Below are 56,907 nucleotides of genomic sequence, written 5' to 3' on the forward strand. Positions count from 1 at the left end.
CGGACGAATTGACATCGTATAGAGAGATACAAGTTACTTTGAGAGCAATCTTGAAGTAACAATCAACACTGTTTGGTCGCCCGAGTGTGGGTATGACCTCGGTGTGGTTCCAAGACCTTGGTAACAAGGAGTTGGAAGGCGACATTTCTGGGTGCTTCCTCGCCCGTTATGACGTATCCCGCGCTGAAAAGAACAGAGTTGTCCAAGTCAAGTACACTAACCCGCGTGTCCGCACGGGCACGCACCGATCCTTTTGACCGACATCAAAGGGATCAGGGAAAGTATGCTTTTGACCAGAAAATGTTGATGAGTTGTTCCAGCTTCTCATCTCTTGAAGGCGCAAGTCTTTCTTTTTCTGGATCAAATCAAGCGCGAGAAGGGCGTTTGGTGAATGCCTTGGCAGTAAGAGGCGATGAAAGACGTGATACTCTGCGATAAGCCATGAGGAGCTGAGAATAAGCTTTGATCCATGGATCTCTGAATGGGGCAACCCACCTGACAGTTTCATATTGTTGCGCAAGCACTCAATATGTCGCTGAAACAGGTACTTTTAGACTGAATACATAGGTTTAAAAGAGCAAACCCGGGGAACTGAAACATCTAAGTACCCGGAGGAAAGGAAATCAATTGATACTCCCCTAGTAGCGGCGAGCGAACGGGGACCAGCCGAGCCATGAGTGTGACTAGAACGACCTGGAAAGGTCGGCCATAGTGGGTGACAGCCCCGTATAGGAAGCATGATTGGACGTATTAAGTAGGGCGGAACACGTGAAATTCTGTCTGAAGATCGGAGGACCACCTTCGAAGGCTAAGTACTCCTTACTGACCGATAGTGAACCAGTACCGTGAGGGAAAGGTGAAAAGCACCCCGACGAGGGGAGTGAAACAGTACCTGAAACCGAACGCCTACAATCAGTTGGAGGCCCCTTGCGGGCTGACAGCGTACCTTTTGTATAATGGGTCATCGACTTGGTCTATCTAGCAAGCTTAAGCCGTTAGGTGTAGGCGCAGCGAAAGCGAGTCTTAATAGGGCGTCGAGTTAGGTGGATCAGACCCGAAACCGAGTGATCTAGGCATGACCAGGCTGAAGGTAAGGTAACACTTACTGGAGGGCCGAACCCACACCTGTTGAAAAAGGTCGGGATGAGTTGTGCCTAGGGGTGAAAGGCCAATCAAACTCGGAGATAGCTGGTTCTCTGCGAAATCTATTTAGGTAGAGCGTCATCCGAATACCCCGGGGGGTAGAGCACTGGATGGGTAATGGGGCCCCACAGGCTTACTGATCCTAACCAAACTCCGAATACCCGGGAGTACTAGATGGCAGACACACGGCGAATGCTAACGTCCGTCGTGGAGAGGGAAACAACCCTGACCTACAGCTAAGGCCCCCAATTCATGGCTAAGTGGGAAAGCAAGTGGGACGACCAAAACAACCAGGAGGTTGGCTTAGAAGCAGCCATCCTTTAAAGATAGCGTAACAGCTCACTGGTCTAAATAAGTTGTCCTGCGGCGAAGATGTAACGGGGCTCAAGCCATGAGCCGAAGCTTAGGATGCCGTAAGGCATGGTAGCAGAGCGTAGTGTGACATAGTTCCTATCCTCTTTAGTGGTCTTCGGACCACCTTGGAGGATATTTGGAGCTTTCAGTGAAGCCGGCGCGTGAGCGATCCGGTGGAGAGATCACTAGTGAGAATGATGACATGAGTAGCGACAAAGAGTGTGAGAGACACTCTCGCCGAAAGTCCAAGGGTTCCTGCTTAAAGCTAATCTGAGCAGGGTAAGCCGACCCCTAAGGCGAGGCCGAAAGGCGTAGTCGATGGGAACCAGGTTAATATTCCTGGGCCAGGAGGATGTGACGGATCATGAAGGTTGTTCACCCTTATCGGATTGGGTGGGCCGCTAATTGGTTCCTGGAAATAGCCCTCCATTAGATCGTACCCTAAACCGACACAGGTGGACTGGTAGAGCATACCAAGGCGCTTGAGAGAACGATGTTGAAGGAACTCGGCAAAATACCTCCGTAAGTTCGCGAGAAGGAGGCCCGGTTCCTAGGCAACTAGGGGCTGGGGGCACAAACCAGGGGGTGGCGACTGTTTATTAAAAACACAGGGCTCTGCGAAGTCGCAAGACGACGTATAGGGTCTGACGCCTGCCCGGTGCCTGAAGGTTAAAAGGAGAGGTGAGAGCCTTGAATTGAAGCCCAGGTAAACGGCGGCCGTAACTATAACGGTCCTAAGGTAGCGAAATTCCTTGTCGGGTAAGTTCCGACCTGCACGAATGGCGTAACGACTTCCCCGCTGTCTCCAACATCGACTCAGCGAAATTGAATTACCTGTCAAGATGCAGGTTTCCCGCGGTTAGACGGAAAGACCCCGTGCACCTTTACTACAGCTTCACACTGGCATCAGGCCATGCATGTGCAGGATAGGTGGTGGGCTTTGAAGCAGAGACGCTAGTCTTTGTGGAGCCTCCCTTGAGATACCACCCTTGCATTGCTTGATGTCTAACCGCGGTCCGTTATCCGGATCCGGGACCCTGTGTGGCGGGTAGTTTGACTGGGGCGGTCGCCTCCTAAAGCGTAACGGAGGCGCGCGAAGGTTGGCTCAGAGCGGTCGGAAATCGCTCGTTGAGTGCAATGGCAGAAGCCAGCCTGACTGCGAGACTGACAAGTCGAGCAGAGTCGAAAGACGGCCATAGTGATCCGGTGGTCCCGAGTGGAAGGGCCATCGCTCAACGGATAAAAGGTACGCCGGGGATAACAGGCTGATACTGCCCAAGAGTCCATATCGACGGCAGTGTTTGGCACCTCGATGTCGGCTCATCTCATCCTGGGGCTGGAGCAGGTCCCAAGGGTACGGCTGTTCGCCGTTTAAAGAGGTACGTGAGCTGGGTTTAGAACGTCGTGAGACAGTTCGGTCCCTATCTTCCGTGGGTGTAGGATACTTGAGAGGAGTTGCCCCTAGTACGAGAGGACCGGGGTGAACGATCCACTGGTGGACCTGTTGTCGTGCCAACGGCAGTGCAGGGTAGCTATGATCGGACAGGATAACCGCTGAAGGCATCTAAGCGGGAAGCCCCCCTCAAAACAAGGTATCCCTGAGGGCCGTGGTAGACCACCACGTCGATAGGCCAGAGATGTAAGCGTAGTAATACGTTCAGTTGACTGGTACTAATTGCCCGATAGGCTTGATTTGATCCAGTAGAAGCAAGACTTCTTCTGATCACACAAAGCATACGCTAACACAGCGTACGCGACTTGGACTTTTGTTGATCGCTTCGAGCGGTTTTTTCGGTTTGGTGGTCATAGCGCAAGCAAAACACCCGGTCCCATCCCGAACCCGGCCGTTAAGTGCTGTAGCGCCGATGGTACTGCATCTTAAGGTGTGGGAGAGTAGGTCACTGCCAAACCTAAAAAGCCGCTTGAAGAGTATCTCTCTTACGATTTCTTTCCCAAAAAACCGAATTGAGCGTCGATTCTGCACGTGAACATGTCGTGCGGCCCCGACTGTTTTGTAACTGACAGCCTTTGTTAAACACTTGGGTTGTATTGTCCGAGAGCCGGAAGGCACTGAACTGTCATATCGGGTCGTCAGACATGGGCACCACTTGCCACGATGAAATCATCAGCCATGAATTTTTGGCCAATGTTCTCCAGGCGTCGCGGTCCTTTGCGTACCGATGCAAGAACGACGAAGCTGTCACAATGACGTATCTGGCGGGAAGTGTGGTCGGGATTACCGGCCATACACCCGATGAACTGCTTTATAGCCGTGACCTGAATTATGCATCTTTGTGTCATCCTGAAGATCTGCAGCCAATGATTGATGATGTGGACGCTGCAATCGCGAATAACGAGTCGTGGGACATTGATTATCGCCTGATCCGCCGAGATTCATCGACCATTCTGGTTCGCGAACGTGGTGCAGCCGTCCGCAACGCTTCGGGCGGGGTCGAATATTTGCAAGGTCTTGTTGTCGATGCCACAAACGAGAGCGTCTTGCGCCGGCAACTACAGGCAAACATAGACGCTACCACAACAGCAAACCGCGAGATTTTGGCATTGGCTGACAACATCGCGGCGTCAGTGCGTGAATTGGCCATCCTGTCGATCAATGCCCGTATTGAGGCGGCCCGTGCAGGAGAGGCGGGACGCGGTTTTTCTGTTGTAGCGACCGAAATTGGGAATCTTGCGGACAAGAACGCAGGCTGGGCAGATGAGATCGCGTCGCGGATGACACGTTAGGGTCGAAACACACCCGACCTACTCTGGGTCTTCCGTGGAATTTCAGGTGAGGGTCTAGGATGTGCACAAATTTATGACGGTTTTCTGAAGGCAAATGCGTGACACGGCCTTGCGGTCCTCCGCGACTCGGCGTACATCACCTGAACCAAATGGCGCGGGATGGAGCAGCCCGGTAGCTCGTCAGGCTCATAACCTGAAGGTCGTAGGTTCAAATCCTACTCCCGCAACCAAAAAACGCCGCTTTTCGGAGCGGCGTTTCCCGTTTTAGCCCTTTGTCGGTTTGTCATGCATCACGTATTGGTCCGCATCGCGCCCGGCGGCCTTCTGCACAATTTCAGCGAGTTCGTTCAGCATTTTTCCCATTGGGTTCGAAGCACGCCACGCCAGACCAATGGATCGTTGAGGTGCCGGAGCATCAAAGCGGTTGACGCAGACGGGGGCAGAACGTGTTTCGACGTCAATCGCCATTTCCGGGATGAGTGTCACCCCAATGCCGGCGCCCACCATTTGAACCAGTGTGCCAAGCGAACTTCCGTCCAAGCCGCCGCCGGGACGGTTTGGGTTGATGTTGCAGAATGATATCGCCTGATCGCGAAAGCAGTGCCCTTCTTCCAGAAGTAGAAGGCGCATGGATGCCAGTGTATCCAGCCCGACCGGTGCCGCGTCCCGATCGGTATCGGGTCGAATCAACACCATTTCCTCCGTAAACAGCCGCGTTTCCACAAGTGCCGGTTCGTCGAGAGGCAGCGCAACTATGCCTGCATCCAGTTGCCCATCTAGAAGCTCGTCTATCAGACGAGGGGTGACTGTTTCACGAACATGCAGGTCGACTTGTGGGTGGGCCGATGTCAAAGCACTTATGAAATTTGGAAGCAGATAGGGCGCGATTGTGGGAATGACTCCAAGGCGCAGAAGCCCCAACCCACTTCCGCGCGCGGTCTGTGCCCAGTCTCCCAGCTCATCTACGGCTTGCAGGATTGGTGTGGCGCGTTCTGAGAACTCCTCGCCCCGCGGCGTTAATCGGAGAGCGCGGGGCTGCCGTTCAAACAGTTCGACCCCCAGATTTTCCTCCAAGTCGCGAATCTGGACAGAGAGGGCAGGTTGCGAGATGGCGCAACGGTCAGCCGCGCGACCAAAGTGCAGATCTTCGGCCAGCGCCTTGAAGTAACGGAGTTGCCGCAAAGTTATATTCATAGGATTTAATTATAGAGACCATTGGAAAATGCAACTTCTACAAATGGCAGGTTGTCTCTAGGTTCGCTTTTGTAAGTGTGCCGCTTTGCCTGAACCCAGGCGAATCGCGCATATCGGGCTGGATCGGCAGGGGGCGGAAATCATTCTGAAGACAAGTCTAGAATGATTCTTAACTTTCACTAGATCAGACCTTAGCAACGACACGCAACGCAGCAATGAACGGAGACTGACATGGATGGTAACGACATCGGTAAATGCCCGGTGATGCACGGCGCAAGCCTGCACAGCACCTTTGGTGGGCGCACCAACAAAGACTGGTGGCCGAATGCCCTCAAGGTCGAGGTGCTTCACCAACATGGTGCCCGGACCAATCCGATGGATCCCGACTTCGACTATCGGGAAGCCGTCAAAGGGCTGGACTACGATGCGGTCAAGGCGGACCTGCATGCGTTGATGACCGACAGCCAACCTTGGTGGCCCGCAGACTGGGGACATTACGGTGGTTTGATGATCCGCATGGCGTGGCATGCCGCCGGTACGTACCGGATGCAGGACGGGCGCGGTGGCGGTTCCGCCGGTGATCAGCGGTTTGCCCCTTTGAATTCCTGGCCGGACAACGCGAGCCTCGACAAAGCCCGCCGCCTGCTGTGGCCCATTAAGAAGAAGTATGGGAACGCTTTGTCATGGGCCGACCTGATGCTGCTTGCAGGAAATATTGCCTATGAATCCATGGGCTTGAAGACCTTTGGCTTTGGTTTTGGCCGCGCCGATACATGGGCGCCTGGCATCGACATCAACTGGGGTGAGGAAGCCGAGTGGCTGGCCCCAAGTGAAAACCGGTACGAAGATCTGGACGACCCGTCGACTATGGCGAACCCCCTCGCCGCTGTGCACATGGGTCTGATTTATGTGAACCCGGAAGGTGTGAACGGCAATCCCGATCCCGCCCGCACAGCGCTGCATGTTCGCGAAACTTTTGCCCGTATGGCCATGAACGATGAAGAAACGGCCGCGCTTACAGCCGGTGGACACACTGTCGGCAAGGCGCACGGCAATGGCGATGCAGGCGCACTGGGTGCAGAACCCGAAGGTGCCGGTATCGAGGCACAGGGCATGGGTTGGATGAACCCCAACCAGACCGACAAGGCCAGCTCACTTGTCACGTCGGGCATTGAAGGCGCGTGGACAACTGAACCGACCAAGTTCGACATGGGCTATTTCAAGCTGCTCTTCGGATACGACTGGGAACTGACCAAGTCGCCTGCAGGTGCAAACCAGTGGCAACCCATCGACATCAAGGAAGAGGACATGCCTGTCGATGCGTCCGATCCTTCGAAACGGGTCATGCCGATGATGACCGATGCGGATATGGCGATGAAAGTCGATCCGATCTATCGCGAAATCTCGGAACGGTTTATGGCGGATGAGGCTTACTTCCGCGACACCTTTGCCCGTGCGTGGTTCAAGCTGACCCATCGCGATATGGGTCCGCGTGCGAACTACATCGGTCCCGACGTTCCAGCCGAGGATTTGATCTGGCAAGATCCAATCCCCGCAGGCAACACCGGCTATGATGTAGACGCTGTGAAGGCCAAGATTGCGGCAAGCGGTGTCAGCCATGCTGACCTGATCGCAACGGCTTGGGACAGTGCACGCACGTTCCGTGGGTCGGACAAGCGGGGCGGGGCCAATGGTGCGCGCATCCGTCTGGCACCACAACGCACGTGGGAAGGCAACGAGCCGGAGCGTCTTGACACCGTCCTGACTGCGTTGGAGCCGATTGCAGCGGAAACCGGTGCGTCGGTCGCGGATGTCATCGTTTTGGCCGGGAGTGTTGCTGTCGAAGCAGCAGCAAAGGCGGCTGGTTTTGATGTGACCGTGCCATTCACGCCGGGCCGCGGAGACGCCACCGACGAGATGACAGATGCCGACAGCTTCGATGTGCTGGAGCCTCATGCAGACGGTTTCCGGAACTTTGCCAAGGCTAACCTTGCCATCAGTGCCGAGGAACTGACGCTGGACCGTGCGCAATTGATGGGCCTTAACGCACAGGAAATGACCGTTCTGCTGGGTGGTCTGCGTGTGCTCGGCACGAACCATGGTGGCACATCTCACGGTGTCTTCACCGACCGGGTTGGTCAGTTGACACAGGACTTCTTCGTGAACTTGACCGACATGGCTTATAGCTGGCATGCCATTGATGACGGCAGCTACGAGCTGCGTGACCGCGCAACCGGAGCCATCAAGTACACGGCCACAAGTGCTGATCTGGTCTTTGGTTCAAACTCGATCCTGCGGTCCTATGCTGAGGTCTACGCTCAGGACGACAATGCCGGCAAGTTTGTAGGCGACTTTGTTGCCGCCTGGACCAAGGTGATGGACAACGACCGGTTCGACTTGCTTTGAACCGCATCAAAACCAAAGAGACGCGGGCCCATCGTGGCCCGCGTTTTTCGTTTCAGACATCCAGAAAAACCGTTTCACCCGCTCCTTGCAAGTGGATGTCGAACTGAAAGACGGTTGGCGACACTTCCTTGGCAATCAGTGTTTCCCGCCGCGCCCCCTCAATCAGCGACAGCAAAGGGTCACTGTCCAATAGCGGATCATCAGGAAAATACATCCGGGTGTGCAGACCCACATTGATGCCACGCGCCACGATCCAAAAGATGATATGCGCTGCCCCAACGCTTGAAGCGCCGGGTCGCACTGTATCAAAGCGCCAGGCCCCCGTGCTTTGATCCGCAGGGCATCGACCCCACCCGGTAAATCCGCTGTTCATTGTTCCAAAGCGACCCAAAGCGTCGGCCTGCCAGATCTCAATCAAGGCATCGGTGAGCGGCGCGCCCTGTCCGTCAAAGACGGTGCCCGTAACCGTGATCCGCTCCCCCTCAACCGTATCGGTCAACATCTTCGCACCCGGGTCGCCGTCGTAAACGCCCTTGATACCAGCAAAATTGGGTGTGCAGCCGATATGCACATAGGGTCCGGCCGTCTGCGATGGGCTTTCTTTCAACCGTTTGGCTGCCATCAGTTTCCCTCCGGCCGGTTTTCGAATGGGGTCGAGCCGCGCCCGCGCAGGATGATGTCAAAGTGGTAGGCCAGTGCGTCCATGGGTGCTGTTGCCTCCATATCGAGGCGGGCGGTGAGCTGATCAATCGCCATCGGGTCCGAGATCGCACGGACGATGGGGCAAAGCTGGATCAGCGGGTCGCCTTCGAAATACATCTGCGTGATCAATCGCTGCGCAAAGCTGTGCCCGAAAACGGAAAAATGGATATGGGCGGGTCGCCAAGAATTGGGGCCGTTCGGCCAGGGGTAAGGACCCGGCTGCACGGTCATGAATCTGTAGGTTCCGTCATCAGCGGAAATCATGCGCCCGCATCCACCAAAGTTCGGGTCAAGCGGAGCCAGATACCCCTCCTTGGCATGGCGGTAGCGACCGCCTGCATTGGCTTGCCAGATCTCGATCAACGCGCCCGGCACGGGGCGCGCGTTTTCGTCAAGCACGCGCCCATGCACAATCATACGAGGGCCAATTGCCAGTTCCCCCGGTGCGGCGAAGTTGCGGATCAGATCGTTGTCGAGTGGGCCGAGCATGTCATGCCCAAACACGGGTCCGCTGTCTTCGTTTTGCGAAGGTGGAGCCTTGATCAGAGGCTTTTGCGGTGACCGGTATATGCTGGACTTGTAGTCGGGAAAGTGGGCTGCCGGATGCCAGCTGCGGTCACGCGGATAGAGCGGTTCAACCACTTTTTGCCTCCATCTCGGCGAAAGTGTCCTTGGCGATTTTCAGCGCGCGGTTGGCGCGTGGCACGCCCGCATAGATTGCGACGTGCTGGAATGCTTCGGTTACGTCCTGTTTGCTGGCCCCCGTGCGTGCCGTCGCGCGGATGTGCATGGGGATTTCATCGAAGTTGCCGGTGGCGGCAAGAAGCGCAAGGGTCAGCATGGACCGTTCTCGCAAGCTGATCGCGTCACTGGCCCAGACGGTGCCCCAAGCCCCTTCGGTGATCAGTTCCTGAAACGGTGCATCAAAGGGTGTTTTAACGGCCTCGGCCCGGTCCACGTGGGCATCGCCCAGCACGGTCCTGCGCACGCCCATGCCTCTGGCCCATTTGTCGTCCATCAAACCCTCCCTTTTCTGTGGTGATAGCATGGGGCAAACAGCGTTGTCGCCTTGACTTTCCACCCCTTGCCCGGTGTATCTGCGCCGATCAAAAACCGCAGCCCCGAAGGGATCTCGTCATGCATGCTTACCGCTCTCACTCCTGCGCCGCTCTGACCTCGGCCAATGTGGGTGATAATGTGCGTTTGTCGGGCTGGGTCCACCGGGTGCGCGACCATGGTGGCGTATTGTTTATCGACCTGCGCGACCACTACGGTATCACGCAAGTGCTGTGTGACCCTGACAGCCCGGTATTTTCCGAGGTTGAGAAGGTGCGCAGCGAATGGTGCATTCGCATCGATGGCAACGTGAAGGCGCGGGACGAGAGCCTCATCAACCCCAAGCTGCCCACGGGCGAGATCGAAGTCTACATTCGTGACCTGGAGGTGCTAGGCCAATCGGCAGAGCTGCCTTTGATGGTGTTCGGCGATCAGGAATATCCGGAAGAAACGCGCCTGACCTATCGCTACCTCGACCTGCGTCGTGACAAGATGCAGGAGAATATGAAGCTGCGGTCTGACGTTGTGTCCTCGATCCGCAAGCGCATGTGGGACAAGGAATTCCGCGAATACCAGACACCCATCATTACGGCATCCTCGCCCGAAGGTGCGCGTGACTTTTTGGTGCCCTCGCGCCTGCATCCCGGCAAATTCTACGCCCTGCCGCAGGCCCCGCAGCAGTTCAAGCAGCTGCTCATGGTGTCGGGCTTTGACAAGTATTTCCAGATCGCGCCCTGTTTCCGTGACGAAGACCCACGCGCGGACCGTTCGCCCACCGACTTCTACCAGTTGGACATGGAGATGTCCTTTGTCGAGCAGCAGGACGTGTTCGACACCATTGCCCCTGTTCTGGCCGGCGTGTTCGAAGAATTCGGTGGGGGCAAGAAGGTGGATGCGCCTGAGACATGGGAGCAGATCAGCTACCGTGACGCGGCGCTGTGGTATGGGTCCGACAAACCCGACCTGCGCAACCCCATTAAAATGCAAGTGGTCTCCGACCACTTCCGCGATTCCGGCTTTGCGATTTTCGCAAAGCTGTTGGAGCAGGAAGGCACCGAGATCCGCGCCATCCCCGCGCCAACAGGTGGTAGCCGAAAGTTCTGTGACCGGATGAATGCTTATGCGCAGAAAGAAGGGCTGCCGGGGATGGGCTACATCTTCTGGCGTGACCAGGGCGAAGGTATGGAGGCCGCTGGACCGCTCGCCAAGAACATTGGCCCTGAACGCACCGAAGCCATCCGCCAGCAATTGGGCCTTGGCGTTGGCGACGCGGCGTTCTTCCTTGGCGGCAAACCCAAGGCATTCGAAGCTATCGCGGGCCGTGCCCGCAACGTGATCGGCGAAGAACTCAAACTGATCGACGAAGACAGGTTTGCTTTTGCCTGGATCGTGGATTTCCCGATCTACGAGGCGGACGAGGAAACCGGCAAGATCGACTTTGAACACAACCCGTTCTCCATGCCGCAGGGCGGGATGGACGCGCTGCGGGGCGATCCGCTCAAGGTACTGGGCTATCAGTACGACCTTGCGTGCAATGGGTATGAGCTGGTGTCCGGTGCCATCCGGAACCACCGGCCCGAGATCATGTTCAAGGCGTTCGAGATCGCAGGCTATGACGAAGCGGAAGTGCGCAAGCGCTTCGGCGGGATGGTTAATGCTTTCCAATACGGCGCGCCACCCCACGGCGGCTGTGCAGCGGGTATCGACCGCATTGTCATGCTTCTGGCGGGTGAGCAGAACATCCGCGAGGTGATCCTGTTCCCCATGAACCAGCGCGCCGAAGACTTGATGATGCAAGCCCCGTCAGATCCCACGAGCGACCAGCTGATGGAGCTGGGTCTGCGCGTTATTCCGCAGGACTGAGCACGCAATTGCCAACATGCTAGAGGGTGCCCCGTGAAAAGTGGGGCATCCAATGCTATCTTGGGCCTGCTATACGGCAAACCAAGGTTCCAAAACTGTGCGTAATTTCGATCCAGAACTTGCGGAAATCCGGTTCGGATACGGCCTTTCCCCGCTTTACGATGCGCCGAAAAACGTCGCGCGGATGCTGGATGGGCTGACGGGACCAGATGATATGCAGCGTGCATTTCCCATTGAGCCGTTTGTGAAATTTCGTGCGCGCATGGTCGAAGTGCAGCGGCAGAATGCAATCCGTCGCAAAAACCGGGGTACCGAATTGGCTGCCGCGGCCCGGAAGCAGCGCAACGTAATCAACCAGGAAGCACGCGTGGCCATGTTCGACTGGTTGGGACAGACCATGCTGCGTCGCGTGCATACCCAAACGGCACTGCGCGAACGGATCGTTGCCTTTTGGGCGGATCATTTCACCGCTCGCGGCAAGCGGGGTGTGATCCGGCGCGGCACGTCGCCTTACATTGAAGACGCCATTCGACCGTTCATCACCGGGCGGTTCGACGATCTGCTTCAGGCCGCGGTCATGCATCCGTTGATGTTGGATTATCTCGATCAGACCCGGTCAATGGGTCCAGCCAGTTTTCGTGCGCTGAAACGCGGCCCCAAAAAAGCGGCTGGATTGAACGAAAACCTTGCGCGTGAGGTACTTGAGTTGCACACGCTGGGTGTCGATGGGCCCTACACTCAGGAGGACGTCACGCAATTGGCCGAGCTGTTTACCGGTCTGAGTTTTGACGCTCGCAATGGGTTCAAATTTCGAAAGGACTTTGCCGAACCCGGTTCAGAAACAGTACTGGGCGTGGACTACGGCGAGGAAGCCACCGTGAAATCCGTGCGGGCGGCTTTGCGCGATTTGGCTGCCCATCCCTCCACCGCGCGACACCTTGCATCAAAACTGGCAGTGCATTTTGTGTCCGATACGCCGGATCCCGCGTTGGTGGATGCGCTTGAGGCGGCGTATGTCGATCATGATGGGCAATTGATGGCGATGTACGATGTGCTTCTCAATCACCCATCCTCGTGGGAGCGGTCCGTATCCAACTTCAAGCTGCCGATTGATTTTGTTTCTTCGGCCTTGCGCGCGCTTGCCATACCCAAGGATGCGTTTGCGGATCGTGATGAAAAATGGATACGTAGATTTTTTGGAGCGCCCTTGGCGCACATGGGTCAGACTTGGGAACGTCCCATCGGTCCGGACGGATGGGATGAGGACGACGTCGCGTGGATTACCCCGCAGGGGGTGGCGGCCCGGGTATCTTGGTCCATGGCGGTGCCAGTGCGGATGATCGAACCTTTGCCCGATCCCAGAGCGTTTGCCGAACTGGCACTGGGGAGTTTTGCAAATGAAGCCGTACGTTTTGCCGCTTCCGCGGCCGAAAGCAGACCGGAAGCCATTGGAGTTGTTCTGATGTCCCCGGCGTTTCAGCGCAGATAGGAGCGTTTGATGGCCAAACCAGTTTCCCGCCGTGACTTTCTTGCCCGTATTGGTCTGATTGGCTGTTCCTTGGCCGCCAGCCCTCTTCTGACACCGGTCAGCTTTGCCGCGGCTCCCTGGGACACCCGATTGGTTGTCATCATCCTGCGCGGCGGCATGGACGGTTTGGATGTAGTTCAGCCCTATGGGGACCCGGCATTCAAGCGCTTGCGCGGGTCATTGGCCTTGGGTCCCGAAGGTGGGGCTTACGATCTTGATGGCTATTTCGCACTGCACCCCGGTCTCGCACCGCTTATCCCGCTGTGGGAGGCAGGGCAGCTGTCCTTTGCGCACGCTGTATCAACGCCCTATCGGGACAAGCGCAGCCATTTCGACGGGCAGGACTTGCTTGAGGCAGGAACGACCAGTCTGGCCGGTGTGCGGGACGGGTGGTTGAACCGGATGCTTCAAGCGGTGCCCGGTGTGACATCACAAACGGCCTATGCCGTTGGGCGCAGCGACATGCGCCTGCTACAGGGCGAGGCCGAGGTGGCGAACTGGTCACCAGATGCGCGTCTGAAACTGAGCCCTCAAGCGGTCCGTTTGTTGGAGCTGGTGACTGAAACCGATCCGGCTTTGCATGCGGCGCTGTCGGAAGCTCAACTGCTGTCGCAGGTGCAGGATGACGCGCCCAAACGTGGCAAAAGCGGTCATGTTCAGATCGCTGAATTTGCAGCAGCGCGTTTGTCCCAAGGCGCGCGGATTGCTGCGTTTTCCCTGAATGGATGGGATACGCACAGTGCGCAGAGCCGTTCAATTGACGCCGCTTTGAAACGTCTGTCGGAAACCCTCCTGACATTGCGTGGAAAGATGCGTGGCGATACGTGGCGCAAGACAGCAGTCGTCGCGATGACCGAATTCGGTCGAACAGCGCGCCAGAATGGCACCGGTGGTACGGATCACGGCACAGGTGGTCTGATGATTTTGGCCGGTGGTGCGATCAAAGGCGGGCACGTTTTTGGCGACTGGCCGGGGCTTGGTGACGGCAACTTGTATCAGGATCGCGATCTTATGCCGACAGGTGATGTGCGTGCCCATGCCGCCTGGGTGATGCGGGGTCTCACGGGGTTGGACAGGCACGTGATGGAGAGCGCTGTTTTCCCCGGCTTGGACATGGGCACCGATCCAGGCTTGATCCTCTGATCCATACCCAATGCCACTTGGCCTTGGGCGAATACTTGCCTAACGTCCCGCCATGACTGCGCTTTACAAAGTGAACCGGGCACCTGTCCCGAACTGGGGTCCTCCCCGGGCTCCAGACGCATCAACCGTTCTGACGGGTAAACATGCGCGGCTTGAGCCATTGCATGCGGAACAACACGCTGCCTTATTGTACCGCACATATGTCGGCCATGATCACGTATGGGATTATCTGCCATACGGCCCGTTTTCATCTTCCGCGCAATACCATCGTTGGGTGCGGGATGCGGAGCAGGATTCCGACTTGCAGTTCTACGCGATCTTCAACTCGGGTTCCGGCCAATACGAGGGTGTCGCCAGTTTCCTGCGCATTGCGCCGGACGCAGGCAGTATCGAGGTGGGGCACATCAATTTCAGCCCGGCTTTGCAAAAAACGCGGGCTGCGACCGAAGCGCTTTATCTAATGATGATGTGGGCTTTCGAGGCAGGCTACCGCCGATTCGAATGGAAATGTGACGCAATGAACCTTGGGTCACGTTCTGCTGCGCAACGGCTTGGGTTGAGCTACGAAGGTGTCTTTCGCCAAGCGACCGTTGTAAAAGGACGCAACCGCGACACAGCTTGGTTTGCTGCCATTGATGCGGAGTGGCCTGCCCTCAAGGAAGCATTTGGGGTGTGGTTGTCAGACACCAATTTCGATTCAAAAGGTTCTCAGATTGAACGTCTGTCTGATTTGACTCGTCTGGTGCGTGTGGCGGATGATCCTGTGCTGACCGACAGGTAAACAGCCGTCAAATCGCGATCTTCTCGGCCAACCGATCCTGGATCAGTCCCGCAATGACAGCCGTTTCAGATGCCGCGGCATCGCCCCTTGCACGCTTGGCGGCCAAAGCGTCCGTTGCTTGCAACAGCTCGGCATCCTGTGCGCTGCGTGCGACCCCGCCAAGGAACTGAACCACGTAGTCAAGCGTGCGAGCATCGTGCACGTCTTCCAGAACATCAGCAACATGCACCATGTCATCGCGATAGGCGATAGGGTCGGGTTCCACGTCTCCCTCTGGGAGCGTGCGTGGCCCCAGCGGTTGCCTGTCTTCTGGCAGGTGTACCAGGATTGCCTCCTGGAAGTTGGCGAGTGAAACCACTGGCTTTTCCAGGAAACCGTCTGCGCCAGCGTCCAATGCCCGGTTTGCGCTGTCTACATCGCCGGAGATGCCAAGGATGACATCAGGTCTTTGTCCCGCTGTAGCAAGGTCACTTATGAGATCGGCACCATTCCCGTCTGGCAGCCCTAAATCGATGATGGCGACGGACGGGCGGTACACCTGAAGGTGCCGTCGGGCGGCACGCATCGTATCAGCGCGCCTGATGCGGGCACCGCTGCGCAGGCAAAGCAGCCTCATCGCTTCGCAGGCATAGCGGCTATCCTCGATCACGAGAACGGTCAGGCCCAAGAGCGGTCGCAAGGCGGTTGGGGCCGGGTAATTCGGTTTGAACGGGTCCGTCGTGTCCATCAGATCCTCCAAATACTCTTGCGACTCATCGTTACGTCCCCATGCCTAACAGCGCGTTAACGTCACATTGCACCTTGTCTGTCTCTTGGTGATAAGGGCGCAAATGCCAGCCAAAGGAGCCTTAGAACATGATTGGTCGCCTGAACCACGTTGCCATTGCCGTCCCCGACCTTGAGGCCGCCGCCGCGCAATATCGCAGCGCGCTGGGCGCAAATGTCGGTGAGCCGCAAGATGAACCCGATCACGGCGTGACCGTCATTTTCATCGAGCTGCCGAACACCAAGATCGAGTTGTTGTATCCGCTGGGGGAAAACAGCCCCATCCAAGGGTTTCTGGACAAGAACCCCGCTGGCGGTATTCACCATGTATGCTACGAGGTCGAAGACATCATCGCGGCGCGTGATCATCTGAAGGCCAGCGGCCTGCGCGTACTGGGCAACGGCGAGCCCAAGATCGGCGCCCATGGCAAGCCTGTGTTGTTCCTGCACCCAAAGGATATGAACGGCACCCTGACCGAGCTTGAGCAGGTCTGATGGGCATCACATCTGCCCTTGTCCTGTATGCTGTCATCTGGTGGCTGTGCTTCCTGATCGCCCTGCCGATCAAGGTGCAAACGCAGGGTGACTTGGGCGAAGTTGAACCCGGCACGCATGCAGGCGCGCCGGAACATCATCACACGCGCCGGAAAGCATGGATCGTCACGTGGGTGGCCTTGGTTCTGTGGATCATCATTGCCGGTATCATCTTGTCAGGATGGATCAGTCTGGACGATATGAATTTCTTTGATCGGGCGATTGAGCCGCTATGACACTGTGAAAGATGTGGGTGAATGTTGCTGCCCCGATGATTGGGATCAGCAGATTCACCAACGGCACACTGAGTGGGATGGCCATGAGCGTACCCGCAAGCCAGATCGTTCCGCTATGGGCACGCCGTAGCTCCTTGGCTTGCGCGCGACCGACACGGCGTATGGCTGCGAGGGTGAAGTATTCCCGACCCAGCAAGAACCCGTTCAGGCCCCAGAAGATGAAGGGGGCAGCGGGCGTGAAGATCACGTAAAGGATCAGTGCCAATATGTTGGCGCCGATCAGCACGCCCAGAAAGTTTATCGTATCCACAACTGCATCCCCAAACGGGACGTTCTGTGCCGGTGGCAGGTTGGGGTAGTGCCGATCTTCGACCGCCTGCGCGACCTCATCGAGGAACATGGATGTTATGGCGGAGGCAACCGGCATCATTAGGAAGATCGACAGCACAAGGAACAGGAGGAATGAGCTCCATGTGATGATGTCGCCAAGCCAAGTGATGGTGCCGAACCAAGGGACGGATACACCGTCTGCCGTGAGCCAACCGATGAACCAGACAAAGCCTGATGTGGCTGCGACCAGAAGTGCGATCGTAAGGGCAATCCCCAGCAGCAGGACCCGCCGAAAGCGCGGGTCACTGATCTGGCCGAGGGCTGAGAAAAAGGCAGTCAGGATCATGCGTCGACCCACGTGGTGATGGCCTGTACGTCGGGGCGGGGTCGTTCCGGCGGGGCGGAGGTTTCGGTGCCGATATGGACGAACCCTGCGATCCGTTCGTTTTCGGCTAGGCCAAGTGCATCCGTCATGAACCCGCGATCATGGCTGGGCCACCCGCTGAGCCAGTTTGCGCCCCATCCCGCTGCGAGGGCGGCATTGAGCAGCGAGAGACAAACGGCGCCAGCCGAGTAAGTCATTTCCAAAGCAGGGATTTTTTCGACTGGGCGCGTGATTTCCACGACCACGACGGCAAGGTGTCCCTGATCGAATTGCGACCGTCCTTTCACGATCTGGTCGGGGTCAAGGCCAAGGGCCAGTCCTCGTTGTTCCGCCGTTGCGGCCAGACGGGGCATTGCGGCTTTGCCCAGGATGATAAAGCGCCACGGTTCCAGTTTGCCATGATCTGGGGTGCGGGCCGCTGCCGTCAGAAGCTGTTCGAGCGTTGCCCGGTCCGGCACGGGTTCTCGCAGCGTTTTGGCGGGACGAGACCGGCGGGTCATAAGGAAGTCGAGGGCAGCTTGGTTTCTTGTGGGCATATGTTACGCCTTTTTACATGTTGATGTGCATGTCGTGGCGATTGGCTGCGACGTCAAGGGGTTAGAGCCCAAGTTGTTGGGCCATTAGAACCCAAGTTGTTGGGCCACATGGTCTATTTCGGCGCGCAGGAAGGCATCGAATCTTGGTCCCGGTTGGCGGCTTTTGAGCGCCCGGGCCATGGGGTCTGCGGCCGTGATCTTGCTTCCTGATAGGGCTTCGAGTGTGGCGTGACCGCAGAAGGGGACGTAGATTTCAGAGTAGCCGCCCTCGTGGCTGAGAACCAGTTTGCCATCGCAAATGCGCTTGGCCAGGGCTTTGATTTTCAACGTCATTTCGCGAAAGGTTTCGGCAGTGGCGAGCATCCGGGCGAGAGGGTCGACAGCGGCTGCGTCAAAGCCGCAGGCCACGATGATCAGGTCCGGATCGAACGCTTCGATGGCGGGAACGGCAACCCGGTCAATGGCGTGGAGATAGGCGGTATGGCCTGCCCCGGCAGGCAAGGGGAGATTGACGTTTGCGTCTTGCCCGGCACCCTTTCCACGATCCGCTAAGTGTCCTGTGTCCAAGGGGTAATTCCCTTCCTGGTGAAAGGAGATGGTGAGTATATCTGACCGGTCGTAGAAGATGGATTCCGTGCCGTTGCCATGGTGCACATCCCAGTCCAGAACAGCGACTTTCAGGTCGGGGCGGCTGGTTTTAGCGGCCTCGATCGCGATGGCGATATTGGCCATCAGGCAGAAGCCCATGGGCGTTGCCGCCTCGCAATGATGGCCCGGCGGGCGGGCGAGGGCGTACGCGTTTTCATGGGTGCCTTTCAACACGGCTTCGACCGCTGCGGTGGTGAGGCCTGCGGCCAGCGCAGCAATCTCATATCCACCGGTGGCAAAGGGCGCGTGGTGACCAATCTCGCCCCCTTGAGCATCGGATAAGGCTTTGAATTCATTCAGGTAGGTTTCGGGGTGCACGCGTAGCAACTGGTCATGCGTCGCCGCGTCAGCCGTTGTGACATGTAGATCATTTGTCAGACCTGTAACATCCATCAGGTTCTTCATTCGCCGCTTGGTTTCAGGGCTTTCGGGCAGGCCGCCGGCGGCCAATGGTTGCACCAATCCACCCAAGGGTACGGTAAAGGCATAGTTGCCACCGCCGTGCCACATGGTGCGTTCGTCCCAGAAGAATGCGGTGCTCATGGTACCCTCCGTTTGGTGTCGGCAAGGTGGCGGAAATCGGGGGGCGACGCAACGTACGGTGGGGGTATCGCGCAGTAGCTGGCGAATCGTGGTTAACCGCCATGAAACAAGGGATTTCGGCGATGCACCATACGTGCACCCCCTGTACACCCCCCGTACACCGGTTGTGCACCATTTGCAGGTTTAACGGGGCGTACGGTGCCTTTTGTTACCAAAGGATTAACGGCCTTCCGCCAAGAGCGCGGGTACGTCCAGCGGAGCGTTGTTCATGGCAATGGCACCATCCGATGTGCGAGGCCAATCAGCCTCGGGGCGATCCCTATACAGTTCGATCCCGTTGCCATCTGGGTCGCGGAAATAGACGGCTTCCGATACGCCGTGATCCGCCGCGCCATCCAGCGCTGTGCCGTGATCCAACACACGCCCCAGGGCTGCGCCCAGGGATGCGCGGTCGGGGAAGACGAAGGCGACGTGATAGAGTCCTGCCGCCCGCTCGGGTGCCGGGCCAGCGCCGCGCGAGTGCCACGTGTTCAGACCGATATGGTGGTGATAGCCGCCCGCTGACAGAAACGCGGCCTGATCGCCATAGCGCTGTGTCAGGGTGAAGCCGAGGACATCACGGTAGAACATGATGGATTGTTCGAGGTCGGTGACCTTGAGGTGAATGTGGCCGACGCGGGTCTCGGCGGGAACGCTTTGGGTCATGATCTGTCTCCTGTGACAGGAGAGTTAAGTGTGCAAACCTTTGTTGCCTATTTGCGGATGCGCACAGAATAGGTGCAGAACAGCGGACAAGCCCATGTGGTCCGTGCGGCAAGCACAAAGGCGCCCTCAGGATCGGTGGCATCGCGCATTCCAAGGCTCATTTGGCCGTCGTGAACCAGTGGCGCGTTTGTTCATCGGCTGGCAGCAGCGTTTCGATCCGTAAATCGTCAAGAGTGGCGTCCATGCTCATGCCGACGGTAGCGATCAGCGAGAACAACCTTAACTCAGAGCCATCTATCAAAAACTCTATCGTTAGAACCGGAGCGGGATGCCCTTGCGGGCGGTCCGCAACGGCCTCGGCGACACCCGGAAGCGCCCTTAACTCGTCTAACAGCAGTTTGCCTTCTTGGTCATGTGGTCTGCGCGCAACCTCAAGGTCTAGCAAACGGAACAAAGCCCTGGTCACCTCTGACCAGTTGCGGATGTTATTGCGCAGCGTGCCCGGCGAAAACACATCGCGAAGCAGGTTGGGTTGCCCGGTGCCGCCCGCAGCCGCGAAGAATCTCATGGCGCTTTGATTGGCCTTTTGCAGGTTCCAGATCCGGTCGACCGACACCGCCGGGAAGGGTTCGTGCCCTTTCAGTACATGTTCGATTGAAACGTCCACGGCGTTGCGCACATCTGCGCTCCAGCTTGCGTCGGCGGACTGGGGTGCGAACCCGGCTGCGACAAGCATGACGTCATGTTCAGCTGCGGGCATTTCGAGTGCTTCGCATAACTGCCGCACCGCATACCGGCTTGGCTTGGAGCGCCCCGTTTCGAGAAAGCTGACATGGCGCTGAGACATGCCTGCGTGGAGGGCAAGCTCAAGTTGGCTGACATGCCGCCTGTTGCGCCATGATTTCAACAACGGGCCGAATGCGTCCTGTGGTCGGTTCATCAAGAGTGTCATGCCTCCTCGTTCGCACAAAGAACTGCGTGTTCCTATTACGTAAGAGGTAATTGAGACAAAGGGTTCCGGGTGGGAGTTTCGGTGGCGACAGATCACATCACCGGAGGTTCCTCATGCCACGTTCTGCAGCAGCCCGCGCTTTCCTCAAACTGAACAGCCAGTTTTCAGCGCTCAACGGTCTTGCCCTTTTGCTGGCGGCAGGGACCCTTACCCCTGTCCTGTTTGCGCATCCAGTCGATTGGGCAGCGTTGGGGTTGCGCGGTCTTGGGGTTGGCCTTCTGGCATTTGCAGGCGTGGTTTACCTGTTGTCCAGGAACAAGTTTCTTTCGCGCGCTGCGGTCAATGAAATCGTCGTTCTAGATGCGCTGTGGGTTATCGGAAGTGTTCTGTTGATCGCCTTCTTCGGTAGCGTGTTCACGACGTATGGCATGGTTATTTTGACTGTGGTCGCGATGGTTGTTGCTTTCTTTGCAGTTTCGCAATTTGCATCCGCGGCGAAAATCAAGCCACCGGTCCCGATTGCAGATGTGTCGATGCGGGACGGGAAGCTCCATGCAACTGTTCAGCGAAGAGTAAACGCACCGGCAAACACGGTTTGGGACGTCATGACGGACCATCCTGCCTATGCGGACGTCGCGGACAACATCTCGAAAGTTGAGGTTCTGGCCGGCGATGGATTGGGCATGACCCGGCGCTGCTATGGTCCGAAGGGCGAGCATTGGGAAGAAACCTGTGACCTTTTCGAACCGGGCCACACCTATGGGTTCCGGATCCACACTGAGGCAGATGACTACCCTTATCCGTTCTCCGAGTTATCCGGGCGCTGGACCGTTGAGGCGCAGCCAACGGGGTCGGAATTCGACATCAAGATTGTCGCCGCTTTGAAGGGGAATGTGTTGTCGAAGTGGTTGTTTGCGACGATGGCGAAACCGAAGTTCAAAGCAGTTCTCATTGACCTCGCTGATGCTTGGGCCAAGCGGATGGAGCGAGAAGCCAAATCCTAGCTGACCAAGGAGCGCCAAAATCGCGGGGCATTCTATGAGAAGCTAGTATGTCCCGTTAGCTGCCAACCATGCCCACGATCTCGTACGTCTTTTTGAGGATCGGTTGCGTGATCTCGCGTGCTTGTTCGGCGCCACGGGCCAGCAGCCTGTCGATCTCGGGCACGTCATCCATCAATCGAGTCATTTCAGACGCGATGGGGCTGAGTTTCTCGACTGCCAATTCTGCCAGTGCCGGTTTGAAGGCGCCGAATTGCGCGCCGCCGTGATCGGCCAGCACCTGCTCGACACTCATATCAGCCAAAGCCGCATAGATGTTCACGAGGTTGCGCGCCTCTGGGCGGTCATCCAGCCCTTTGTATTCGGAGGGCAGAGCGTCGGGGTCGGTCTTGGCCTTGCGGATTTTCTTGGCGATCGTGTCGGCGTCGTCCGTCATGTTGATGCGGGAGGCGTCCGAAGGGTCGGACTTGGACATTTTCTTGGACCCGTCGCGCAGGCTCATCACACGCGTTGCCGCCCCTTTGATCACCGGTTCGGTGAGGGGGAAGAAGTCAACGCCGTAGTCATGATTGAACTTGGCGGCGATGTCGCGTGTCAGTTCAAGGTGCTGCTTTTGGTCGTCGCCCACGGGTACGTGAGTGGCGTGGTAGATCAGGATATCAGCCGCCATCAAGGCCGGGTAGCCAAACAGACCAAGCGACGCGTTCTGCGCGTTCTTGCCTGCCTTGTCCTTGAACTGCGTCATGCGTTGCATCCAGCCCATGCGGGCCACGCAATTGAAGACCCAGCCCAGCTGCGCGTGTTCAGGCACCTGGGATTGGTTGATGAGAATCGACTTTTCGGGATCTACGCCCGCCGCGATATAGGCTGCGGCCAGCTCGCGGGTCTTGGCCGCCAGTTCCGCGGGGTCCTGCCAGACGGTGATCGCGTGCAGATCCACCATGCAATAGATCGTCTGGTAGGTGCCTTCGTCTTGCATCTCCACGTAGCGTTTTAACGCGCCAAGGTAGTTGCCCAGCGTCAGGCCGCCCGACGGTTGCATGCCCGAGAACACGCGGGGTGTGAATTGGCTGTCTGACATCGGCTTACCTCTGGGCAAATTTGCGTCGTTGGCTTACCCATGGCTTAAACAAAGTTCAAGCAGGCAGGCCCCCATGTCCGAGCATCATGACCCAAGCCCCGTGAACCCGTTGCCGCCAGCCGTCTGGCTGTTGTTTCTGGCGATTGCCCTGCCCGAGCTGGCGTTTTCGCTGGGCGAAGCGAACCTGATCGGGGGCCCGGGGGCGGTCGGGTGGAGACTACAGGCCCTGAACGACTACAGTTTTTCCGGCGAGGCCTTCGACTACATGCTGGGCAACGGCATCCTGTTGCCCGAACACATGCTGCGCTTTCTGACCTATCCCTTTGTGCATGGCACGTTCACGTCGACCCTGTTTGCCGGGGTCATCCTGCTGGCCATGGGCAAGATGGTGGGCGAAGTGATGGGCGGCTGGGCGGTGATCCTGCTGTTTGTGCTTTGCGGTGTCTTTGGTGCGCTGGTCTTTGGCCTGATCACCGATCAGGCGTGGCTGATCGGCGCCTACCCTTCCGTCTATGGCCTGATTGGCGTCTTCACCTTCTTGCTGTGGCAAAAGCTGGCGGCGACCGGCGGGCCGCAGGCACGCGCCTTTACGCTGATCGGGGTGCTGATGGGGCTGCAGTTGCTGTTCGGGATGTTCTTTCAGGTCGGCTATGCTTGGGTGGCGGAGCTATCTGGGTTTTGTGCAGGCTTTGCCCTGACGGCTTTTGTCATGCCGGGTGGCTGGGCGCGGGTGCTGACAACCCTACGCCGCCGCTAGCCACGCCGCACGGCGCCGCGGATGTCCGACAACTTCATCGCGCCGATGACATGGGCGATGCCGAAATAGCTGACCGCCCCGAGAATGATCAACACCACAAGCGCGACGTAGCGCACCCCGTCCGTGCCAAGGGCTGGTTTCAACAGGCTTGCGAAAACCCCCAGAACGATCCCCATTGCAAGCGATGCAATAACGATGCGCGGCAGGCGCTGGCGGTATCGGGCGTCAACCTGCACCACGTCTCCCATCCCCCGTAGCCCCAGATAGAGCAGACCCAGCATGGCCCAACCCGCCACCGTCGTGGCAATGGCCGGGGCGATCCAGCCGATTGCAGGCGACAGGCCGACGGCGATCGCAGCATTGATCACCATCGCCAAGAGTGCGTAGTGGAAGGGTCGCTTGGTGTCCCCGCGGGCGAAATATTGCGGCTGAAGCACTTTTTGCAGCACGAAGGCGGGCAGGCCCGCACCGTAGATGGCAACGGCAACTGCAATAGCTGCGGCATCATCCGCCCCTGTGGCGCCTCGTTGAAACAAGACCGACACCAAGGGCAAGGGGATCACCATAAGCGCCACGGCACTGGGCAACGTAAGCGCCATTGAGAACTCCGCGGCACGGGAATAGGCGGTGCGTGCGCCATCGGTGTCATTGGCCCTGAGCCTGCGGGACAGGTCCGGCAGCAGCACGATGCCCACGGCTATGCCCACAACCCCAAGCGGCAGCTGATACAGCCGGTCGGCCGCAAACAGCCAGCTGACCGCATTGTCATAGGTCGAGGCAACAAGCTGGCCGACAACTAGGTTCACCTGCATCACGCCAGTGGCCAGTGCGGCTGGTATCGCCGTGCGCACCATCAGGCTCATGTCCGGCGTCCATCGGGGGCGCCCAAGACGCAGGGCGAACCCTGCCTGCGCGGCCGCGCCCCATGTCAGCGCCAATTGCGCTACGCCCGCCAGTGGGATGGTCCAGATCAGCCAAGTGATCGCCGTGCCGCCTGTGGCCCACGCCAATGTCATGGCAGCGATCACCATCACATTCAGCAGGACGGGAGCGGCAGCGGCAGCCGCAAAGCGACCCGTGGCGTTGAGTACGCCTGAAAACAGGGCCGAAAGCGACATGAAAAAGATGTAGGGAAAGACGATGCGGCCAAAGCCGACCGCAAGATCAAAGCGTTCTTCCCCGAACCCGCCCGCCGTGGCCCAGACAAGGCCGGGCATGAAGATCATGGCAAGCGCAGTCAGCATCAATGTAACCAGCGCCAGCCCGTTCAGGGCATCACGGCCGAATTTTGCGGCGTCCTCGTCCCCTTCGAGCTTGCTGGAGAACATCGGAACAAAGGCCGCGTTAAACGCCCCTTCGGCAAAGAAACGGCGGAACATGTTGGGCAGGCGAAAGGCCGCGACAAAGGCATCCATCAGCGGGCCGGGACCGATCAGCGACAGGATCATGATCTCGCGCACGAAGCCCAAGATGCGGCTAAGCAGCGTCCAGACCCCGACGGTCAGAAAGCCGCTGATGAGGCGGATCGGTTTCATTGCAAAGGGGGTAGCGGGTGGCGCGCGCGGGCGCAATGCCCGGGGTTAAGGCGTCTGGTTGTCAAACGTCAGCGGAAACAGCTCTTCTGCATCCTTACAAAGGGATTCCAAAACGCGAGAAAATGCCTGCCGGGTTGGCCGGCCCTGTTCGTCCGACGCCTGCACGATTGCTTGACGCCCCACCCCCGCCGCCGATAGCCTTTCTCCAGTCTTGGGGGGCATCAATGACGCAGGCATCTGACCGCATAAAACTACCTTTGCACTTCGACGCGCAACGCATGTTGGACGAGCTTTCCACGGACCTTGCCAAGCCATTCTTGTATTATTCAGTCGTCATGCTGACCGTGCCACAGGATATGAACGCGCATACTGGTGCATCGCGATCCCCTTCAAAGGACAATGGTGATCTCAGCGATATTCCATACATCAAGTCGATTATTGATGGGTTTCGCGAACACACCGTAGTTACCTTGACGCGCTTGCTGCGACTTGAAGGCGGGGCCGAGGTCAAAGAACACACTGACCCCACCCTTGGCCTGGACGTTCCGGACAGCGTTGTCAGGCTGACGATCCCGATCACACCCACGGATGACGTGGATTTCCTGCTGAATGGCGAGCCGGTCCCGATGCAGCCGGGAGAATGCTGGTACATGAAGCTGAACGACCCGCACAAGGTTTTGCACCACGGCACGGCCGAGCGCGTCAATCTTGCAATCGATGTGGTTCCGAACGACTGGGTGCTAGAAAAATTGGGTCTCGCCGCTTAGGCAAACCAATTGGGCCGGGCACATTCGAAAAGCGATGGGTTGACTTGGCGTGTTTTCGGGCGGGATCGCCAAGGTTTGTACCTTTCTTCGTCACAAAGCCGGTGAATGGCTTACGTGCCGAAAAGGATGAATCGTGATGCCGTTCAAAAACGGTCATGGCTGATAACCAGGGTCGCTGATGCACAAGTCGCGGTTATTCGCGAGGCGATCATTCGATTGCATGTACATGGCATCCACCCGGTCAGTTGCGAAACTGATGATTTTTGCCTTGCCGCCGCTTGTCAAAGCGCTTTGAATGCCAATGCAGCATCTCTAATCAAAGGCAGAAGCAATGGCAGACGGACAAGACTGGTGGCGCGGGTCGGTGACCTATCAGATCTACCCCCGGTCCTTCATGGATGCGGACGGAGATGGGATTGGGGACATCAAAGGCATCATGGACCGGTTGGACCATGTGGCGTCGCTGGGTGTCGATGCGATCTGGTTGAGTCCGGTGTTTCCGTCGCCCATGGCGGATATGGGATATGATGTATCGGACTATCTGGACATCGACCCGACCTTTGGCACATTGGCCGAGTTTGATGCCATGGTCGAGAAGGCCCATGCGCTGGGCCTGAAGGTCATAATTGACCAGGTGCTGAGCCACGCGTCGGACCAGCATGCGTTGTTCACCGAGAGCCGTCAGAGCCGGGACAACCCCAAGGCCGATTGGTTTATCTGGGCTGATCCCAACCCCGATGGCACGCCGCCGAACAATTGGCTGTCGATCTTTGGTGGCCCGGCCTGGACCTGGGATGCGCGTCGCCGCCAATACTACATGCACAACTTCCTGAAAGAGCAGCCGGACTGGAATTTCCACAATCCGGAGGTGCAGGATTACCTGCTGGACTGCGTACGCTTCTGGTTGGAGCGGGGTGTGGATGGGTTCCGTCTTGATACCGTCAACTTCTATTTCCACGATCATCTTTTGCGCGACAACGCGGCCAACCCGTCCGATTGGGCCCAGGACGCCGTTCGCCCGTTCGAGATGCAGTACACGCTGTTTTCCAAGAACCGGCCCGAGAACCTCGGGTTCCTGAAACGTCTGCGCGCGCTGCTGGATGAATATGACGCCCGCACCATGGTGGGCGAAGTCGGCGACAGCCACCATTCGATAGATATCATGGGGCAGTACACCTCGGGCCATCGTCTGCACATGGCCTACAGCTTTGAAATGCTGGGGCCGGATTTTTCGCCCAAGCATTTCCGCGAGCGGATCGAGGCGTTCTTTCGCGATGCCCCCGAGGGGTGGCCGTGCTGGGCGTTTTCCAACCATGACGTGCCGCGCCATGTGGGCCGCTGGCTGGAGCATGGGGTGGATCAGGATGCGTTGGCCAAGCAGGCCGCCGCGTTGCTGCTGAGCTTTGAAGGGTCGATCTGCATCTACCAAGGGGAAGAGCTGGGGCAAGTGGATACTGTTCTCAGCTTTGATGAGTTGACTGACCCTGAAGGCATCAACTTTTGGCCCGAGAAAACGGGGCGCGATGGGTGCCGGACGCCGATGGTGTGGGAGGCTGGTGCCGCCAATGGGGGCTTTAGCCAAGCCAACCGCACGTGGTTGCCGGTGAAGGAGCCGCAGGCGGCGCGCGCTGTGTCAACGCAGGGAGAGAACAGCGTGCTGGCGTTTTACCGTGAGATGCTGGCGCTGCGCCGTGGGTCCGAGGATTTGCGGGAGGGCAAGACGGCGTTTCTTGATCTGCCGGAACCCGTGCTAGGGTTCACGCGAGGGGAGAACATGATGTGCCTGTATAACCTGTCGCCCGATCCGGTCACTGTGGATGCGCCCCATGCGGTGACGTCCATTCTGGACCAATCCGCCGAGGTGGACGGTGCACGCGTGACCCTGGGTGGCAGCGGTTTTCTGATCGGGCGTATCGCTTGATGGGTGGGGCGGACACGACCAGTTTGCCGCCCCATATGACCCAAGGGGATGTCGATGCGCTGCTTGGTGCGCGCCATGACCGGCCCTTTGACGTGCTTGGTTTTCACAAGACCGGACGCGCGGCGTGGTGCGTCGCCCTGGTGCCGGACGCGACCGCCGTTGTGGCGACCGTGGGGCGCAAGAAGGTTCCGCTGGAACGTGTTGAGGGGCCGCTGTTTGCGGCACAGGTGCCGAACTTCAAATCCGCGCATCGCTTGACGGCGACATTTACCGACGGGTCGGAATGGGCGTTCGAGGACCCGTATCGTTTTGGCCCTGTCCTGACGGAGATGGATCAGCACCTCATGGGTGAGGGCACGCATCGCCAGTTGTGGCATGCGCTGGGCGCACACGTGACTGAGGTGGATGGCGTCACGGGCACGCATTTTGCTGTCTGGGCGCCCAACGCTGCGCGTGTGTCGGTTGTGGGGGACTTCAATATTTGGGATGGCCGCCGACATCCGATGCGCCGTGTGGGAGAGACCGGTGTGTGGGAGATTTTCCTGCCGGGCATTTGTGACGGTGATCTCTATAAATATGAGATCGCGCCGCAGGAGGGCGCGCCGTTTCTCAAGGCTGACCCGGTGGGTTTTGGGGCGCAGCATCCGCCCGAGACATCCTCTGTCGTGCGGGACATTTCCGGCTATGGCTGGGATGATGCCCACTGGATGGCGGGGCGTGGTGTAGCCCAGCAGCGCGACAAGCCGATTTCCGTCTACGAGGTGCATCTCGGGTCGTGGCGGCACACTGCCGACGGACGCAGGCTCAGCTACAAGGAACTGGCGACCGAGCTTGTGGACTATGCCGTGTGGATGGGCTTCACCCATCTGGAGTTTCTGCCGATCAGCGAGTTTCCGTTTGATGGGTCTTGGGGCTATCAGCCCTTGGGCCTCTATGCCCCGACAATCCGCTTTGGCCCGCCGCACGAGTTCCGCGATCTGGTAGAGGCGGCGCACAAGGCGGGGCTGGGTGTGATCCTGGACTGGGTGCCCGGGCACTTCCCGTCTGATGCCCATGGGTTGGCACAGTTTGACGGCACGCATCTCTATGAGCACGCCGATCCGCGTGAGGGGTTCCACCAGGACTGGAACACGCTGATCTATAACTATGGCCGGAACGAGGTGAAGAATCACTTGACCGCCAATGCGCTCTATTGGTTCAAGGAATACCACATCGACGGGCTGCGCGTGGATGCTGTTGCCTCGATGCTGTACCGCGATTACTCGCGTGCGGATGGGGAGTGGGTGCCCAACAAGGATGGTGGGCGCGAGAATTACGAGGCCATCGATTTCCTCAAGGAGATGAACACCGTCTGCTATGGCGAGGTCGATGGGATCATGACCGTGGCCGAGGAAAGTACCGCCTTTCCGGGTGTGTCGACGCCCGTCGACGCGGGCGGCCTTGGCTTTGGCTACAAGTGGAACATGGGGTGGATGAACGACACCCTGCGGTACATCGAAAAGGACCCGGTGCATCGGAAATACGATCATCATCTGATGACGGCCCCGATTGATTATTCATTCTCGGAAAACTTTGTCCTGCCGATCAGCCATGACGAGGTGGTGCATGGCAAGGGGTCGATGATCGGCAAGATGCCGGGCAACGAGTGGGAGAAGTTTGCCAACCTGCGGGCCTATTACGGCTTCATGTGGGGACATCCGGGTAAGAAGCTGCTGTTCATGGGCTGCGAGTTTGGCCAGTGGGCCGAATGGAACCATGATGTGAGCCTGGATTGGGATTCGCTGCATGGGGAACGGCAAAAGGGCCTGCAAGCGCTGGTGCGCGATCTCAACCATTTGTATCGCGACACGCCTGCGCTGCATCGACGGGATTGCGACCCGTCGGGTTTTTATTGGATCGCCAATGATCCCGACCAGTCCCTGACGGCTTTTGTGCGGCGGGGCGAGGACGGCGATGCGCCTGTTGTGGTCGTGTGCAATTTCACTCCGGTGGAGCGTCAGTGGCGCATCGGTGTGCCTGCGTCCGGAACCTGGGAGGAGGTTCTGAACAGCGATGCGGCCGCTTATGGCGGTGGGAACCGGGGCAACGAGGGCGCGGTCCAGAGCCAGATTGGCGAGTGGGACGGGTTACCGCAATTTGTGGACATCACTGTGCCGCCTTTGGCGACCGTGATTTTCCGACACAAAACATAGGGAGGAACAGATATGGCGGACATGACACGCTTGTCTCAGAGGTCGATGGCATTCGTGCTGGCGGGGGGGCGTGGGTCGCGCCTGAAAGAGCTGACGGACCGGCGTGTGAAGCCTGCTGTTTATTTCGGCGGCAAGACCCGGATCGTCGATTTTGCCCTGTCCAACGCGGTCAATTCCGGCATCCGCCGCATGGCCGTCGCCACGCAATACAAGGCCCATTCCCTGATCCGCCATTGCCAGCGTGGCTGGAACTTCTTTCGCGCCGAGCGGAACGAGTTTCTGGATATCCTGCCTGCCTCGCAGCGCGTGTCCGAGGAGATGTGGTACCGCGGGACAGCCGATGCGGTAACGCAAAACATTGATATCGTTGACAGTTACGGTGTCGAATACATCGTGATCCTGGCGGGTGACCACATCTACAAGATGGATTACGAGATCATGTTGCGCCAGCATGTGGAGCAGGGGGCCGATGTGACCGTGGGCTGCCTGACCGTGCCGCGCGCTGACGCGTCTGCCTTTGGCGTCATGGCGGTGGATGAACATAGCCAGATCACGTCATTTCTGGAAAAGCCCGCCGATCCACCCAGCACGCCCGAGGACCCGACCAAGGCGTTGGCGTCGATGGGCATTTACGTGTTCAATTGGAAGTACCTGCGCGAGTTGCTGATCGCTGATGCGGCGGACCCGAATTCCAGTCACGATTTCGGCAATGACCTGATCCCCGAGATTGTGAAGGGCGGCAAGGCCGTGGCGCACCGGTTCGATGACAGCTGTGTCCGGGCAACAGGTGCGCCGAGTTACTGGCGGGATGTAGGGACGCTGGATGCGTTCTGGGAGGCCAATATCGACCTCACCGATTTCACGCCCGAGCTGGATTTGTGGGATCAGAACTGGCCCATCTGGACCTATTCCGAAAGCGTGCCGCCGGCCAAGTTCATCCATGATGAGAAGGACCGGCGCGGCGTGGCGATTTCGTCCATGGTGTCGGGCGGGTGCATCATCTCGGGCACTGAGGTGCGCAATTCGCTGCTGTTCACGCAGGTGCACACCAATTCATATGCCGTGCTGGATCATTCCGTTGTGCTGCCCAATGTGGTTATCAACCGGTCCGCGAGGTTGCGGAAATGTGTGATTGATCGGGGGGTGGAGATACCGACCGGTCTGGTTGTAGGGGAGGACCCGGTGGAGGATGCCAAGTTCTTCCGTGTGTCGGAGAAGGGCACGACCCTGATCACCAAGGAGATGGTGGAGGCATGGAAGGCCGCGCAATGACAAAGGTTCTGTCCGTTGCGTCCGAATGTGCGCCGCTGGTCAAGACCGGCGGCCTTGCGGATGTGGCTGGCGCTTTGCCCGGCGCCGTGGCGCCTCTGGGCATTGAGATGCGGACGTTGTTGCCCGGCTATCCAGCGGTGATGGATGCGCTGGGTGGCGCAGATACCGTTGCGGAGATTTCTGATCTCTTTGGCGGCGCGGCACGGCTGCTTTCAGGTCAGGCGGCGGGGCTGGACTTGTTTGTTCTGGATGCGCCGCATTTGTTTGATCGCGGGGCGGGTATCTATCTGAATGACGATGGCGTCGATTGGCCGGACAACCCGGAACGCTATGCCGCATTGTGCCGAGTTGCGGCGGATGTTGCGGGTGGAGTGTTGGGTGATTGGCGGCCCGATCTGGTGCACTGCCATGATTGGCAGGCGGGGTTGGTGCCCTACTATCTGAAGCGCAGCGGCTTTCCTGTGCCGAGCGTGCTGACCATTCACAACATTGCCTTTCAGGGGTTGGTGCCAATGGCGCGGGCCAAGGTGCTGGGTATTGCCAAGCGCGACCTGACCCGCGAAGGCGTGGAATATTGGGGGCAGATTTCGGCATTGAAAGCTGGTCTGGTCTGGGCTGATCGGTTGACGACCGTGTCGCCAACCTACGCCCGGGAATTGATGACGTCAGACTTTGGCATGGGGCTCGATGGCGTGTTGCAGACGCGCAAGGCCGATCTGTCTGGCATTCTCAACGGTATTGATCTGGATGTGTGGTCGCCCGAGGTCGACAGCCACATTCAGACCTACAAGACCCCGCGCGGAAAGGCGGCCAACAAGAAAGCCTTGCGCGCGGAGTTCGAGTTGCCGGAGACGGATGGTCCGCTGTGTGTGGTCGTGTCCCGGCTGACCGAGCAGAAGGGGCTGGACCTGCTTCTGGATGCCCTGCCAGCGCTGCTCGACAGGGGCGGGCAGTTGGCGTTGCTCGGGTCAGGTGATCCGACGCTGGAAAAGGCATTTGCCGAATATGATCACCCCCATGTTGCAGCTCGCATCGGGTATGACGAGGCGCTGTCCCACCGAATGATGGCGGGGGGTGATGCGATCCTTGTGCCGTCACGGTTCGAGCCGTGCGGGCTGACCCAGCTTTACGGTCTGCAGTACGGCACCTTGCCGGTTGTGGCGTTGACGGGCGGGCTGGCGGACACGGTCATCCCGGCTACCCCCGCGACCATGGCAAAGCAAGTCGCGACCGGGCTGCAGTTCCATCCGGTGACGGCGGACGCCCTCTCAAACGCGCTGATGCAGCTTTGTGACCTTTTCGCTGCGCCCAAGCTGTGGTCAAAGATGCAGCGAAACGCGATGGCGCAGCCCGTGGGGTGGGCGCCATCGGCTGCGGCTTATGCTGCGCTGTATGACGACCTGGTAAAGGCTGCTGGATGACACCATTCCAACTGAGCGCGGGCCGCCCGCACCCTCTGGGGGCCACCTTCGACGGTGAAGGCGTGAACTTTGCTGTGTTTTCCCAACACGCGACCCGTGTGGTGCTGTGTCTGTGCGACGATCAGGGGCGCGAGGTGTACCTTGTCGATCTGGCCGAGCGCGAGGGGCATATCTGGCATGGCTACATCGCCGGGCTGCGTCCGGGGCAGCAATATGGCTACCGCGTCCATGGCCCTTATGCGCCTGAGGAAGGGCACCGCTTCAATCCCTACAAGCTGCTGATGGACCCTTATGCCAAGCGGTTAGCAGGGCACGTACAGTGGCATGACGCGCTTTATGGTTACGAGATTGGCCATGCGGACAAGGACCTGAGTTTCGATAAACGAGACAGCGCGCCCTACATGCCACGATCTGTCGTGGTCGATCCGGCGTTTACATGGGGGCGCAGCGAGCGACTGCGTCTTGACACACCATGGTCCGACACGGTCATTTACGAGGCCCACGTCAAAGGGCTGACGGCGCGGCGCAGGGACGTGCCCCATGCAGGACGGTTCCTTGGGATGGCGTCAGACCAGATGCTGGAGCACCTGACCGATCTGGGGGTGACGGCGATCGAGTTGATGCCAGCGCAGGCCGCTGTGGACGACCGGTTTCTGGTGGACAAGGTGCTGAGCAACTACTGGGGCTACATGACTTACGGGTTCTTTGCGCCCGAGCCGAAATATCTGAGCAACCACGACATATCCGAGTTCCAGCAGATGGTGGCGCGGTTCCACGCTGCCGGGATCGAGGTGATCATGGATGTGGTTTATAACCACACCGCCGAAGGAGATCAGCACGGACCTACCTTGAGTTTCCGCGGGTTTGACAACGCGAGCTATTACCGGCTGACCGACGATCCGCGGTACTATGTGAACGACACAGGCTGCGGTAACACGCTGGATCTGGATCACCCCTTTGTCCTGCGCATGGTGATGGATTCCCTGCGGTATTGGGTTGAGGTGATGCATGTGGACGGGTTCCGGTTTGACCTCGCTTCGACCCTTGCCCGCACGTCTGGTGGGTTTGACCGCGACGGCCCCTTCTGCCGCGCCATCCGGCAGGACCCGGTGCTGAACAAGGTCAAGATGATTGCCGAGCCGTGGGACGTGGGACCGGGTGGGTATCAGTTGGGCGCCTTCCCGTCGCCCTTTGCCGAGTGGAATGACAAGTATCGGGACAGTGTGCGCAAATTCTGGCGCGGCGATGCCTGCATCACCCGCAAGCTTGCGGGGCATGTGACCGGATCGGCCTTGCGTTTCGACCACGACGGACGGCCCGCCACGTCGTCGATCAACTTTGTCACCGCCCATGACGGTTTCACGCTGATGGATACGGTCAGCTACAATGAAAAGCACAATGCGGCGAATGGTGAAGGCAACCGCGACGGGCATGATCATAACTGTTCCGACAATTGCGGGGTGGAGGGGCCGACAGAGGACCCGGCTATTCTGGCCCTGCGTGCCCAGCGGCGGCGCAATATGCTGGCGACCCTGATGCTGAGCCAGGGTACACCGATGATTCTCGCGGGCGACGAGTTGGGCAACTCACAAGGTGGCAACAACAACGCCTATTGTCAGGACAACGAGATTGGATGGGTCAACTGGGACGAGGCTGACCCGGATTTCCTGGCCTTCTGTCGCCAGATCATTGCCTTCCGCAAATCCAGCCCCATCCTGCGCCAGAAGCGGTTCCTGCATGCAGGCAAACGAGCGGTGGATGGAAAGCCGGACGTGTTCTGGCGCAAGGCCGATGGCACCGCGATGGCAGAAGAGGATTGGCAGCGGCCCGAGCTGAAATTTCTTGGGGTCGAGATGCGGATGGCGCGTGGCACCCCCGCCTATGAACCGCGCCTTGGCGCCATTTACATCCTGTTCAATGCAGGCGGCAAAACCCGGGCAACATTGCCCGAGGCCTTGCCGGGCCACCGCTGGCAGCGGGTCATCGACACCTCCGGTCAAGTGGGCGGGGCTGTGCGCGCCGGTGCCGTGACCATTGCGCCGAACAGTGTCGTTGCGCTTGAGCTCTGCCCTATTGGCGGCAGACCCGTGGGCGCGTCAGCATTTCAGAAAAGAAAGATTGAAGCATGAGTGTTCAGACAATTCAGACCACGCCAATCGACGGCCAGAAACCTGGCACCAGTGGCCTGCGCAAGAAGACAGCGGTGTTCATGCAGCCTGGCTATCTTGAGAACTACACGCAGGCCATTTTCGACGGCATCGGTGGGATTTCCAGTAAGACCCTCGTGGTGGGTGGCGATGGTCGGTATTTCAACGACGTGGCTATCGGGACCATCCTGCGCATGGCGGCGGCTAATGGCGCTGCCAAGTGCATCGTCGGGCAAGGTGGGTTGTTGTCCACGCCTGCGGCTTCGCACCTGATCCGCAAGCGCAAGGCCGATGGCGGGCTGATCCTGTCCGCCAGTCACAACCCGGGCGGGCCGGATGCGGACTTTGGCTTGAAGTACAACGGTCCCAATGGCGGGCCTGCGACCGAGGGCGTGACCGAAAAAATCTTTGCCCGGACGATGGAGATTGACGCCTATCACATTCTGGAAGGTGGTGATATCGACCTGGATACGCAGGGCGACAGCCAGTTGGGTGACATGCAGATCGAGATTGTCGACCCGGTCGCAGACTATGCCGAGTTGATGGGGACGTTGTTTGACTTTGATGCCATTGCAGGCCTTTTCCGTGGCGGTTTTCGCATGTGTTTTGACGCCATGCACGCGGTCACCGGACCTTATGCGCATGAGATACTGGAGAGGCGCCTGGGCGCGCCTGCGGGCACAGTGATGAACGGCACGCCGAGCCCTGATTTCGGGGGCGGTCACCCAGACCCGAACCCGGTCTGGGCCAAGGTGCTAATGGATGTGATGTGTGCCAAGGATGCGCCTGATTTCGGGGCGGCGTCGGACGGCGACGGTGATCGTAACATGATCGTCGGGCGGCGGTGCTATGTGAGCCCATCGGACAGCCTTGCCTTGCTGGCCGACAAGGCCGATCTGGCACCCGGCTATGCCGCTGGTCTGGCTGGTGTGGCCCGATCCATGCCCACCTCTGCCGCTGCAGATCGCGTCGCTGAGGCTAAAGGCATGGCCCATTTCGAAACGCCCACCGGCTGGAAGTTCTTTGGCAACCTTCTCGATGCGGACAAGGTGACGCTGTGCGGTGAAGAAAGCGCAGGCACCGGGTCAAACCATGTGCGGGAGAAGGATGGGTTGTGGGCGGTTCTGTTGTGGCTGAACATCCTTGCCGTGACGGGCAAATCCGTGTCGGAGTTGATGGAAGCGCATTGGACGACCTATGGGCGCAACTACTATTCGCGCCATGACTACGAGGCCGTCGACAGCCCGGTGGCCAATGATCTGATCGCCGATCTGCGCGAACGTCTGGGCGAACTGCCGGGGCAAAAAGTTGGCGTGCTCACGGTGTCGGGTGCCGATGAGTTTGCCTATGACGACCCGGTGGACGGGTCCACATCGACCGGTCAGGGCATACGCATCTATTTCGAAGGAGGCGGACGTGCAGTGTTCCGCCTGTCCGGCACCGGTACTGACGGGGCCACGCTGCGTGTCTATCTGGAGCAGTTGGAGACTGCCCCGGATGCGCTGGATCAGGACCCGCAAGATGCGCTGGCCGGGATCATTGCCGCTGCTGACACACTGGCCGAGATCAAGGCACGAACGGGCCGTGATGGCCCCGATGTCATCACCTGACCACGCGAGGGTGGTTACTGTGCCGCCCGTTCCGCACCTTCGGCGATGGCTGCCCGCAGCTTTTTCTCAAGCGTACGTTGTTTGGCCTCGGAGTAGTACTTCAGCCCGAACATGTCCTTGACATAGAAGGTATCGACCACCTGTTCGCCATAGGTCGCGATGACTGCGTTTGCGATGTAGACATTCGACGCCGCCAGCGTACGCGTCAGGTCGTGCAGAAGGCCGGGACGGTCGCGGGTGTCGACCTCGATAATCGTGTAGATGTCGGACCCGTCATTGTCGAAGGTGATGTGCGTGGGCACCCTGAACGCCTTTTCGCGCTTCTTGACCTTGTCGCGATCCTTGATCGCCTCGCGGGTGATCACCTCGCCCGCAAGCGTCCGTTCGATCATCTTGCGCAGGCGGGGCAGGCGGCTGGCCTCGTAAGGGTTGCCATCGGCATCCTGTATCCAGAACGCGTCGGTCACATACCCGTCCGAAGTGGTGTAGCTGCGCGCGTCGACCACGTTTGCCCCAACCAGCGCCAGTGCGCCAGTAAGACGCGCAAAGATGCCGGGGTGATCAGGCATAACAAAGCAGGCGCGGGTGGCATCCCGGTCTTCGTCCGGGTGCAGGTCCATGGCGATTTCGTTCTCGCCGATGTCGCGCAGAAGATTGGCAAAGACGACATGGGCCGTGACATGCAGGCCCTGCCAATAAGGATCGTAGTGTCGCGCGGTTTCGGTTTGCAGGTCCTTGCGCGGCCAGTCGGCCAACTCGGCCCGGAGGGTTTTCTTTGCTTCTGTCCCACGGCCTTCGCGGGTCAAGGCCTCCATTCCGTCTTCAAGCGCACGGCGCGTCTGGCGATAGAGTGCGCGGATCAGTACGGCCTTCCAGTTGTTCCACGTGGTGGGGCCAACGCCACGGATGTCGCAGACCGTCAGCACACAAAGCAGGTCCAGCCGTTTGACAGTCTGCACCGCCTTGGCAAAGTCGCGCACGGTCCGTGGATCGGCGATGTCGCGCTTCTGGGCCATGTCGGACATCAGCAGGTGATAGCGCACCAGCCATTCAACCGTATCTATGTCGTCCTGTTTCAGGCCAAGTCGGGGCGCGATCTTGCGGACCATGTGCGCGCCGAGGATCGAGTGATCTTCTGACCGTCCCTTGCCGATGTCATGCAGCAGAAGCGCCACATAGAGCACCTTGCGGTTCACGCCTTCCTTCAGGATCGAAGAAGCGACCGGCAGGTCCTCTTCCAATTCGTCGCGCTCTATCATGGCAAGCTGCGCGATGCATTGGATGATGTGTTCATCCACCGTGTAGGAGTGGTACATGTTGAACTGCATCATCGCGACGATGGGTTCAAATTCGGGGATGAAGGCCGATAGAACCCCCAGCTCGTTCATCCGTCGCAGGGCGCGTTCGGGGTTGCCGTGTTTCAGCAGCAGATCGAGGAAAATGCGCTGAGCTTCTGGCGTCGTACGCATGTCATCGTCGATCAGGTTCAGGTGCGACTTGATGAGGCGCATAGCGTCCGGGTGGATCAGCATGCCCGTGCGCAGCGCTTCCTCGAATATGCGCAGGAGGTTCAGCTTGTCTTCGAGAAATGCGTTGTCATCGGCGATCGCGATCCGATTGTGGATCACCTGATAGCCGTGTTTGATGCGCGGCTTGCGTTTGAACAACCGCTCCAGCAGCGGTTCTGCCTTGATATGCGTGGCCTCGAGCTTGGTCAGGAAGATGCGCGTAAGGTCGCCCACCTCGGTTGCATGCAGGAAGTAATCCTGCATGAACCACTCCACGGCACGCCGCCCATCCTTGTCTTCGTAGCGCATGTCGTCGGCTACGGCGACTTGCAGGTCAAAGGTCAACTGTTCCGTGGCCCGGCCCGAGATCAGGTGCATGTGGCAGCGGGTAGCCCACAGGAAATCCTCGGCCGCAACAAAGGCGTCGAACTCGTCATCCGTGAACAGGCCCAGCGGCACAAGGTCGGCCGCATCCTGCACCTTGTGGATGTACTTGCCGATCCAGAACAGCGATTGCAGGTCGCGCAACCCGCCCTTGCCCTCTTTCACGTTCGGTTCGACGACGTAGCGTTGTCCTTGCCGCACGTGCCGTGCGTCTCGTTCGGCCAGCTTGGCCTCGATAAAGTCGCGCTCGGTTCCGTTGAACAGATCGGTCCGCAGCTTGGTATCCAGCTCCTTAGCCAGCGCGGTATCGCCAAAGAGGAAGCGGTGTTCCAGCATGGCGGTGCGGATGGTGAAATCCTCGCCCCCAAGCCGCAGGCAATCCCGCACAGTGCGGCTGGAATGCCCAACCTTCAGCTTGAGATCCCACAGGATATACAGCGTGGTTTCGATCACGCTTTCGGCCCAGGGGGTGATTTTGTAGGGCGTAAGAAACAGCAGATCCACGTCCGAGAACGGGGCCATTTCGCCCCGTCCGTAACCACCTACAGCTAGTAGTGCAAGCCGCTCGCCATTGGTGGGGTTCGGGTTTGGATGCATCAGCGTTTGCGCCGTGCGCAGAGCCGCGTGAACCAGGCAATCGGTCAGGAAGGCATAGGCCTGCGTCGTGGGACGCGACGCAAATGGATCCGCCCGAAAGGCTGATGCTATCGCTGCGCGACCCGCTTTCTGCGCCTCTTTCAGATGGGAAACAATGGCGGCGCGCTCTGGCTTGGTGTCCAGAAGCGCATCAAAAGCGCCGCCATCGAAAATATCGGAGGCGGCGCAGATCAGGTGTTCGTCAGGCGTCTTTGGAGCCTGAATGGCGGTGTCGCTCAATACGCTCTCCGTTGTGGCCGTAGCGCCGGAATCAGAAGCCTGCGCCGCCAAAGCCGCGGGGCGCGGCGTCTATCACGACAACCTTATTGTCGCGAATCGTGGCAATGGCCAGCCCCCGTTGGTTGGTGCCGTCGGGCCGCAATCGAAAGATACCTGACGCGCCCTGAAAACCTGAACCCTGGGTTAGGGCCGCACCGGTGAGTGCGCCTGAGTTGCCCTGGGCGGCAAGGGCGCCGATGGCTGCAATGCCATCAAAGGCCAACCCGGCCAGTGGGTGCGGCGCGCTGCCATAGGCGGATTGGTACTTAGACTGGAATGCCGAGGACCGCGCCGGGTCCGGCAATGCAAACCATCCACCTTGAACGCCTGGAAGTTCCAGAGTTTGCGGTGGCAAATCCCAACGTGTGAGGCCGATATACTGCGTGGCAGTTGGGCTTATACCAGCCTCAGGAAGCAGTTGTGACAAGAGCGGTAGGTCTGCTGCAGACGCCGCAGTCAGAAACACTGCATTTGCGCCGGAACTGTCGACAGCCGACTTTACCCGCGGTACCGCTGCAACCAATCCTTGTTGTGACAGCGGATAGTCCACAGCGTCCACCATGGTGCCTCCACTGCGGGAGATCGCTTGCTGGATAGCATTGCGACCCAGTTGGCCGGCGACGTCCTGGGCGTGCACAACGACGACACGGTCCCTGCCTTGGCGGGTGGCATAGCTGACCAGCCGGTTTGCCGTGTTGTCAAAGGTCGATCCGAGGACAAAAACATTGCCGCCCGCAATTGTCGTGTTGTTCGAAAAAGCCAGAACATTCACGTTCTGCGGGGCGACAGCCACGCCTGCGGCATTTGCTGCCTCGGCATAGAGCGGACCCACGATGATCTGGGCGCCATCATTGACGGCCTGCGATGCTTGGCTGGCGGCGGTACCGGCATTGCCGGCGGTCCCGTATACCCGCAGGTCAATCTGCACCCCTTGCAGATCGCGCATGGCAAGACGTGCCGCGTTTTCCAGATTGTTCGCCAACAACTCATCACTGGCCTGGCCGGACCCGCGGGGCACCAACAATGCCACCGGAACCGGTTTTGATGTATCAATCCGAGGCCCGCTGGACGATCCTCCAATTCCGCCCAAGGCGGCTGGGTCACAAGCGGCCAGTGCAAGCGCGGCCACGGGCACGATTGCCCGCCGCGCCGCCTTGCGCAGAGTCTTGAAAAACGCAAACATATACTGTCACTCCCTAGGTGCAGGGCATGACATTCGCCTGCCCGGTCATTGGTGGCAGATAATAAACGTCAAGAAAGGCGGGTCCAGCGTTGAATCATGTCAAGGTGCCCTTGTCCGCGGGCCTGTGGTTCGTGGGTGTGCCGATCGGGACGGCGCGGGATATCACTTTGCGGGCACTTGACGTGCTTGCCTCTGCGGATGTGCTCGTGGCCGAAGATACGCGATCCCTGCGCAAGCTGATGGACATTCACGGCGTGCCGCTTGAGGGGCGCCGGATCGAGTCATTGCACGAGCATTCAAAGGGTACACAGGTCACACGGCTGGTCGCGCGCGCGGCAGGTGGCGAAAGCGTGGCTTATGCATCCGAAGCGGGAATGCCCTTGATCGCCGACCCCGGATTCGAGCTTGGACGCGCCGCGCGTGCTGCGGGTGTTGCTGTGACATGCGCGCCGGGTCCATCGGCCGTTCTGACGGCGTTGGTGGTCGGTGGATTGCCGACTGATGCCTTTCATTTTGGCGGGTTCCTGCCCGCATCGCGTTCTGCACGGCAGAAGGCGATGCAAGATCTGTCAGATGTAAAGGCCACGCTTGTGCTCTACGAATCGCCTAAACGTGTCGCCGCATTGCTCGCAGACGCGGTCGAGGTTCTGGGGGCGGACCGGCAGGCCACGGTGTGCCGTGAGTTGACCAAGAAATTCGAAGATGTGCGAACTGGCACGTTGGCTGAACTGGCGCAGGTATTCCAGAACACGACGCCAAAGGGCGAAATTGTCGTGCTGATTGGCCGCGCAGAGACAGTGGCTGTTAAGGAAAAAGACATTGATGGTGCGCTACGCTCAGCGCTGAATGATATGTCGGTGAAGGACGCGGCTGCGTTTGTGGCGGAAACACTGGATGTGCCGCGCAGGCGGGTCTACCAACGGGCGTTGGAATTGGCGCGTAACAACCAATGATGTGAAAGGTGACGCATGGCGCGGCACGAGCGATGTTTTGATACAGGCCAGCCGCTTGATACGCGTGTGGCGCGCGGTCACATGTCGTATCACGCCGGCATGGCAGCCGAGCAGATCGTTGCACGCGCCTATATTGCGGCGGGTTACAAGTTGGTGGCCGAACGCTGGCGCGGACGTTGCGGTGAAGTCGATCTGATTTTCTCGACGGCGATGGGGATCGTCATGGTCGAAGTGAAAACCAGCAAATCTCTTGCCGCCGCTGCTGCGCATCTGACCCCGACGCAGGTCAAACGCCTGTGTGCGACGGCAGATGAATACCTCGCAACCCTCTCCGATGGGGCGATGACCGATGTCCGGTTTGATGTCGCGTTGGTTGACCAGACGGGTGCAGCCGAATTTCTTGAAAATGCCTTTGCGGGGTATGTCTGAACCCGTGCGCAGGACGTTCTGCGACATTGCACAGCAGCTTGCCATTGCGTGACCGCCTTTGCTGCGCCATCTAGAGGCGCAGACTATTGCGGAGTTGCGCCATGAAGATTGCCTTTCAGATGGACCCGATCGGGGCCGTGGACATCAATGCGGACAGCAGTTTCCGCCTTGCAGAAGAGGCGCAAGCCCGGGGTCATTCCCTGTTTTTCTATTCCCCCGATCACCTTGCCTATCAGGAAGGACGCATAACGGCCCGCGGCCATGACTTCACGGTCCAGCGGGTGCAGGGAGAACACGCACAGTTTGGTCTCGAGCAGGAAGTCGACCTGGCCGATTTCGATGTCATATGGCTGCGGCAGGATCCGCCCTTTGACATGCATTACATCACCTCGACGCATTTGCTGGATCGCCTGAAAGGGCAGGCACTGGTGGTGAATGATCCGTTCTGGGTCCGGAACTATCCCGAGAAGCTGCTGGTGCTGGATTTCCCGGACCTCACACCACCCACCACGATTGCCCGTGATCTGGACACGATCAAGGCGTTCAAAGCCAAGCATGGCGATGTGATCCTGAAGCCGCTTTATGGCAACGGTGGTGCGGGCGTGTTCCGTCTGGACGCCAATGATCGCAACCTGACCTCGTTGCATGAACTCTTTACCGGCTTCAGTCGCGAACCGTTGATCGTGCAAAAATTCCTGCCGGATGTGTCGAATGGCGACAAGCGCGTGATCCTTGTGGATGGCGAGGCCGTGGGTGCCATCAACCGTGTGCCCGCTGCGGGCGAGACCCGGTCGAACATGCATGTGGGCGGGCGGCCAGAAAAGATCGGCCTGACCGACCGCGATCTTGAGATTTGCGCAGCCATTGGGCCCTTGCTGAAGGAAAAGGGGCAGGTCTTTGTCGGTATTGATGTCATTGGCGACTATCTGACCGAGATCAACGTGACTTCACCCACCGGCATCCAGGAGTTGGAACGGTTTGACGGCGTCAATATTGCCGAGAAAATCTGGCAGGCCATCGAGGCAAAGATCGGATGAGCCTTCTTCGCCCTCTTCTCAACACCTATCTGCGCCTGACGGAAAAGACGCATATGCAAAACGCGTCAGGACCCGACGCCTTGCGCCGCAGCCTGGAAACAAAAGCACGCCTGCTGTTTCATGCGCCTCTGTCCATGCGCTTGAAACGTGGGACACTTGCGGGGGTAGAGGCCCTTTGGGTGACGCCTCGAACGGGTGATGAGCCGCAAGCGACTATTTTGTACTTCCATGGCGGCGGCTTCGTATTCGGTTCGCCGCAAACGCATGGCGCCATGATCGCTGCACTTGCCAAACGGTCGGGCGCAAGGGCGGTGTTGCCCCGCTACCCCTTGGCTCCGGAGCATCCGTTTCCCGCCGCATTGGATCGCGCGATCGCGGCCTATCAAGCCTGCCGTGCAGAGGGTGGCCCCGTGATCATCGGAGGGGACAGTGCCGGTGGCGGCTTGGCGCTTTCCCTGCTTGCACATCTATTGACTGAAGGTGAGCAGACCCCGGATGCGGTTTTCGCATTCTCTCCGCTCACGGATCTGACCTTTTCCGGTGCAAGCATTCGCGAAAATGCCAAATCTGACGTTGTCTTGCCGGCTGAACGGGCAAGTGAAATGCTGCAGATGTACTTGAATGGAGAAGACGCCACCAATCCGCTGGCCAGCCCTTTGTTTGCCGATTTTGCCAGTGCGCCGCCAATTTGGATCACGGCAGGGGACACGGAAATCCTGCTGGATGACAGTCGTCGGACCGCTGAACGGATGCAGGGACAGGGAGTCGATGTAACCTATGTCGAGGAACATGATCTGCCGCACGTCTGGCCCCTGTTCCACAACACGTTACCCGAGGCGCGGCGCACCCTTAATGCACTGGCCGCGTGGATCAAATCTCAGACAGGAACCAGTGCCGGGACACGGTAGCTGACCGCCTCGGCCACGTGCGGTTTGCGCACATCGTCTGACCCGTCGAGGTCGGCAATTGTCCGGGCCACGCGGAGCACGCGGTGATAGCCACGTGCCGACAAGCCAAACCGATCCGCGACCTTGGTGAGTAGTGCGCGCCCGTCGGCATCAGGGGCTGCGTATTCATCCAGTGCGGCACCACTCAGGTCCGCATTGCTGCGCATCCCCGTATCGGCCAAGCGCGCGCCTTGTAGTTGACGCGCCGCATTGACCCGCGCAGCGACGGTGGCAGAGCTGTCGCCCGAAGCCGGCAGGTCAAGGTCCGTATAGGTCACCGGCGGCACATCGACCCGCAGATCGAACCGATCCATGAGGGGGCCAGAAATGCGCCCCATATAGTCTTCTCCGCAGGCAGGTGCGCGGCCACAGGCGCGGGAAGCGTCCGACAGGTAGCCGCATTTGCAAGGGTTTGCAGCAGCCACCAGCATGAACCGGCAGGGGTATTTGATGTGATTGTTGGCGCGGGCCACCATGACCTCGCCCGTCTCGATCGGTTGGCGCAGAGTTTCGAGGACGGTGCGCGGAAACTCGGGGAACTCGTCCATGAATAGGACACCATTATGGGCCAGCGACACCTCACCCGGCTTGGCCCCGCGTCCGCCACCAATGATCGCGGCCATAGAGGCAGTGTGGTGCGGTTCGCGGAACGGGCGATCCATTGAAATGCCCCCTGCATCCAGCAATCCAGCCAGGGAATGGATCATCGAGGTTTCAAGCGCCTCCATCGCCGAGAGCGGCGGCATGATACCAGGCAGGCGTGCGGCCAGCATGGACTTGCCGGATCCGGGCGTGCCGACCATCAGGAAGTGGTGCCGTCCGGCAGCGGCCACTTCCATCGCGCGTTTGGCGCGTTCTTGTCCTTTTACATCGCGCAGATCAGGAAGACCGGTACCACTGGCGATCTGCCCGGCCTTTGCGGGTTCCAGTGGGACCTGTCCCGTGTAGTGCCGCACGACGTCACCAAGAGAGGCCGCAGCGATCACCTTGGTGGCGTCGACCCAAGCCGCTTCAGCCCCGGATCCGGCGGGGCAGAGCAACCCTCGGTCCTGTTCGGCCGCAGCCATAGCGGCGGGCAATGCACCCAGAACAGGAACAAGGGTGCCGTCCAGTGACAGCTCACCAAGGGCAACAGTGCCCTCCACAGTGTCCTCCGGCAGTATGCCGAGTGCGGCCAACAGAGCAAGGGCGATCGGCAGGTCGAAATGCGATCCTTCCTTCGGCAGGTCTGCGGGCGACAGGTTGATCGTGATCCGTTTCGACGGCAGCGCAATGGACATGGCGGTCAGGGCGGCGCGCACCCTGTCTCGGGCTTCGGAAACGGCCTTGTCCGGCAAACCGACAATTGAAAAGGCGGGCAAGCCCGGGGTCATGGCGCATTGCACCTCGACTTCTCGCGCGTCCACGCCCTGAAATGCAACCGTATAGGCCCGTGCGACCATCACCATCTCCCTCACTCTTGGTTAACGGTTACGGCGGCTTGGTTTACGATTGGTTAAAGTGTGCTTGCTGGTGGGATCGCGCCGGGTCTGGTAGAATGAAGCATGACGCGAGGCTTGCGCGAACTGATTGAACGGCAGATCCAGAAGGCGCGCCTTGATGGCCAACTGGATGGTTTGGAGGACGAAGGCAAACCCCTACCTGACCGCCCCGGAGATGCTTTGACGGATGCTGGCGACGCGGTCGGGTTTCGGATCATGGCTCAAGCCGGTGTCATTCTCGAAGAGATACAGATCAAACAGGCGCTGGCCGAGCAGCGTGCACTACTCGCACGCCTGACCGACCCCCCGGCACATAAGGAAGCGATGGCAGAGCTTGCGCGGTTGGAATTGCGCTACAATATCGCCCGCGAAGCCCGCCAGAAGTTCATGCGCTAGGCCACTCTGTCGTGGGCAGGCCCATGTCATAAGGGAACGGGTCATAGACCGTCTTCTGCCCCTCTGCTCGCCACGCCTTGAACGCTGGATCGGTGACGGTCGTCATGCAGTAAGTGCGTGCCGCGTCAGACATGGGCAGGTCATAGCCCACGATTCGCGCGCATACCGGCGCATAGAACACATCGGCCAGCGAATAAGCTCCAAACAGCCACGGGCCGTCCGTCTTGAACTTGGTGGCATGGCTCCACAAGGTTTCGATCCGGTCCAGATCGGTCCGGACCGCCTCCGATACCTCGAACCCGGTGTTTACATGTTGCAACTGCATGGGGCAGGCGCCGCGCAGAGCGGTGAAGCATGATGCCATTTCGGCACACAGCCACCGGGCGGTGGCGCGGGCGGCGGCGTCCCTGGGCCACAGGCCGGCATCCGGGTTCTGTTCCGCCAAAGTCTCGGCCACGGCGATGCTTTCACCCACCACCGTTCCGTCCGGCAACTTCAGTGTGGGCACCAGCCGGGCAGGGGCCAGCGGCGCTAGGTCATCCGCCATGGTGCCGGAATACAGTCCAATCATGTGGGTGCGGTAGGGCAGGCCGAATTTCTCTAGCATGAGCCAACCGCGCAGCGACCAACTCGAAAAGGTGCGGTCGCCGATATAAAGGTCGTAAGTCATGCGCGCAGGCTAAGCCGCGGCACGCGCCTTTGCCCAACGGTGATTTGTGGGGGAATACATCACGGCGCGTGATTGATGACCTCTGCCTTTCCGGTTGCCCGGTTGAGGGTGGTCACGGACAGCGGGTCGATCTTTTGGGCTAGGACGTCATGCGCGGTGATACCCAGTACAGCTTGGACTTGGGTCAGGATGACGCCGAAGTGGGCTACGGCAATGATGTGGCGACCCGGATAAGCGGCTTCGATCCGTCGGACGGCCATGGCCACGCGGGCGGCGGAGGCGTTCCAGCTTTCTCCACCCGGAGGTGCGTGATCGCCAGGCGTTTCCCAATAGGCGCGGCTTAAATCAGGATGCCAGTCCGCCACCGTTGAAAAATGCACGCCGTCCCAAGTGCCAAAGTGAAATTCGCGCAAGGCCGGATCATGGGGCAAACGCGTGCGCACACCTTGCAACGCTGTAGCCGTATTGATCGACCGGGTCAGGTCGGACGAGATGACAACGGCATCATCGGGCAGATGGGCCGCCAGCCGGGAAATTGCGTCTGTGTCGCCCAGATCGGCATCAACATCCCGCCAGCCCGTAAATGTCTTTTGATGGGTCGGCCCATGCCGCACCCAATGCCACGTGGTCATGGCGCCTCCCCCTTACGCAGTTGCGGCAGGCCGGCCAGTACATGCCACACGGTGTCCGCCTGCGCGGCCAAGGCGATGTTCAGCCGCCCCTGTGCCTCTCGGAACCGGCGGGCGAGAGCGTTTTCGGGCACAATGCCCTGACCAACCTCGTTTGACACGACAACAACAGGGGCCGGGCAATCGGCAAGCGCGGCCAGCAGATCGGTCTGGGCCGCGCCAACGTCCGCCTCGTCCATCATCAGGTTGGTCAGCCACATGGTCGCGCAATCCAGCAACACGGACTGCTCTGGGGTTGCTTTGCGCAGCCCATCCTCGGCCCCGTCCGACGCGTCGATCGTCACCCACTCTGCCCCGCGCCGCGCCTTGTGCAGATCGACCTTGGCTTGCATCTCTTCATCCCAGATGCGCGAGGTCGCCAAATAGACTGGCGTTAACCTATTGTTAAGGATTAGAGATTCCGCCCATTGCGACTTTCCCGAAGCCGCTCCACCTAGAACGAGTGTCGTGTTGGGCAACATTTTTCGTCTCAAGAGTGAACCAATCGCGAGGTCGACCCGTATCCATATCAAGTGCGCAAAACAAGCATAACCATCCAGGGGGATGACTACATGGCATTGGATAATGTTCGAGACATGTCTCTATCGCGCACGGCGATGAAAGCCGAGTTGCTGGATGCAGAGACAGAACTGCGGCTTGCATATGCCTGGCGAGACGAGCGGGACGAGGCGGCGCTTCACCGCCTGATCACGGCCTACATGCGGCTGGCAATCTCGATGGCGTCGAAGTTCAAACGCTACGGCGCGCCGATGAACGATTTGATCCAGGAAGCAGGCCTTGGCCTGATGAAGGCGGCAGACAAGTTCGACCCGGATCGTGGCGTGCGGTTCTCGACCTATGCGGTCTGGTGGATCAAGGCGTCTATCCAGGATTACGTCATGCGCAACTGGTCCATGGTGCGGACTGGTTCGACCAGCAGCCAGAAATCCCTTTTCTTTAACATGCGCCGTGTGCAAGCCCGGCTTGAACGCGAAAGCGCGGCTGCAGGCGAGACATTGGACAAACACCAGCTGCGCCAGATGATCTCGACCGAGATTGGTGTGCCCCTGCACGACGTCGAAATGATGGAAGGCCGTCTGTCCGGGTCTGATTACTCCCTCAACGCAACCCAATCTGTCGATGACGAAGGTCGCGAATGGATCGACGCGCTGGAAGATGACAGTGCACAGGCAGCAGAAACCGTCGAGCATGAGCATGACACCGAACAGCTGCGCGAGTGGCTTTTGACGGCGCTGAATGGTCTGAACGAACGCGAGCGTTTCATCGTGCGCGAGCGCAAGCTGCGCGAAGACCCCCGGACGCTGGAAAGCCTTGGGCAGGAACTGAGCCTATCGAAAGAGCGTGTACGCCAGCTTGAGGCGGCGGCGTTCACAAAGATGCGCAAAGCACTGGAAAACCAAAGCCGCGAGGTCCATCATTTCCTCGTATGAGGACAATGATAACACCTGTCATTCTTGCCGCCGTTGCGACCCTGTCGACGGCGGCATTTCTATTTGCGGCAACGGATTGGTCTGACTTCTCAGGCGACGTGCTGATCTTGGGGGAGCTGCACGATAACCCACAGCACCACGCGGAACAGGCAAGTGCGGTGCGGATCATCCAGCCAAAGGCGGTTGTTTTTGAAATGCTGACACCGGATGAGGCGCAGTCATTGTCGGAGATACCCCGTGACCCCGGCGCAATGCGCGACGCAACTGATAGCGTCCAATGGTCCAACATCGCGGATTACGCGGATGTTTTGGCCGCCAGCCCAGTCATTGTCGGTGCGGCGCTGTCGCGCGAAGACATGCGCGCAGCTTTCACCTCCGGCGCAGCAGAGGTGTTTGGCACGGGCGCAGAAATCTACGGCCTGACCGATCCTCTGCCAGAAGACGAACAGGCCATCCGTGAACTCAACCAGTTCGATGCGCATTGCGAAGCCATGCCGCTGGAGATGATGGGCGGCATGGTTGAGGCACAGCGTCTGCGTGACGCCGCCTTCGCCCGGTCTGTGATCGAGGCGCTGGAGACCCATGGCAGCCCGGTGGTGCTGATCACCGGAAACGGGCATGCAAGAATGGATTGGGGTGTGCCTGTGTACCTGATGCGCGCGGGCCCAGCATTGGCCGTCACATCCATTGGACAGGGCGAACGCCAGGAGCCGCCCGATGGCGTGTTTTCCTGGACACTGAATGGCGCGGCCTCCCCAGACCGCGATGATCCGTGCGCCGTATTCAATCAATGACCTGACGCCGCAGGCCGAGGGGGCTGGCCCCCTGACATCCGAAGGGCTGGTTCTTGGAGCTGTGTCCGCCTATGGTCACACCGAAGACGGCCAGCCGGACACGCTATCATGCTGCAAGACAAACGAATTCTGCTGATCCTGACGGGCGGTATCGCAGCCTACAAAGGGCTCGACCTGATCCGCCGTCTAAGGGAGCGCGGCGCTGCGGTCACACCCGTGCTGACCCGCGCGGCTGAGCAATTTGTGACCCCCTTGTCGGTTTCTGCCCTTGCCGGGGAAAAGGTCTACCGTGACCTCTTCGATCTGACGGACGAGGCCGAGATGGGGCATATCCAGCTTTCCCGCTCAGCCGACCTGATCCTTGTTGCCCCGGCCACTGCGGATATCATCGCAAAGATGGCGCAGGGCCGTGCGGACGATCTGGCGTCGACCTTGCTTTTGGCGACGGACACACCAGTGATGATCGCGCCAGCGATGAATGTGCGCATGTGGGATCACCCGGCGACGCAACGCAATCTGGCACAGATTGCGAAGGATGGTGTTTCTGTCGTCGGTCCCAATGACGGCGACATGGCCTGCGGTGAATACGGGCCCGGCCGCATGTCCGAACCACTTGAAATCGTCGCGGCGGTCGAAACACATTTCGGCCCCAAGCCGCTTGCCGGCAAGCATGTGTTAGTGACATCCGGCCCGACCCACGAACCGATTGACCCGGTGCGCTACATCGCCAACCGCTCGTCCGGAGCGCAAGGCGCCGCTCTCGCGAGCGCGCTGGTTTCACTGGGGGCCGATGTGACCTTTGTCACCGGCCCGGCGGATGTTGCCGCCCCTGCAGAGGCGCGTGTCGTACCCGTACAGACAGCGCAAGAGATGAAAGCGGCTGTTGACGCGGCCCTGCCGGCCGATGCCGCTGTATTTGCCGCCGCCGTGGCAGACTGGCGCGTGGCGAGAGCCAGTGGCCGCAAGCTCAAGAAATCGAAGGACGGGTTGCCAGTGTTGGAGTTTGCCGAGAACCAGGACATTCTGGCCGGTGTGTCACAGATGACGAAAGGAAGGCCCGGGCTGGTTGTCGGCTTTGCTGCGGAAACAGATGATGTAGAGGCCCACGCCACGGCCAAGCGTGCCCGCAAAGGCTGCGATTGGATTGTGGCCAATGACGTGTCGCCAGAGACGGGCATCATGGGCGGGTCGGAGAATGCCGTGATCCTGATCACGGAAAAGGGCGCTGACCCATGGCCGCGCATGTCCAAGGCAGAGGTGGCGAAGCGTCTCGCCCAACGGATTGCGGACGCGTTGACGTAAGCGTGGCACCCACCGGCAGCGGTCGGACTTGAGTTTATTTGGCAAGGTGAAGATGAGCAGAGTTGCGTTGAAAATCATGCGTATCGCGGGCGCGGACCCGGCGATTGCCTTGCCCGCCTATGAGACAGAAGGCGCGGCGGGTGCAGACCTCCGCGCCAATCTTCGTGATGGCCAGACCGTGACGCTCGCACCAAGCGAACGCGCGCTGATCCCGACCGGGCTTGCAATGGCAATACCGCAGGGGTTCGAGGTGCAGGTGCGCCCCCGCTCTGGCCTTGCGCTGAAGCATGGGATCGCGCTGGTCAACAGCCCGGGCACGATCGACAGCGACTATCGGGGCGAGGTGGGCGTGATCCTTCTCAATACCTCGGACCAGCCGTTCGATGTGACCCATGGCATGCGGATCGCACAGATGGTGCTGGCCCCTGTCGTACAGGCCGCGTTCGACGTGTTGGACACTCTGGATGAAACCACCCGCGGTGCGGGCGGCTTTGGTTCCACGGGGCGCGGCTGATGCTTCTGGTCTTTGTACTGGCTGGGGTGTTGTGGGGCATCGGCGCCATGATGAACACGCCGCGCAAGGCACGGTGGCTGATGACCGGGCTGCTCTACGTGGTGGTTCTTGCCATTCAGGTGGCTTTGCCCGCCGGGCACCCGCTGCGCATGGCAACCGGGGAAAGCCCGGCGCTGTGGCTGATCGTGGGCGGTTTTGCCGCCATCGCCGCTGGCTACCGGGCCGTCCTGCGCAAGCTCCGCAGCCATGCTGAGGTGACGGAAGCCAAGGTCGCGCCGCCCGAGACCTCAGACGGACCGTTCACCGATACCGAACTCAATCGCTATGCCCGCCACATCGTGCTGCGCGAGGTGGGCGGCCTTGGTCAGAAACGGTTGAAGGATGCAAAGGTGCTGGTGGTCGGGGCAGGGGGCCTTGGTGCGCCGGTGCTGCAATACCTTGCCGCTGCCGGGGTTGGGACCATCGGCGTGATCGATGACGACACCGTCGAAAACACCAACTTGCAGCGCCAGACCATCCACACAGATGACCGGATCGGGATGCCCAAGGTTTTCTCCGCCCAGGCCGCGATGGAGGCCCAGAATCCCTTTGTCACTGTACGCCCTTATCACCGCCGCCTGACTGATGACGTGGTGGACGACCTTGTGGCCGAATATGATCTGGTGATCGACGGCACCGACAATTTCGACACCCGCTACCGTGTCAATGCCGCCGCTGTGCGGGCTGGTGTCCCTCTGATCTCGGGCGCGCTAACGCAATGGGAAGGGCAGGTGAGCGTGTTCGACCCGGCCCATGACGCCCCCTGCTATCGCTGCATATTTCCCGAAGCACCCGCCGCCGAACTGGCCCCCAATTGCGCCGAGGCGGGGGTGATCGGCCCGCTGCCCGGCGTGGTCGGCTCGATGATGGCGGTAGAAGCGATCAAGTTGATCACGGGCGCGGGCACCCCGCTCCGGGGCGAGATGGTAATTTACGACGCACTCTACGGTGAAAGCCGCAAGATCGCGCTGGCCCGCCGAAAAGACTGTGAAACCTGCGCCGGGGTGGTGGAGGGTTGACCCCCACCCTACATCGGTAGTCAAAGGAGACCTGCCCATGACCAACGTGCTGCTTGCCGACTGGGACACCCCGTTCCAGATCGCCCCCTTTGATGCCATTTCCGACGACGATTTTGCGCCCGCACTCGACATCGCATTGGACGCCCATAAGGCCGAGATCGACGCGATTGCCGGCAGCGATGCCGCACCCACATTCGCCAATGTGATCGAGGCGCTTGAGGCAGCGGGTGACGGCTTGGAAAAGGTGTTGGGCGCGTTCTTTACGGTCGTGGGTGCGGACAGCAATCCACAGCGCGAGGCGCTGCAACGGGACTTCTCTCCCAAACTGGCGGCGCACTTTGCCGAGATTTCCAGCAACAAGGCGCTGTTTGCCCGCATTGCCGCTGTGTGGGACGCCCGCGACGATCTGAACCTGACGGACGAACAGGCGCGCGTACTGATGCTGACCCACCGCAACTATGTCCGGTCGGGTGCAGCCCTTGAAGGTGCGGATGATACCCGCATGAAAGAAATCAAGGGACGACTGGCCGAACTTGGCACCGCCTTTACCCAGAACCTGCTGGCGGACGAACGGGACTGGTACATGGCATTGAGCGAGGGCGATATGGCAGGCCTGCCCGCTTTCGTGGTGGATGCGGCCCGGGCTGCGGGCGAAGAGAAAGAGGCTGGCGGCCCGGTTGTCACGCTGTCCCGGTCGATCATCGTGCCCTTCCTACAATTCTCGACCCGCCGTGACCTGCGCGAGAAAGCCTATCGCGCGTGGACGGCGCGTGGTGCAAATGGGGGCAAGACGGACAACCGTGCAATCGCCGCCGAGATCCTGAAGCTGCGCGAGGAACGGGCCAAGCTGCTGGGCTACGACAACTTTGCCAACTTCAAGCTGGAAACCGAGATGGCCAAGACGCCAGAGGCCGTACGCGATCTGCTAATGGCCGTGTGGGAACCTGCCAAATCACAGGCCAACGCGGATGCCTGGGTCTTGGAGCAGATGCTACATCAGGACGGCATTGATGGCCCGCTGGAACCCTGGGATTGGCGCTTCTACGCAGAAAAGCGACGCAAAGAACTGCATGATCTCGATGAGGCAGAGGTGAAGCCGTACTTCCAACTCGACCGGATGATCGATGCGTCTTTTGACTGTGCAACGCGCCTGTTTGGCCTCGACTTCAAACCACTCGACATTCCGCTCTACCACCCGGATTGCCGCGCGTGGGAGGTTACGCGAGAGGGTGAGCACGTGGCCGTGTTCATCGGCGACTATTTTGCACGCGGTTCGAAGCGGTCGGGGGCTTGGTGCTCGGCCATGCGATCACAGGCCAAGCACCCCAAATCGCAAACACCCATCGTCATCAACGTCTGCAACTTCGCCAAGGGCGATCCGGCACTCCTGTCCTATGACGATGCGCGGACATTGTTCCACGAGTTTGGTCATGCGCTGCACCAAATGCTGTCCAACGTGACCTACGAGTCGATCAGCGGCACTTCGGTGGCCCGCGACTTTGTCGAACTGCCCAGCCAGCTTTATGAACACTGGCTGGAGGTGCCCCAGGTGCTGCAGGAATTCGCCACCCATGCCGAGACGGGGGAGGCGATGCCGCAAACCCTGCTCGACAACGTGCTGGCCGCAGCGACCTATGACATGGGGTTCCAGACGGTGGAATATGTCGCCTCGGCCCTCGTCGACCTCGACTTCCATGACGGGGATGCCCCGGCCGATCCCATGCAGAAACAGGCCGAGGTGCTGGAGCGCCTTGAGATGCCGCACGCCATCGGGATGCGCCATGCCACGCCACATTTTGCGCACGTCTTTGCGGGCGACGGATATTCGTCCGGTTACTACAGCTACATGTGGTCCGAGGTGATGGATGCGGACGCCTTTGCTGCCTTCGAAGAAGCAGACGGCCCGTTCGATCCTGAAAAGGCAGCAGCGCTTGAGGAACATATCCTCAGCACCGGTGGCAGCGTCGATGCCGCTGACCTCTACATAGCATTCCGGGGCCGCTTGCCGGGTGTAGACGCGCTGCTCAAAGGACGGGGGCTGGCTGCGTGAAGCGTCGGCCCTAGCCCCGCTTAGCCGCGTCATACCAATACCGGCGTTATGACCGTACTTGGTCGATGCTATGATGGCGGTGAAAATCTTTGGGCTGATGGAGATGACCTGACGTGGGTATCACGGACTGCTTGCCGAGACCTCAAGGATCGCATGCGGTTCCAAGCATGGGGAGTGAGACGTGCTGAAGGGAAACTGCCATTGCGGTCAGGTGCGCTGGACATTTGAAACTGGGCCAGCCTCGGTCACGGCGTGCAATTGCACGATCTGTCGGCGCTATGGTGCCTTGTGGGCGTATGGGTATTTGGATCACGATATTCACACGAAGGGACACACAGGGACCTACACGCGCGCCGATGGCGGTGACATCGTTTTTCATTTCTGCCCCGATTGCGGGTGTGTGACACACTACGTCGCGCGCGATACGGACGAAAATGGGCGCAAGCGATCTGCAGTGAATGTCCGGATGTCCAATCTTGAAGCGATCAGCGCGCTTCCAATTCACCATTTTGACGGGTGCGAAAGCTTTACAGCGCTGGCAAGCGACGGGCGAACGGTGAAGGATCTATGGTTCTAGGGCGTGCCTGATTGAGCAGATACGCTATGGTCAAGCAGCCCTAAGGCCACAGTATACAATCCTGTGCGATCCCGGATGGATTTTCGGTTTCCCAAGTCGCGCCTTCAGAGCGGGAAACCCGTAACCAAGCGATGCGCAGGTGCACAGGCTGACCCCGGTTTCCCCGTGGATCAACGTTAAATCGTCTGCCTCGAATACAAGGTGGAAGCCTCGTGTTTCCAATGCGCTGGCCAAATCCGCCCAATCTTCTGACGCTTCAAAGACGGGACCGACAAAACAGGCCAGTGCCACGGCCGTTTCACAATCCAACGCGCTTTCGCTTTCTCCGCGGTTCCGTAGTGCCCAGACATTTGGTGTCACGCGGTGCTGATAAGCCTTTTGCCCAAGGGGGACGTGTTGCGCGTCTTCCGCATATGGTTGGTCAGAAAAGTTGAAACTATCAAACATGGTCTTTGCCCTTCTGTGCTCCGGTATCTTTCCCAAAGAGCATGACGGGACGGGGTGAAAAGAATTCCGCAAACAAATGAAAGCCGCCTAAATTCGGAATGAGCGGCGCGTTACCGGTGGTGCGCGAACACCCAGGCTGACGTGGCAGTCTGCGCAAGCCGCTTTCGGTTGTGCGTAGCTCTGGCCGAAGAGACGGTTCAGTACCCTGCTGATCGGTCCACAAGGTACAGGAATGGCTCCCCTGCCTCGCCCCGGCGGATATTCTCGGCAACGGTCTTGCTGGAATAGGCCGCGCGGGTCTCTGATGCGACATGCGGTGTCACCGTGACGCGCGGGTGGGTCCAGTAGCGGTGATCTGCGGGCAAGGGTTCAACGCGAAACACGTCCAGCGTGGCGTGATCTATGTGGCCCGTGTCCAGGGCCGCCAGCAACGCTTCATCATCGATCAAGGGGCCGCGTCCCGGGTTCAGGATGCGCGCACCCTCGGGCATCAAGGCCAGCGTGTGGGCGTTCAGAGTGTTCTCGGTTGCCGGGGTCTTGGGCAAGAGCAGAACGCAGTAATCTGCCATGCTGAGCGCCTGATCCAGCCCCTCCGCACCGGAGAGGCATGTGACGCCGGGAATGTCCTTTGGGGACCGGCTCCAACCCGTCACGGTAAAGCCCAGCCCAGCCAGCGCCGTGGCACATGCAGCCCCCAACTCACCCAATCCCAGCACTGTCACCCTGGTGTCAAAGGACAGGGGCGGTGCGTTTGGTTCCCATGTGCCCGGGGCAGCATTGATATGCGCATCCATGCCCAAGTGCAGGCGCAGGATATGACCGGTTACCCATTCGATCATTCCTTGGGTCAGCGCTGGGTCCACCATGCGGGCCAAAGGCAGGTGCAGGGTCGGATTGCCGACGATGGCCTCGACCCCCGCCCACAGGTTCAACACCGCCTTGGCTCGGGTGAACGGGGTGAAATCCTTCACTTCTGAATTGGGGGCATAGACGATGTAGTCGACTTGATCGGTGGGGATGTCGGTCGCGATATTGGCATCCACACCAACTGCAGCGATCTCCTTGCGCAAGGGCGCTTCGTATTCGGTCCAACGGTCTTCGGTGGCGGCAAACAGGACATTCACGCTCATGTGGCAAAAGCCCCGTCCAGATCGGCCATGCCCTTGATCTCGATCGGGTTGCCGGACGGGTCGGTAAAGAACATTGTGCTCTGCTCTCCCGGCTGCCCTTCAAACCGTATCTGCGGGGACAGGATGAAATCGACACCCTCGGCTTCGAGCTTGCTTGCCAGCGCGCGCCAGTCTGACATTGGCAGGACGGCCCCGAAATGGGGCATCGGCACATGATGCTCACCGACTTTGCCAGTTGGCGCACTGTCAAACGGCTTGCCCAGATGGCAACTCAGCTGGTGGCCGAAGAAATCGAAATCCACCCACGTGTCCGTGCTGCGCCCTTCGGCACAGCCCAGCAGATCACCATAGAACGCGCGGGTCGCATCCAGATCGGTCACGTTGAAGGCAAGGTGAAACAGGGCCATGGGCATCTCCGCGTCAAAGTCGTTTGGGTGTCGGTGTAGCGTTGAAGAGGGTGAATGCAAAACCGCGTCTTGTGATGCTGCCCACATGGATCCGCGATGGAACGATCAGGTGGCCGCCTTTTCCAAGTACGCCTTCAGCCTTTCGTGCGGGGCACCGTGATCGGTCAGCATCGTGGATGTCCATGCACGCGTTTCAAATGCCACGATCTCCATCTCCCAGACGCAGCCAAAGACCTCCGTCTTGCCTGTATCAAAGTGTGTGGGGTCGTCCCAAGGGGCGCGCAGCTGATCAATATGCGCCAACACGCTGCTCCACTGCCAATAGAACACCGGTGACACCACGGCGGTCTCGG

52 protein-coding genes, 1 tRNA gene and 2 rRNA genes (1 of these 55 cut by a window edge) are annotated in these 56,907 nt (G+C 59.4%); 33 read left to right on the plus strand and 22 right to left on the minus strand.

The annotated features are described in order from the left end of the window. Nucleotides 1–363 precede the first annotated feature (363 nt). The 4 genes from IE087_RS03480 to IE087_RS03495 all read left to right on the plus strand — a co-directional run bounded on the left by IE087_RS03480 (nt 364) and on the right by IE087_RS03495 (nt 4,472). Nucleotides 364–3,193 (plus strand): 23S ribosomal RNA (locus IE087_RS03480). A gap of 99 nt (nt 3,194–3,292) precedes the next feature. Further along, a 5S ribosomal RNA gene (gene rrf, locus IE087_RS03485) occupies nt 3,293–3,407 on the plus strand. A 295-nt stretch (nt 3,408–3,702) separates the two neighbouring features. Next, complete coding sequence (locus tag IE087_RS23665) at nt 3,703–4,242, plus strand: PAS domain-containing protein (RefSeq protein WP_268244630.1); 540 nt, start codon at nt 3,703–3,705, stop codon at nt 4,240–4,242. 153 nt (nt 4,243–4,395) lie between these two features. Beyond that, nucleotides 4,396–4,472: transfer RNA gene (locus IE087_RS03495), tRNA-Met, on the plus strand. 34 nt (nt 4,473–4,506) lie between these two features. Here the strand turns inward: IE087_RS03495 and IE087_RS03500 are convergent. After that, nucleotides 4,507–5,436, minus strand: a complete 930-nt coding sequence (locus IE087_RS03500) for a hydrogen peroxide-inducible genes activator (protein WP_189367706.1) — start codon at nt 5,434–5,436, stop codon at nt 4,507–4,509. 231 nt (nt 5,437–5,667) lie between these two features. Between IE087_RS03500 and katG the strand changes: the two genes are divergently transcribed. Continuing rightward, nucleotides 5,668–7,842 (plus strand): catalase/peroxidase HPI, encoded by a 2,175-nt coding sequence (gene katG, locus IE087_RS03505; protein ID WP_189367707.1) that lies wholly within the window; start codon nt 5,668–5,670, stop codon nt 7,840–7,842. A 52-nt stretch (nt 7,843–7,894) separates the two neighbouring features. On the opposite strand, the gene pcaG is transcribed toward katG, so the two are convergent. The 3 genes from pcaG to pcaC are packed head-to-tail and all read right to left on the minus strand — an operon-like array spanning nt 7,895 to nt 9,562. After that, nucleotides 7,895–8,464 carry a protocatechuate 3,4-dioxygenase subunit alpha gene (pcaG, locus tag IE087_RS03510; RefSeq protein ID WP_189367709.1) on the minus strand — a complete coding sequence of 190 codons (570 nt, stop codon included), beginning with the start codon at nt 8,462–8,464 and terminating at the stop codon, nt 7,895–7,897. Continuing rightward, the gene (gene pcaH, locus IE087_RS03515) at nt 8,464–9,186 is read right to left on the minus strand and encodes a protocatechuate 3,4-dioxygenase subunit beta (RefSeq protein ID WP_189367711.1); all 723 of its coding nucleotides are present in this window, start codon (nt 9,184–9,186) and stop codon (nt 8,464–8,466) included. The genes pcaG and pcaH overlap by 1 nt, the downstream gene beginning before the upstream one ends. Then, entirely contained in the window at nt 9,179–9,562 is a 384-nt protein-coding gene (pcaC, locus tag IE087_RS03520) for a 4-carboxymuconolactone decarboxylase (RefSeq protein ID WP_189367717.1), read from the minus strand. Before pcaC ends, pcaH begins: the two co-directional genes overlap by 8 nt. Nucleotides 9,563–9,681: 119 nt before the next feature. Between pcaC and aspS the strand changes: the two genes are divergently transcribed. The 4 genes from aspS (at nt 9,682) to IE087_RS03540 (ending at nt 14,915) form a co-directional block, all read left to right on the plus strand. Further along, complete coding sequence (gene aspS, locus IE087_RS03525) at nt 9,682–11,463, plus strand: aspartate--tRNA ligase (RefSeq protein ID WP_189367719.1); 1,782 nt, start codon at nt 9,682–9,684, stop codon at nt 11,461–11,463. Between the two features lie 97 nt (nt 11,464–11,560). Then, on the plus strand, nt 11,561–12,952 hold the full coding sequence (locus tag IE087_RS03530; RefSeq protein WP_229801245.1) for a DUF1800 domain-containing protein: 1,392 nt from the start codon (nt 11,561–11,563) through the stop codon (nt 12,950–12,952). A gap of 9 nt (nt 12,953–12,961) precedes the next feature. After that, nucleotides 12,962–14,134 (plus strand): DUF1501 domain-containing protein, encoded by a 1,173-nt coding sequence (locus tag IE087_RS03535; protein ID WP_189367722.1) that lies wholly within the window; start codon nt 12,962–12,964, stop codon nt 14,132–14,134. Nucleotides 14,135–14,186: 52 nt separating this feature from the next. Further along, on the plus strand, nt 14,187–14,915 hold the full coding sequence (locus tag IE087_RS03540) for a GNAT family N-acetyltransferase (RefSeq protein ID WP_189367724.1): 729 nt from the start codon (nt 14,187–14,189) through the stop codon (nt 14,913–14,915). A gap of 7 nt (nt 14,916–14,922) precedes the next feature. Here the strand turns inward: IE087_RS03540 and IE087_RS03545 are convergent, their stop codons facing one another. Beyond that, entirely contained in the window at nt 14,923–15,642 is a 720-nt protein-coding gene (locus tag IE087_RS03545) for a response regulator (RefSeq protein WP_189367726.1), read from the minus strand. A 128-nt stretch (nt 15,643–15,770) separates the two neighbouring features. On the opposite strand from IE087_RS03545, the gene mce reads away from it, so the two are divergent. Together mce and IE087_RS03555 are read left to right on the plus strand one after the other, a co-directional pair. Next, nucleotides 15,771–16,175 (plus strand): methylmalonyl-CoA epimerase, encoded by a 405-nt coding sequence (gene mce / locus IE087_RS03550; protein ID WP_189367727.1) that lies wholly within the window; start codon nt 15,771–15,773, stop codon nt 16,173–16,175. Beyond that, complete coding sequence (locus tag IE087_RS03555) at nt 16,175–16,450, plus strand: DUF1467 family protein (RefSeq protein WP_189367729.1); 276 nt, start codon at nt 16,175–16,177, stop codon at nt 16,448–16,450. Before mce ends, IE087_RS03555 begins: the two co-directional genes overlap by 1 nt. Here IE087_RS03555 and IE087_RS03560 read toward each other — a convergent pair. The 5 genes from IE087_RS03560 to IE087_RS03580 all read right to left on the minus strand — a co-directional run bounded on the left by IE087_RS03560 (nt 16,401) and on the right by IE087_RS03580 (nt 20,549). Continuing rightward, nucleotides 16,401–17,126, minus strand: a complete 726-nt coding sequence (locus IE087_RS03560; RefSeq protein WP_189367730.1) for an EI24 domain-containing protein — start codon at nt 17,124–17,126, stop codon at nt 16,401–16,403. The genes IE087_RS03555 and IE087_RS03560 overlap by 50 nt on opposite strands. Next, nucleotides 17,123–17,701, minus strand: a complete 579-nt coding sequence (locus tag IE087_RS03565; protein WP_189367731.1) for a nitroreductase family protein — start codon at nt 17,699–17,701, stop codon at nt 17,123–17,125. The genes IE087_RS03560 and IE087_RS03565 overlap by 4 nt, the downstream gene beginning before the upstream one ends. 84 nt (nt 17,702–17,785) lie before the next feature. Next, nucleotides 17,786–18,892 carry a histone deacetylase-like amidohydrolase gene (locus IE087_RS03570; RefSeq protein WP_189367734.1) on the minus strand — a complete coding sequence of 369 codons (1,107 nt, stop codon included), beginning with the start codon at nt 18,890–18,892 and terminating at the stop codon, nt 17,786–17,788. A 219-nt stretch (nt 18,893–19,111) separates the two neighbouring features. After that, nucleotides 19,112–19,597: a VOC family protein gene (locus tag IE087_RS03575; protein ID WP_189367736.1), complete on the minus strand. Its 486-nt coding sequence runs from the start codon at nt 19,595–19,597 to the stop codon at nt 19,112–19,114. A 157-nt stretch (nt 19,598–19,754) separates the two neighbouring features. Further along, nucleotides 19,755–20,549, minus strand: a complete 795-nt coding sequence (locus IE087_RS03580; RefSeq protein WP_189367738.1) for a helix-turn-helix domain-containing protein — start codon at nt 20,547–20,549, stop codon at nt 19,755–19,757. Nucleotides 20,550–20,662: 113 nt separating this feature from the next. On the opposite strand from IE087_RS03580, the gene IE087_RS03585 reads away from it, so the two are divergent. Continuing rightward, nucleotides 20,663–21,553 (plus strand): SRPBCC family protein, encoded by an 891-nt coding sequence (locus IE087_RS03585; RefSeq protein WP_189367740.1) that lies wholly within the window; start codon nt 20,663–20,665, stop codon nt 21,551–21,553. Between the two features lie 55 nt (nt 21,554–21,608). Here IE087_RS03585 and trpS read toward each other — a convergent pair whose 3' ends face one another. Beyond that, nucleotides 21,609–22,631 (minus strand): tryptophan--tRNA ligase, encoded by a 1,023-nt coding sequence (gene trpS, locus IE087_RS03590; protein WP_189367741.1) that lies wholly within the window; start codon nt 22,629–22,631, stop codon nt 21,609–21,611. Between the two features lie 73 nt (nt 22,632–22,704). Between trpS and IE087_RS03595 the strand changes: the two genes are divergently transcribed. Further along, nucleotides 22,705–23,388 (plus strand): rhomboid family intramembrane serine protease, encoded by a 684-nt coding sequence (locus tag IE087_RS03595; RefSeq protein WP_189367743.1) that lies wholly within the window; start codon nt 22,705–22,707, stop codon nt 23,386–23,388. On the opposite strand, the gene murJ is transcribed toward IE087_RS03595, so the two are convergent. Continuing rightward, the gene (murJ, locus tag IE087_RS03600; RefSeq protein ID WP_189367745.1) at nt 23,385–24,923 is read right to left on the minus strand and encodes a murein biosynthesis integral membrane protein MurJ; all 1,539 of its coding nucleotides are present in this window, start codon (nt 24,921–24,923) and stop codon (nt 23,385–23,387) included. The two genes, IE087_RS03595 and murJ, sit on opposite strands and share 4 nt — an antisense overlap. Nucleotides 24,924–25,147: 224 nt before the next feature. On the opposite strand from murJ, the gene IE087_RS03605 reads away from it, so the two are divergent. From IE087_RS03605 to IE087_RS03635, 7 genes are all read left to right on the plus strand, one after another. After that, nucleotides 25,148–25,690: an aspartyl/asparaginyl beta-hydroxylase domain-containing protein gene (locus IE087_RS03605; protein ID WP_189367747.1), complete on the plus strand. Its 543-nt coding sequence runs from the start codon at nt 25,148–25,150 to the stop codon at nt 25,688–25,690. Between the two features lie 331 nt (nt 25,691–26,021). Next, a complete protein-coding gene (locus tag IE087_RS03610; RefSeq protein ID WP_189367749.1) occupies nt 26,022–27,611 on the plus strand; it encodes an alpha-amylase family glycosyl hydrolase in 1,590 nt (529 codons plus the stop codon). Nucleotides 27,612–27,646: 35 nt separating this feature from the next. After that, the gene (gene glgB, locus IE087_RS03615; RefSeq protein WP_189367750.1) at nt 27,647–29,803 is read left to right on the plus strand and encodes a 1,4-alpha-glucan branching protein GlgB; all 2,157 of its coding nucleotides are present in this window, start codon (nt 27,647–27,649) and stop codon (nt 29,801–29,803) included. 21 nt (nt 29,804–29,824) lie between these two features. Next, nucleotides 29,825–31,075: a glucose-1-phosphate adenylyltransferase gene (glgC, locus tag IE087_RS03620; protein ID WP_189368332.1), complete on the plus strand. Its 1,251-nt coding sequence runs from the start codon at nt 29,825–29,827 to the stop codon at nt 31,073–31,075. Continuing rightward, entirely contained in the window at nt 31,072–32,496 is a 1,425-nt protein-coding gene (glgA, locus tag IE087_RS03625) for a glycogen synthase GlgA (protein WP_189367752.1), read from the plus strand. The genes glgC and glgA overlap by 4 nt, the downstream gene beginning before the upstream one ends. Beyond that, nucleotides 32,493–34,625, plus strand: coding sequence for a glycogen debranching protein GlgX (glgX, locus tag IE087_RS03630; RefSeq protein ID WP_189367754.1), 2,133 nt, complete (start codon nt 32,493–32,495; stop codon nt 34,623–34,625). The genes glgA and glgX overlap by 4 nt, the downstream gene beginning before the upstream one ends. Continuing rightward, the gene (locus IE087_RS03635) at nt 34,622–36,253 is read left to right on the plus strand and encodes an alpha-D-glucose phosphate-specific phosphoglucomutase (protein ID WP_189367756.1); all 1,632 of its coding nucleotides are present in this window, start codon (nt 34,622–34,624) and stop codon (nt 36,251–36,253) included. Before glgX ends, IE087_RS03635 begins: the two co-directional genes overlap by 4 nt. 14 nt (nt 36,254–36,267) lie before the next feature. On the opposite strand, the gene IE087_RS03640 is transcribed toward IE087_RS03635, so the two are convergent. Continuing rightward, the gene (locus tag IE087_RS03640; RefSeq protein ID WP_373296478.1) at nt 36,268–39,021 is read right to left on the minus strand and encodes a [protein-PII] uridylyltransferase; all 2,754 of its coding nucleotides are present in this window, start codon (nt 39,019–39,021) and stop codon (nt 36,268–36,270) included. A 31-nt stretch (nt 39,022–39,052) separates the two neighbouring features. Beyond that, nucleotides 39,053–40,243 carry a penicillin-binding protein activator gene (locus IE087_RS03645; RefSeq protein ID WP_189367759.1) on the minus strand — a complete coding sequence of 397 codons (1,191 nt, stop codon included), beginning with the start codon at nt 40,241–40,243 and terminating at the stop codon, nt 39,053–39,055. 89 nt (nt 40,244–40,332) lie between these two features. Here IE087_RS03645 and rsmI point away from each other — a divergent pair, with 89 nt between their 5' ends. The 4 genes from rsmI to IE087_RS03665 all read left to right on the plus strand — a co-directional run bounded on the left by rsmI (nt 40,333) and on the right by IE087_RS03665 (nt 43,570). Further along, nucleotides 40,333–41,196: a 16S rRNA (cytidine(1402)-2'-O)-methyltransferase gene (gene rsmI, locus IE087_RS03650; protein ID WP_189367760.1), complete on the plus strand. Its 864-nt coding sequence runs from the start codon at nt 40,333–40,335 to the stop codon at nt 41,194–41,196. An 81-nt stretch (nt 41,197–41,277) separates the two neighbouring features. Further along, nucleotides 41,278–41,625, plus strand: coding sequence for a YraN family protein (locus tag IE087_RS03655; protein WP_229801246.1), 348 nt, complete (start codon nt 41,278–41,280; stop codon nt 41,623–41,625). A gap of 101 nt (nt 41,626–41,726) precedes the next feature. Continuing rightward, on the plus strand, nt 41,727–42,662 hold the full coding sequence (gshB, locus tag IE087_RS03660) for a glutathione synthase (RefSeq protein ID WP_189367764.1): 936 nt from the start codon (nt 41,727–41,729) through the stop codon (nt 42,660–42,662). Further along, nucleotides 42,659–43,570, plus strand: a complete 912-nt coding sequence (locus tag IE087_RS03665) for an alpha/beta hydrolase (RefSeq protein WP_189367765.1) — start codon at nt 42,659–42,661, stop codon at nt 43,568–43,570. The genes gshB and IE087_RS03665 overlap by 4 nt, the downstream gene beginning before the upstream one ends. Here IE087_RS03665 and IE087_RS03670 read toward each other — a convergent pair. Then, entirely contained in the window at nt 43,540–45,051 is a 1,512-nt protein-coding gene (locus tag IE087_RS03670) for a YifB family Mg chelatase-like AAA ATPase (RefSeq protein WP_189367767.1), read from the minus strand. The two genes, IE087_RS03665 and IE087_RS03670, sit on opposite strands and share 31 nt — an antisense overlap. A 102-nt stretch (nt 45,052–45,153) precedes the next feature. Here IE087_RS03670 and IE087_RS03675 point away from each other — a divergent pair, with 102 nt between their 5' ends. After that, complete coding sequence (locus tag IE087_RS03675) at nt 45,154–45,486, plus strand: DnaJ family domain-containing protein (RefSeq protein ID WP_189367769.1); 333 nt, start codon at nt 45,154–45,156, stop codon at nt 45,484–45,486. Here the strand turns inward: IE087_RS03675 and IE087_RS03680 are convergent. The 3 genes from IE087_RS03680 to cobU are packed head-to-tail and all read right to left on the minus strand — an operon-like array spanning nt 45,476 to nt 47,306. Further along, nucleotides 45,476–46,156, minus strand: a complete 681-nt coding sequence (locus IE087_RS03680; RefSeq protein WP_189367770.1) for a glutathione S-transferase — start codon at nt 46,154–46,156, stop codon at nt 45,476–45,478. The genes IE087_RS03675 and IE087_RS03680 overlap by 11 nt on opposite strands. A gap of 59 nt (nt 46,157–46,215) precedes the next feature. Continuing rightward, nucleotides 46,216–46,788 carry a histidine phosphatase family protein gene (locus IE087_RS03685; RefSeq protein WP_189367772.1) on the minus strand — a complete coding sequence of 191 codons (573 nt, stop codon included), beginning with the start codon at nt 46,786–46,788 and terminating at the stop codon, nt 46,216–46,218. Continuing rightward, nucleotides 46,785–47,306 (minus strand): bifunctional adenosylcobinamide kinase/adenosylcobinamide-phosphate guanylyltransferase, encoded by a 522-nt coding sequence (gene cobU / locus IE087_RS03690; protein ID WP_189367774.1) that lies wholly within the window; start codon nt 47,304–47,306, stop codon nt 46,785–46,787. The genes IE087_RS03685 and cobU overlap by 4 nt, the downstream gene beginning before the upstream one ends. Nucleotides 47,307–47,396: 90 nt before the next feature. Here cobU and IE087_RS03695 point away from each other — a divergent pair, with 90 nt between their 5' ends. The 8 genes from IE087_RS03695 to IE087_RS03730 all read left to right on the plus strand — a co-directional run bounded on the left by IE087_RS03695 (nt 47,397) and on the right by IE087_RS03730 (nt 54,570). After that, on the plus strand, nt 47,397–48,275 hold the full coding sequence (locus tag IE087_RS03695; protein ID WP_189367776.1) for an RNA polymerase factor sigma-32: 879 nt from the start codon (nt 47,397–47,399) through the stop codon (nt 48,273–48,275). Next, on the plus strand, nt 48,272–49,069 hold the full coding sequence (locus IE087_RS03700; protein ID WP_229801247.1) for a ChaN family lipoprotein: 798 nt from the start codon (nt 48,272–48,274) through the stop codon (nt 49,067–49,069). Before IE087_RS03695 ends, IE087_RS03700 begins: the two co-directional genes overlap by 4 nt. After that, nucleotides 49,041–49,205: a hypothetical protein gene (locus tag IE087_RS03705; protein ID WP_189367780.1), complete on the plus strand. Its 165-nt coding sequence runs from the start codon at nt 49,041–49,043 to the stop codon at nt 49,203–49,205. Before IE087_RS03700 ends, IE087_RS03705 begins: the two co-directional genes overlap by 29 nt. Next, nucleotides 49,178–50,371 (plus strand): bifunctional phosphopantothenoylcysteine decarboxylase/phosphopantothenate--cysteine ligase CoaBC, encoded by a 1,194-nt coding sequence (gene coaBC, locus IE087_RS03710; protein WP_229801248.1) that lies wholly within the window; start codon nt 49,178–49,180, stop codon nt 50,369–50,371. The genes IE087_RS03705 and coaBC overlap by 28 nt, the downstream gene beginning before the upstream one ends. A gap of 52 nt (nt 50,372–50,423) precedes the next feature. Further along, nucleotides 50,424–50,885: a dUTP diphosphatase gene (gene dut, locus IE087_RS03715; RefSeq protein ID WP_189367781.1), complete on the plus strand. Its 462-nt coding sequence runs from the start codon at nt 50,424–50,426 to the stop codon at nt 50,883–50,885. Next, entirely contained in the window at nt 50,885–51,943 is a 1,059-nt protein-coding gene (locus tag IE087_RS03720; protein WP_189367784.1) for a HesA/MoeB/ThiF family protein, read from the plus strand. Before dut ends, IE087_RS03720 begins: the two co-directional genes overlap by 1 nt. Before the next feature lie 37 nt (nt 51,944–51,980). Beyond that, complete coding sequence (locus IE087_RS03725) at nt 51,981–53,993, plus strand: M3 family metallopeptidase (protein ID WP_189367786.1); 2,013 nt, start codon at nt 51,981–51,983, stop codon at nt 53,991–53,993. 181 nt (nt 53,994–54,174) lie between these two features. Next, nucleotides 54,175–54,570 (plus strand): GFA family protein, encoded by a 396-nt coding sequence (locus tag IE087_RS03730; RefSeq protein ID WP_189367788.1) that lies wholly within the window; start codon nt 54,175–54,177, stop codon nt 54,568–54,570. Between the two features lie 30 nt (nt 54,571–54,600). Here the strand turns inward: IE087_RS03730 and IE087_RS03735 are convergent, their stop codons facing one another. The 4 genes from IE087_RS03735 to IE087_RS03750 form a co-directional block, all read right to left on the minus strand. Further along, complete coding sequence (locus IE087_RS03735; RefSeq protein WP_189367790.1) at nt 54,601–55,017, minus strand: hypothetical protein; 417 nt, start codon at nt 55,015–55,017, stop codon at nt 54,601–54,603. Between the two features lie 197 nt (nt 55,018–55,214). Then, nucleotides 55,215–56,147, minus strand: coding sequence for a 2-hydroxyacid dehydrogenase (locus IE087_RS03740; protein WP_189367792.1), 933 nt, complete (start codon nt 56,145–56,147; stop codon nt 55,215–55,217). After that, nucleotides 56,144–56,554 (minus strand): VOC family protein, encoded by a 411-nt coding sequence (locus tag IE087_RS03745; RefSeq protein WP_229801249.1) that lies wholly within the window; start codon nt 56,552–56,554, stop codon nt 56,144–56,146. The genes IE087_RS03740 and IE087_RS03745 overlap by 4 nt, the downstream gene beginning before the upstream one ends. Before the next feature lie 105 nt (nt 56,555–56,659). Next, nucleotides 56,660–56,907 carry the 3' portion of a hypothetical protein gene (locus IE087_RS03750; RefSeq protein WP_189367796.1) on the minus strand. Its footprint extends 226 nt past the window's final position, so only the last 248 of its 474 coding nucleotides appear in the window; its start codon lies off the right edge, out of view; the stop codon is at nt 56,660–56,662.

Source organism: Tateyamaria omphalii, assembly GCF_014651375.1.
GTDB classification, from domain to species: Bacteria; Pseudomonadota; Alphaproteobacteria; order Rhodobacterales; family Rhodobacteraceae; genus Tateyamaria; species Tateyamaria omphalii.

Bases quoted from the DNA above. Each gene is read 5' to 3' on its own strand.
- IE087_RS23665 (WP_268244630.1), top strand. From the start codon at position 3,703: ATGACGTATCTGGCGGGAAGTGTGGTCGGGATTACCGGCCATACACCC.
- IE087_RS03500 (WP_189367706.1), bottom strand. From the start codon at position 5,436: ATGAATATAACTTTGCGGCAACTCCGTTACTTCAAGGCGCTGGCCGAA.
- katG (WP_189367707.1), top strand. From the start codon at position 5,668: ATGGATGGTAACGACATCGGTAAATGCCCGGTGATGCACGGCGCAAGC.
- pcaG (WP_189367709.1), bottom strand. From the start codon at position 8,464: ATGGCAGCCAAACGGTTGAAAGAAAGCCCATCGCAGACGGCCGGACCC.
- pcaC (WP_189367717.1), bottom strand. From the start codon at position 9,562: ATGGACGACAAATGGGCCAGAGGCATGGGCGTGCGCAGGACCGTGCTG.
- aspS (WP_189367719.1), top strand. From the start codon at position 9,682: ATGCATGCTTACCGCTCTCACTCCTGCGCCGCTCTGACCTCGGCCAAT.
- IE087_RS03535 (WP_189367722.1), top strand. From the start codon at position 12,962: ATGGCCAAACCAGTTTCCCGCCGTGACTTTCTTGCCCGTATTGGTCTG.
- IE087_RS03540 (WP_189367724.1), top strand. From the start codon at position 14,187: ATGACTGCGCTTTACAAAGTGAACCGGGCACCTGTCCCGAACTGGGGT.
- IE087_RS03545 (WP_189367726.1), bottom strand. From the start codon at position 15,642: ATGGACACGACGGACCCGTTCAAACCGAATTACCCGGCCCCAACCGCC.
- mce (WP_189367727.1), top strand. From the start codon at position 15,771: ATGATTGGTCGCCTGAACCACGTTGCCATTGCCGTCCCCGACCTTGAG.
- IE087_RS03555 (WP_189367729.1), top strand. From the start codon at position 16,175: ATGGGCATCACATCTGCCCTTGTCCTGTATGCTGTCATCTGGTGGCTG.
- IE087_RS03560 (WP_189367730.1), bottom strand. From the start codon at position 17,126: ATGATCCTGACTGCCTTTTTCTCAGCCCTCGGCCAGATCAGTGACCCG.
- IE087_RS03565 (WP_189367731.1), bottom strand. From the start codon at position 17,701: ATGCCCACAAGAAACCAAGCTGCCCTCGACTTCCTTATGACCCGCCGG.
- IE087_RS03570 (WP_189367734.1), bottom strand. From the start codon at position 18,892: ATGAGCACCGCATTCTTCTGGGACGAACGCACCATGTGGCACGGCGGT.
- IE087_RS03575 (WP_189367736.1), bottom strand. From the start codon at position 19,597: ATGACCCAAAGCGTTCCCGCCGAGACCCGCGTCGGCCACATTCACCTC.
- IE087_RS03580 (WP_189367738.1), bottom strand. From the start codon at position 20,549: ATGACACTCTTGATGAACCGACCACAGGACGCATTCGGCCCGTTGTTG.
- IE087_RS03585 (WP_189367740.1), top strand. From the start codon at position 20,663: ATGCCACGTTCTGCAGCAGCCCGCGCTTTCCTCAAACTGAACAGCCAG.
- trpS (WP_189367741.1), bottom strand. From the start codon at position 22,631: ATGTCAGACAGCCAATTCACACCCCGCGTGTTCTCGGGCATGCAACCG.
- IE087_RS03595 (WP_189367743.1), top strand. From the start codon at position 22,705: ATGTCCGAGCATCATGACCCAAGCCCCGTGAACCCGTTGCCGCCAGCC.
- murJ (WP_189367745.1), bottom strand. From the start codon at position 24,923: ATGAAACCGATCCGCCTCATCAGCGGCTTTCTGACCGTCGGGGTCTGG.
- IE087_RS03605 (WP_189367747.1), top strand. From the start codon at position 25,148: ATGACGCAGGCATCTGACCGCATAAAACTACCTTTGCACTTCGACGCG.
- IE087_RS03610 (WP_189367749.1), top strand. From the start codon at position 26,022: ATGGCAGACGGACAAGACTGGTGGCGCGGGTCGGTGACCTATCAGATC.
- glgB (WP_189367750.1), top strand. From the start codon at position 27,647: ATGACCCAAGGGGATGTCGATGCGCTGCTTGGTGCGCGCCATGACCGG.
- glgC (WP_189368332.1), top strand. From the start codon at position 29,825: ATGACACGCTTGTCTCAGAGGTCGATGGCATTCGTGCTGGCGGGGGGG.
- glgA (WP_189367752.1), top strand. From the start codon at position 31,072: ATGACAAAGGTTCTGTCCGTTGCGTCCGAATGTGCGCCGCTGGTCAAG.
- glgX (WP_189367754.1), top strand. From the start codon at position 32,493: ATGACACCATTCCAACTGAGCGCGGGCCGCCCGCACCCTCTGGGGGCC.
- IE087_RS03635 (WP_189367756.1), top strand. From the start codon at position 34,622: ATGAGTGTTCAGACAATTCAGACCACGCCAATCGACGGCCAGAAACCT.
- IE087_RS03645 (WP_189367759.1), bottom strand. From the start codon at position 40,243: ATGTTTGCGTTTTTCAAGACTCTGCGCAAGGCGGCGCGGCGGGCAATC.
- IE087_RS03655 (WP_229801246.1), top strand. From the start codon at position 41,278: ATGTCGTATCACGCCGGCATGGCAGCCGAGCAGATCGTTGCACGCGCC.
- gshB (WP_189367764.1), top strand. From the start codon at position 41,727: ATGAAGATTGCCTTTCAGATGGACCCGATCGGGGCCGTGGACATCAAT.
- IE087_RS03665 (WP_189367765.1), top strand. From the start codon at position 42,659: ATGAGCCTTCTTCGCCCTCTTCTCAACACCTATCTGCGCCTGACGGAA.
- IE087_RS03670 (WP_189367767.1), bottom strand. From the start codon at position 45,051: ATGGTCGCACGGGCCTATACGGTTGCATTTCAGGGCGTGGACGCGCGA.
- IE087_RS03675 (WP_189367769.1), top strand. From the start codon at position 45,154: ATGACGCGAGGCTTGCGCGAACTGATTGAACGGCAGATCCAGAAGGCG.
- IE087_RS03680 (WP_189367770.1), bottom strand. From the start codon at position 46,156: ATGACTTACGACCTTTATATCGGCGACCGCACCTTTTCGAGTTGGTCG.
- IE087_RS03685 (WP_189367772.1), bottom strand. From the start codon at position 46,788: ATGACCACGTGGCATTGGGTGCGGCATGGGCCGACCCATCAAAAGACA.
- cobU (WP_189367774.1), bottom strand. From the start codon at position 47,306: ATGTTGCCCAACACGACACTCGTTCTAGGTGGAGCGGCTTCGGGAAAG.
- IE087_RS03695 (WP_189367776.1), top strand. From the start codon at position 47,397: ATGGCATTGGATAATGTTCGAGACATGTCTCTATCGCGCACGGCGATG.
- IE087_RS03700 (WP_229801247.1), top strand. From the start codon at position 48,272: ATGAGGACAATGATAACACCTGTCATTCTTGCCGCCGTTGCGACCCTG.
- IE087_RS03705 (WP_189367780.1), top strand. From the start codon at position 49,041: ATGATCCGTGCGCCGTATTCAATCAATGACCTGACGCCGCAGGCCGAG.
- coaBC (WP_229801248.1), top strand. From the start codon at position 49,178: ATGCTGCAAGACAAACGAATTCTGCTGATCCTGACGGGCGGTATCGCA.
- dut (WP_189367781.1), top strand. From the start codon at position 50,424: ATGAGCAGAGTTGCGTTGAAAATCATGCGTATCGCGGGCGCGGACCCG.
- IE087_RS03720 (WP_189367784.1), top strand. From the start codon at position 50,885: ATGCTTCTGGTCTTTGTACTGGCTGGGGTGTTGTGGGGCATCGGCGCC.
- IE087_RS03725 (WP_189367786.1), top strand. From the start codon at position 51,981: ATGACCAACGTGCTGCTTGCCGACTGGGACACCCCGTTCCAGATCGCC.
- IE087_RS03735 (WP_189367790.1), bottom strand. From the start codon at position 55,017: ATGTTTGATAGTTTCAACTTTTCTGACCAACCATATGCGGAAGACGCG.
- IE087_RS03740 (WP_189367792.1), bottom strand. From the start codon at position 56,147: ATGAGCGTGAATGTCCTGTTTGCCGCCACCGAAGACCGTTGGACCGAA.
- IE087_RS03745 (WP_229801249.1), bottom strand. From the start codon at position 56,554: ATGGCCCTGTTTCACCTTGCCTTCAACGTGACCGATCTGGATGCGACC.